Here is a 41,753-nt window from a genome sequence, read left to right on the forward strand (position 1 = left end):
GCTACCGGCGCCAGGGTGTGGCGCGCGCAATGATGGATGACGTACTGAGTCGTTATCCCCATGCGGAGTTGGCGTGTTCAATTGAGAAAGTGCCGGCGTTCGAAGGCATGGGCTTCCAAGTGCGCGGCGCGCGCGGCACCCAGGTGCTGATGAATACACGGGACTACGGCACTGACGGCTTGCTGGGCGTGCTGGATGTGGCGGCGATCTACCGCTCATTGGAGGTGCGGCAGATTCATACCTACCTGCTGCAAAAGCACGGCAAGCGCGCCATGGTGGATGCCGAGAAGCAACGGGATCGGCACCTTGATCAACTGGCGCGCAAGGTGCAGATGTTCGTACAGAATCGGGGCTGAACGATAGCCCCGCACTGACCTTATGGCTTGGCCAGGTTCCAGTTACCGCCAACGCCGTCACCGGTGATGTCGCCCGGCTGGCTGTCCTTGACCCAGGTGTACAGCGCCTGGCCCTTGTAGGCCCATTGCTTGCTGCCGTCGTCACGGGTGATCACGGTGTAGCCGTCCGCATCCTTCGCTGCCGCCGAGGCGGTGAACGCCGGCCAGTTGGCCAGGCACTGGCCGTTGCACACGGACTTGCCGGCGCTGTCTTTGGCGAAGGTGTAGAGGGTCATGCCTTTGCTGTCCACCAGCACTTTACCCTTGGCGCTGTCGGCCACCTTGGTCGGGGCGGCGAAGGCCATGGAGGAGGCGCAGGCGATGACGACGGCAGCCGCGAGGGAGAATTTTTTCAGCATGACGAACTCCTGGTATTTATAGGTTTGAGTACTGGCGTTGTGCTGTATTCACACGCCGTACTCAGGTAAACACCCGCCGCGCCGGTTTATTCCTCACCCGTCAGAAATTATTTAAACGCGGCCGCGATTGACCATCGCCAGAATAGTCGCCAGCAACTCCTGCTGTGCCTCTTCGCGACTGATCTCGCCACTGGCTGCGGCCTGGGACAGTGCCTCCGCCGCCCCCAGCATGCCGCGCAGCCCTGCCTGGGAGAGGCGGCCAAAGGGCGACAGCGCGTCACGGCATTTGTCGAGGAAGATCGCCTCGTACTGGCGCTTGAGGGCCTCCAGCTCCGGCGAACTGCTGAGGGCTGCAATCACCCCTGGGATTTCCCGACCCTGCAACAACACGCAATCCACATAGGAAGAGGCGATCACCCAGGCCCGGTCGTCAAGGGTTGCGCTGCTGGCCGCGATGGCGCTGGCAAAGACCTGGTCCTGACGCGCATCGAAGTCCTCATACAACGCGGCCAGCAACCCGGCGCGGGTGACGAAATGGTCATAGACCACCGGCTTGGTCACGCCCGCCAATTCCGCCAGGCGGCCAAGGGTCAGGGCTTCGGTGCCCTCATCGCGCACCAGTTGCCAGGCCACGTCCAGCAGTTGACGCAGGCGATCTTCGCGGGACAGGCGACGACGAGGAGCAGGGGACGCTGTGCTTGACATGCTTATATACCAAAAGTAACTTACTAATCGTAACTTAAGTCCAGCGTAACCTCTCAGGGAGTCATTGTCATGCACGCGCTCATCGTTGTTGCTCATCACGACCCACAATCCCTCACCCACAGCGTGGCCGCCCAGGTCGCCGCCGGCCTCGCTGCGTCGGGCCACACCTTCGAAATCGCCGACCTCGCCGCCGAAGGGTTCGACCCGCGCTACAACGCCGCCGACCATCGGGTACACCGCACGCGCGCCACGCCGCCAGCCGACGTACTGGCTGAACAGGCCCGTATCGACCGTGCCGACGCACTGGTGCTGGCATTCCCGATCTACTGGTGGTCCATGCCGGGACTGCTCAAAGGCTGGATCGACCGCGTGTTCATCAACGGCTGGGCCATCGATTACGGCCCCGATACCCCGGTGGTGAAGAAATTGCGCCACTTGCAGGTCCATCTGCTGGCCCTGGGCGCTGCCGATGACGACGCGTTTGATCGACATGGCTACGCCAAGTCCATGCGCACGCAAATTGACTACGGAATCTTCGATTACTGCGGCGCACAGGTGGTCACGTCAGCGCTGTTGCTGGATTCGGAAAGCGGCGGGGCGCAGGCGCATCTGGAAAAGGCCAGAGCGTTGGGCGAGGGGCTGTTCGAAACGCAAACAGTCGCCGGTTGATTCAACCTTCGCGAAACAAATCGTGGGCGTCCAACAGGCGGTAAGCGATTTCCGGCTGATTCTCCAGGCCTCGACGGATCGCGGCCGGGATCGATTGGCGGGTCTTGCGACACAGGCCCGGCAGCTCGTCGATGACGATCTGGATGCCGCGCATGCTCTTGACCTCGGTGTGACCCGGCGCGATGTGCACACGGATGCCCAATTGCTGGTACATCAGCTGTTGCATGCGCTCCAGGTCTTGCAGGCTCTTGAGGTGTTCAAGGCGGTCGAGCAGTTTTTTCTCTTCCTGGCGCGTCAGGTTGAGGATACGCAGGTCGGCGCCCGGCGCTTGCAGCAGTTGTTCGCGGTCGCAGACGCAGGCGCCGGGTGGGCAGGGTTGGCGGATGGTCATGTGCTTTGCCTCCCCATTCCGACGCCGAGCCTTCAGTAGCTCAACTGAACCCCAAGACTGCCCAGGGCCTTCCAGTAGTCAGGATAGGTCTTGGCCACGCAGTCCGGGTCCTGGATGCGGATCCCCGAGACTTTCAGCCCTGCCAGGGCAAAGCACATGGCGATGCGGTGGTCGGCGTGGGTGTCGATCAGCGCGTTGCAGGTGGTGCCGGCCAGGGCCGGGTCGCTGGCCACCAGCAGGTCGTCGCCTTCGATGGTCGCCAGGCCAGGGCGGACCTCGTTGAGGCCGTCGTGCAGGGCCTGTACGCGGTCGCATTCCTTGACCCGCAGGTTGGCCAGTTCGGTGAAACGCACCGGGGTATTGTTGAACGCCGCAAGCACCGCCAGGGTCGGGATGGCGTCCTGCATCTGCGAGCCCACCACTGTGGCCTGCATGTTGGGGAACTGCGCGATCACGGCCTGGGCCTTGGCGTCCGGCTGGGTGAAATCCTGGGCGGCCACGCCGATGTCGATGCGGCCACCGGTCAACACCTCAGCGGCCCACAGGTAGGTGGCGGCGGAGGCGTCGGGTTCGATCAGGTAGTCATGGGCGGTGTAGCCGGTGGGGGCCACGCGCCAGGTGGTGTCGTCGACCGCTTCGACCTGGGCACCGAAGGCGCGCATGCAATCCAGGGTCAGGTCCACGTAGCCACGGGCACCGATGTCCTTGCCGGTCAGCGCCACTTCAATCGGCGCTTCGCCGCAGGCGGCGAGCATCAGCAGGGCCGATACGTATTGGCTGGACAGGCCGCCGTCGATTTCGAAACGCTTGGCCTTGATCTTGCCGACGCCGTGTACGGTCACGGGTGGGCAACCGGTCGGGCTGTCGACCGGGATGCCGTTCTGGCCGAGGGTTGCGAGCAGCGGGCCGATTGGGCGTTTTTGCATGTAGTCATCGCCGTCCAGTACCACGGTGCCTTCCACGGTGGCGACGGCAGCGGTGAGGAAGCGCATGGCGGTGCCGGCGTTGCCGAGGAACAGGGGCTGCGGCGGCAGTTGCAGTTTGCCTTGGCCGGTGACGACGAAGGTGGTGTCGTCGGGTTCGTCGATGGTCACGCCCATTTGGCGCAGGGCCACGGACATGTGGCGGGTGTCGTCGCTCTTGAGCGCGCCGCTGAGGCGGCTGGTGCCTTTGGCAAGGGCGGCGAGCAGCAGGGCGCGGTTGGTAATGGATTTGGAGCCGGGGGGCGCGACCTTGCCATTGAGGGGGACGTTGGGCGGGGTGACGGTCACGGTTTTCTGCGAACTCAAGGTACAGGGCTCCTGATTCATGGCACGGGCGGCGGGCGGAGTTGAATAATCGGGTATAGGGGTGGTGCTTGTCGAGCTTGGGGGCACGGCCGCTTATATTTACTGGGTGTATATCGTTCCAACTGTGGGAGCTGGCTTGTCGGATCGCCGCATCGCTGCGATGCAGGCGCCTCGGTCTTTCAGATACGCCGGCAGGCTGTTACCGCTTCGCCAGCCAGTAATCATGCAGCTCCCGCGCTGCCGGTTCGATTTCGCTGACGCGTTGCTGGTGTGCTTGCACATCCAGGTCGGCCGGGAGTTCGAAGTTGTCTTGTTCGGCGCACCAGGAGATTTTTTCCAGCAGTGCAGCCTGTTCTGCCGGCAGTTCCGGCCAGTTGCCGATGGCGGCGCCGCGGATGTAGCCAAAGCACCATTCTTCGGCGAGGGTCACGGGGTGGCCTTGGTGTTCGGTTTCTTCGAAGCGGGCGTTGAAGCTGTTGGCATCGGTGGACAGTTGTGCGGCCAGGGTGTTGAGGTGGCGCACGCACAGTTCGAGGAAGCTTTGCGCTTCGTCCATGTTGTCCCATTCCGGGTTCTGGCCGCCCCAGATCGCGGGGAACCACTCGGCCACGTCCACCTGGACCGGGCTGGAGACCAGCGCGGTGAAGTAGCCGTCGAGTTCGGCCAGGTTCAGCACCGAGTGGTCGTCGCCGTACTTGAGCAGGGTGTTTTCGATGAATTCGAATTCGGCGGGGGTGAGGGGTTGGGTCTGCATGGGGCATATCCTTTAAACGTCGAACGCCGCCAATGGGGGCGGCTTAAAGCGCGAAGGATGGCGTGTGTGCGGGGTTTTATCCAGCATTTTCCCAGTGCTTGCACAGCGTGCTGACGCACATCGAGCCGACTACTGCGAGGATGATCGGCACCAGGAAGTCATGGTCGATGCGGGTGAATTCCGCCACCAGCACAATCGCGGTCAACGGCATGCTCATGCTGGCGGCCAGGAAGGCGGCGGCGCCGATGATTGCAAATGCACCCAGGGGCACGCCGGGCCACACCAGGCTCCAGGCGCCGCCGAGGAGGATCGCCAGCAAGGCGCCGTTGGCCAGGCCGGGGGTGAGCAAGCCGCCTTCGGCGCCGGCGCGCAGGCTGCTGGTGGTGATCAGGACTTTGACCACCAGCAACAATGCCGCCAGGCCTATGGTCAGTTCATTGTCGAAACCCAGCTGCGCCGGGCCTTTGCCATTGCCTAGGATCTGCGGCAACAGCATCGCCAGGCCGCCGATGATCGTGAAGTTGATCAATGACAGCACCGGCAGGCGCCAGCCCCTGGCGGCATTCGCCCGCGCCTTGCCAGTGAGCCGCGTGAAAGCGTACGCCGCCACGCCGAAGACCGGGCCGCAGACCACCGCCCATGCGATCAGGGCAGGGTTCAACACGAAGTGCGGAACGACATATTGCGATTGCGCACCCAACCCGACCCACGCCACCGAGGCCGCAATCGCCGAGGTCGCCAGTGCAATCACCGCCGCCGGCCAACTGAATGCGCCCACCAGCACTTCCAGCACGAACACCGCGCCACCCAACGGCACGTTGTACACCGCCGCCAGGCCCGCACCGGCGCCACAGGCGACGATCAAGCGATGCATCTGCGGGTCGAGTCGCGCGCGCTGGGACAACCAGGTGGCGGCCAACGCGCCGACTTCCCGTGGTGCCACCTCACGGCCCAGGGGCGAACCCAGGGCCACGGTGATGATCTGCAGCAAGGCGTGGGCGAGGGTGGTCTTGGGCGGCATGATCGGCATCTTTTCCGACACCGCTTGCTTGATGCTCACCAACGGCCGGCCATAGCGATAAATCACCCACCAGCCCACTCCCGCCACCAGGCCGCACACCACCAGCACCAGCAAGCGCCGCTCCGGTGCCGCCGCCGTCACGCCCAGCAGGAAGGTTTCATGGCTGACCAGGCTGTCCAGGCTATAACCGTAGGCCAGGTGCTGAATGCCATGCAGCAACAACGCCAGCAACATTCCGCCCAATCCGGCGCCGATGCCGGTCAGCACGACCACCAGGGCGAGGATCAAGGATGAGCGAAACGTGGTCGGCATAGGCGGCTCCAGGCAATGGTCCTGATTGTATAGCCGATAAATCGGCCGCCCTGGATGAAATGTATCGGCGCTGCATGAACCGCGCGGCCACAACATTCCATTACCTTTGCCCGTCCCGTTTTTGGCCGATGTGCCGTCACGTTCCCTTGTTATAGTTCGGGCCTTATCACTCGCCAGTCAGGGATCACTGCCATGTCCGAATACCAAGCTTTCGTCGTCGAACTCACCGGCAACGTTGCCCATGTGCAGATCAACCGTCCGGAAAAAATCAACGCGATGAACGCGGTGTTCTGGACCGAAATCATCGACATCTTCCAGTGGGTCGAAGACACCGACGCCGTGCGCGCCGTGGTGCTCAGCGGTGCCGGCAAGCATTTCTCTTCCGGCATCGACCTGATGATGCTGGCTTCGGTGGCCAATGAATTCGGCAAGGACGTGGGCCGCAACGCGCGCTTGCTGCGCCGCAAGATCCTGGAGCTGCAAGCCTCGTTCAATGCCGTCGACAACTGCCGCAAGCCGGTACTGGCGGCGATCCAGGGTTACTGCATCGGCGGTGCCATCGACCTGATCAGCGCCTGTGACATGCGCTACGCCGCCGAGGGCGCGCAATTTTCCATCAAGGAAATCGACATCGGCATGGCCGCTGACGTCGGCACCCTGCAGCGCCTGCCGCGCATCATCGGCGATGGCATGCTGCGGGAACTGGCCTACACCGGTCGCCAATTTGGCGCTGAAGAGGCGCGCAGTATCGGCCTGGTCAATCGCGTCTATCCCGACCAGGAGAGCCTGTTGGCCGGCGTCATGGACATCGCCCATGAAATCGCCGCCAAATCGCCGATTGCGGTCACCGGCACCAAGGCCATGATCAGCTACATGCGTGACCACACAGTCAATGATGGCTTGGAATACGTTGCCACCTGGAACTCGGCTATGTTGCAATCCAACGACCTGCGCGTGGCCATCGCGGCCCATATGAGTAAGCAGAAACCCGAATTCGTGGATTGACTGACATGACCCCAGGCTGGATTACCACTACGCTGCTGGACAACGACACCCCCGGCGGCTGGGCCGTTGCCCGCAGCCGCGACGGCTTTTTGCATGACACCAATGGCCCGTTGTTCCCCCGGGAATGGCTCAAGCGCCAGGATTTGTCGGTGTTCGCCGAACACGGCATCGGCCACCTCGACGGCGAGCCGGTGTACCTGCTGGAACTCAATACTTCTGCCGAAGTGCCGGGTTGCAGTTGGCAAGGGCTGCGCGGTTTCATGCTGCAAGGCGACCACACGCTGTACAAAGTGTTGGGGTATGCCGCGCAGATCGGCACCTGGGCACGGGAACACCGGTTTTGTGGGAGTTGCGGCCAGCCAATGGTCCAGGTGCCACGTGAGCGTGCGATGCATTGCCAGGCCTGTGACCTGCGTAGCTACCCGAGGATCTCGCCGAGCATGATCGTGCTGGTGACCCGTGGCGACGAGATTTTGCTGGCGCGTTCGCCACGTTTTGTCACGGGGGTGTACAGCACGTTGGCGGGGTTTGCCGAGCCGGGCGAGTCGGCCGAAGACTGCCTGATCCGCGAGGTGCGCGAGGAAGTGCAGGTGGAGGTCAAGAACATCCAGTACATGGGCAGCCAGTGCTGGCCGTTCCCGCATTCGATGATGCTGGGTTTCCATGCCGAGTACGCCGGTGGCGATATCGTGCCTCAGGCCGACGAGATCGAAGACGCGCAGTGGTTCAATATCCACGACTTGCCGCCGTTGCCGGCGTCACGTTCGATTGCGCGTTACCTGATCGACCTCTACCTGGCCCGTCGCCTAGGCCACGCTGAACCAGTGCTGCCAGGCTAGGCGCACGGTCAGGCCAAGGACCACGGTGATGAACACCGGGCGAATGAATTTGGCGCCGCCGCTGATTGCGCTGCGTGCGCCAAAGAACGCGCCACACATCACCGAGACGCCCATGGCCAGGCCGACGATCCAGTCCACCGAACCATTGATGATGAACACCGTCAGCGCCGCCGCGTTGCTGACGAAGTTCATGCTGCGCGCCACACCGCTGGCTTTCACCAGGTCGATGGGGTGCAACAACATCGTGCTGACGGTCCAGAACGCCCCGGTGCCAGGGCCGGCCACACCATCGTAGAAGCCCAGGCCGAAGCCCTGGGTGGATTGCCATTTCTTCTTGATCGGCGCATCGGGGTCCAGCGGCGCCTTGGGCGTGCCACCGAACAACAGGTACACGCCACAGGCGAACACAATCACCGGCAGCATCTTGTTCAGGGTTTCAGCGGGCAGGTAGTGGGCGACCACGGCACCGGTCAACGCACCGATCAACGTGCCGACGATGGCATGCACCCACTGGCGCGGATGGAACAGCTTGCGCCGATAGAAGGTGAAACTGGCGGTGGCCGAGCCGAAGGTGGAGCTGAGCTTGTTGGTGCCCAGTACCAGGTGCGGCGGCATGCCGGCGGTGAGCAGCGCAGGGGTGGTGAGCAAACCGCCACCGCCGGCGATGGCGTCGATGAAACCGGCGATAAAGGCGACAACCGCCAGGATGGCCAGGGTGGTGAGGTCTACGCTGAGTTCGAAGGGCATGGGCAGGGCTTAGAGTGGCGGGGCGCAGAAAGGGGCTGCGCCAAAGGCGCCATCTTACCTGCAACCCACCGGCAACGGTATCAACCGTGACGCTTCTCCAGCCACTCCAACGCCGTCCGCCAGATACAAATCCCCAGGAAATACGCCGACATCACCGACCACAAGCCAAACGTCCATGGGTTGGTGTTCGGGTAATCCATCACCATCAAGAAGCTGCACAGCAGCCAGATTGTGGTTACTGCGATGTTGATCGGCATGAACCGTTTCACCCGGAACGGGTGCAGGAATTTCATCGGCGTCACGGTCAGCAGGGCCAGGCCGATCACGGTGAGCAAGGTGACCCAGGCTTCCGGCTGGATGATATAGACGCACAAGGCCACCACATTCCATGCGGCGGGGAAGCCGACGAAGTAGTTGTCCTTGCTCTTCATGTTGACGTTGCAGAAGCAGAACAGCGACGACACCAGGATCACCGACACGGTGAACAGATGGGTGAATTCCGGCAGGTCGATATAGCGATAGATAAACAGCGCGGGGATAAACACGTAGGTGAGGTAATCAATCACCAGGTCCAGCACCGAGCCGTCGAAGCTCGGCAGTACCGTGCTGACATTCACTCGTCGCGCCAGTGAGCCATCAACCCCGTCTACCACCAGTGCCAGGCCCAGCCACAGCAGGCAGGCCTTGGGTGAGTTTTCCAGCAGCGCCAGGGTGGCCAGGAAGGCCAATACCACACCGGTGGCGGTAAAGCCGTGGGCGCCCCAGGCTTTGAGTCTGGCTACATGCAGGGTCGATATCACGGGCGGTTCTCCAAAAGGTGAAACGGGGCAGCCGACGACGTGACGCCGTCGAGTCTGGCCGGGGAATGCAGGTATCGACCGGGAAGGGGGTAAGAAGGTTCACCACCCCGGTGTTTCACTTAGCGTAGCAAGCGTAAGACGTTTCGGCATCAGCCCTGGCGGAACACCAATGCCTTTAAGCCACTTCGCACATCAATATCAGGAAATTCCGGCGGGTTTTGCAGGCGCTCGACAAAACGCAGGCCCGGTGCCTCGCGGGTGACACCGTCGATCAGGAAGTCTTCGCCGAAGGCCGGGTCATTCATGCACGCCAATACGGTGCCCTGTGGCGTGAGCAGGTCCGGCAGGCGGCGCAGCACGCGCTGGTAGTCCTTGGTCAGCAGGAAGCTGCCTTTCTGGAAGGAGGGCGGATCAATGATCACCAGGTCGTAGGGGCCGTTGTTGGTAACTTTGGCCCAGGACTTGAACAGGTCATGGCCGAGGAAGCTGACGTTGCTCAGGTCATGACCATTCAGGCGATGGTTGTCGCGACCCCGGCTCAGGGCGCCACGGGCCATGTCCAGGTTCACCACGTGGTCGGCGCCGCCTTCGATGGCCGCCACCGAGAAGCCACAGGTGTAGGCAAACAGGTTGAGAACGCGCTGGCCCTTGGCCTGCTCGCGTACCCAGTTGCGGCCGTAACGCATGTCGAGGAACAGCCCGCTATTTTGTTTTTTACCCAGGTCGATCAGGTAGCGCAGGCCGCCTTCGGTGATGGTCAACTCGTCGACAGGGTCGCCCGACAGCCATTCGGTGGTGCTTTGCGGCAGGTAACGGTGTTGCAGGGCGATGGTGTACGTACCGAACTCGGTTTGCAGCAAGTGCTTCAAGGCTTCCAGCTGCGCAGCGTCCGGCTCCTTGAACAACGCCACCAGCAGCACGCCTTGCAACCAGTCCACCGTCAGTTGCTCCAGGCCCGGCCAGCAACGGCCACGGCCGTGGAACAGGCGGCGGGTTTCAGCCGGCGGAGTCGCCAGGGCGGCGAGCAGGTGGGTGTGCAGGGTGGCGAGTGCGTCTGGGGTCATCGTTAAACGTCGGTCGTTGAGCGGGCAGCATTTTAAACACAATTGCGGGCTATCGTCCTGCTTGAGCATAACGTGCTGGCAAAAACACGATTGGCAGTGATTCATGCTCAAAATTCAACGGCGCGCGCCTGATAACAGGCAAAAAATCCTCCCGCACCGACATAAACTGGAAAAAAAAGCCCGGAGGTGCCCATGAACGGTTTCACGAATGCGGTGATGGATCAGCAAGAGTTGGAGGAGTGGCGCGACGCCCTGGCGTCCCTGGTCACCCACGCCGGCCCCGCGCGGGCGCGGCAGATCCTCGACCTGCTGGCCCAGGACGCCAGTGCGCCGCCCATCGACTGGAAACCGCGCCACGGCACGCCCTACATCAATAGCATCAGCGTCGAGCAGCAACCGGCATTCCCCGGCGACCTCGCCACCGAAGAGCGTCTGGCCTCGCTGGTGCGCTGGAATGCCTTGGCCATGGTGGTGCGGGCTAACCAGGCCTACGGCGAGCTGGGTGGTCATATTGCCAGTTACGCCAGTGCGGCGGACTTGTTCGAAGTCGGCTTCAACCACTTTTTTCGCGCCCGCAACGAGGGCTTCGGCGGCGATCTGGTGTTTTATCAGCCACATTCGGCGCCTGGCATCTATGCACGAGCCTTCCTTGAAGGGCGCTTGAGCGAAAGCGACCTGGCCCACTATCGCCAGGAAATAGGCGGGCCCGCGCAGGGCGCACGCGGCCTTTCCAGCTACCCGCACCCGTGGCTGATGCCGGATTTCTGGCAGTTCCCCACCGGTTCCATGGGCATCGGCCCCATCAGTTCGATCTTCCAGGCGCGTTTCATGCGCTACTTGCAGCACCGCAATTTGCAGGACACCACCGACCGCCACGTGTGGGGCGTCTTTGGTGATGGCGAGATGGACGAGCCGGAAAGCATGTCGGCCCTGACCCTGGCCGCCCGCGAAGGCCTGGACAACCTGACCTGGGTGGTCAACTGCAACCTGCAACGCCTCGACGGCCCGGTGCGCGGCAATGGGCGCATCATCGATGAGCTGGAGGCGTTGTTTGCCGGTGCGGGCTGGAACGTGATCAAACTGGTGTGGGGCTCGGACTGGGATGCGTTGTTGGCCAAGGACGCCGACGGTTCACTGGTCAACACTTTGTCCAACACGGTTGACGGTCAATTTCAGACCTTCGCCGCCAAGGACGGTGCCTACAACCGCGAGCACTTCTTCGGCCAGAGCGAGTCCCTGGCCCGGCTGGTCGAGGGCATGAGCGATGAGCAGATCGACCGCCTCAAGCGCGGCGGCCACGACATGGTCAAGATCCACGCCGCCTACCACGCCGCACGGCGGGTCAAAGGCAAACCCACGGTGATCCTGGCCCAGACCAAGAAAGGCTTCGGCATGGGCGAGGCCGGGCAGGGCAAGATGACCACTCACCAGCAGAAGAAGCTGGACCGCGATGCGTTGATCGCCTTCCGCAATCGCTTCCAATTGCCGCTGACCGATGAACAGACCGAATCCCTGAGCTTCTTCAAACCGGCCGAGGACAGCCTGGAGTTGCGCTATCTGCACCAGCGCCGCACAGCGTTGGGCGGCTACGTGCCCAGCCGCAGCCAGGTCGCCGCCCCGGTCAGCGTGCCGGCCGTATCGGGTTACGCCGGCTTCGCCACGGCGGCCGACGGCAAGGAAATGTCCACCACCATGGCGTTCGTGCGCATGTTGACCAACCTGCTCAAGGACAAGGCGCTGGGGCCGCGCATCGTGCCGATCGTGGCGGATGAAGCACGCACGTTTGGCATGGCCAACCTGTTCAAGCAGATTGGCATCTATTCCAGTGTCGGCCAGCGTTACGAGCCGGAAGACATCGGCTCGATCCTCAGCTACCGCGAAGCCACCGACGGGCAGATCCTGGAGGAGGGCATCAGTGAAGCCAGCGCCATCAGTTCCTGGGTCGCGGCGGCCACCAGTTATTCGGTGCATGGCCTGCGCATGTTGCCGTTCTACATCTATTACTCGATGTTCGGCTTCCAGCGCGTCGGCGACCTGATCTGGGCCGCCGCCGACCAACGCGCCCGTGGCTTCCTGCTCGGCGCCACCGCCGGGCGCACCACCCTGGGTGGCGAAGGCTTGCAGCATCAGGATGGCAGCAGCCACCTCACCGCGGCCACCGTGCCCAACTGCCGCGCCTACGACCCGGCGTTCGCCGGGGAATTCGCGGTGATCCTCGACCACGGCATGCGCCAGATGCTGGAACAGGAGGTGGACGAGTTCTACTACGTGACCCTGATGAACGAAAACTACCCGCAGCCCAGCCTGCCGGAAGGGGTTGAAGCGGCGATTATCAAAGGTATGTACCGCCTGCAAGGCACGACCAATGCCCAGGTGCGCCTGCTCGGGTCCGGCACGTTGGTACGCGAGGCGCAAGCGGCGGCACAGTTGCTGGCGGACGATTGGCAGGTGACGAGTGAAGTGTTCAGCGTCACCAGTTTCAGCGAGCTGGCGCGGGATGCACGGGAGATGGAGCGCTGGAACCGGCTGCACCCGCAGGCCGCTGCGCGGATCAGCCATGTGCAGGAATGCTTGCCCAAAGGCGCACCGGTGATTGCGGTGTCCGACTATGTGCGGGCCGTGCCGCAGATGATTGGCTCTTACCTGGATTCCAACTACACCGTGTTGGGCACTGACGGCTTTGGGCGCAGTGATACACGGGCGGCGTTGCGGGATTTTTTTGAGGTGGACCGCCATCACATCGTGCTGGCGGCGTTGACGGCGTTGGTGGAGCAGGGGCGTCTGGAGGCGCGGGTGTGCCAGGAGGCGATTGAGCGTTATGACCTGCAGGCCGAACGCGCAGCCTCCTGGAATTGCTGAGTCAGAAACTGGCTATCAGTGGGGGCCCAAAAGCCTCCCTGATAAACCCCGGCGCGATATACCGCTCGTAATGCGCTTCTGACAGCAGGAAAAACTCCCGGTCAATCGCATCCCGCAGATCCGCCAGGCTGCGCTCGCGAAACTCCGGCAGCAACGCCAGCCCATACGCGTCCAGCTTGGAAATCACTCGCGCACCCCGGGCAATCAGCTGATACGCCCAGCAATACGCCGACTGGTGCGGCATGAAGCGGATCTTGCGCGTCTCAAGCTGCTGACGCAGCAACTGCGCATCAAACACCTCCAACTTGCTGGCCATGACCTGCACCAGCAATTGCTCCAGGCGCAGCCACACTGCCTGTTTCTCGTTGGCGTTGTAGCCGTTCCACTGGATCACTTCATGGTGATAACGCTTGCAGCCCCGGCAGACCAGGTCCCCGTAAACGGTGGAGCACAGGCCGACGCAGGGGGTCTTGATGGTTTGATTGGGCATATAGACGACTATTGTTCAATTTTTTGACGAAGATGTTAGCGTGTGTTTTTGGTGTTTATCTGTGGTCAGGCGGACAAAAAAACAGTTCCGTTTCTACGAGAATAGTATGAACACCATGCTGAAAGCCTTGAGCTTTAGCAGGGGGCACTGATGGTCAGCATTGCCGCCGGGTGCTCCACCCCGGCCTATACAGGAGTCATCATTAATATTACCCGCAGTACCCTGCCTATACGGGTAAATAACATTCCTTGAATATGAGCTTGCTAACTCTGGTCGAACCAATACGGGCAGAATCAAGTAATTTGGATTACGCATCCCTAAGCGGCGGGATCAATCGGACACGTTCTATATGCGTGCGTCATTCACGAATCAGGCAACGCTCCCAAGCGTATTTTGCGGCGCCTTGCTTTAGCGGTTCTTCGTAAACGTGGATGACCTGTTTAGCGAACCTTTGCAGTCGATCGTTCTAGCGCAGGCTTCAAACAGAAGTTTCCCATGAGCCGATTTAGGGCGGCTCATGGGCCAAAGGCTAGTTTCCAGACTCGCCAGAAATATACCCTTGGAGTATTGCACTTAGCCCTTTGGTGGAAATGGATCATCTCCGTAAGTATTGCGCTCGCGAATCTGACCATTCTGTCCATGGATGAACATTTCGCTCTCCTGGTTTATTGCGATCTCACGGGCGATCTTAATTGCTTCTGCTTGGGTACCAACGACCTTCGTGGCTTTTGAGTTTCCTGCACCTTTTACGGCCCAGTCGTTGCCATGGGGGACTACATGTTGATTTTTTTTAGACATGATTAATGATCTCTTCAAAATTTATGTCTGAGCTAAGGCAAACGATTTGCCTGCTCGTAGGGTTAATTTTGGAGCCCAAGATGACTTGCAAATCTTGTCTCCGACGATTAGCCGTTGACACCGCTCGAAGGTCCTCCATAATCACGCCCCGCATTTCCTCAAATGCTTGTGTGATTGTGGTTTTCCCGATCACGGCCCGTATAGGTGGGCTTTGTTCACCAGTACGGTCAAGACCCATAGCCGCCGCACGAACGGTTGCTATGGGTTTCTTGTTTTTGGTCTCTTCTATTTCAAGCGTTGGTCCTTACTCGCGCTCAGGATAGAAATCAATCCCAGCTCAGCGCGCCGCCAGTCTGGTACTCAATCACACGGGTCTCGAAGAAGTTCTTCTCTTTCTTCAAGTCCATGATCTCGCTCATCCACGGGAACGGGTTGGTGGTGCCTGGATACTCTTCCTTCAAGCCAATCTGCGACAGACGACGGTTGGCGATGAATTTGAGGTAGTCCTCCATCATCGCCGCGTTCATCCCCAGCACGCCACGCGGCATGGTATCGCGCGCATATTCGATCTCCAGCTGAGTCCCTTGCAGGATCATCTGGGTCGCTTCTTCCTTCATCTCCGCATCCCACAGATGTGGGTTTTCGATTTTGATCTGGTTGATCACATCGATACCGAAGTTCAGGTGCATCGACTCGTCACGCAGGATGTACTGGAACTGCTCCGCCACGCCGGTCATTTTGTTGCGACGGCCCATGGACAGGATCTGGGTGAAGCCGCAGTAGAAGAAGATGCCTTCCAGCACGCAGTAGTAGGCGACCAGGTTGCGCAGCAGCTCTTTGTCGGTTTCGACGGTGCCGGTTTCGAACTTCGGATCGGAGATCGAACGGGTGTACTTCAGGCCCCAGGCAGCCTTTTTGGCGACCGATGGGATCTCGTGGTACATGTTGAAGATCTCGCCTTCATCCATGGCCAGGGATTCGATGCAGTACTGGTAGGCGTGGGTGTGGATCGCTTCTTCGAAGGCCTGGCGCAGGATGTACTGGCGGCACTCCGGGTTGGTGATCAGGCGGTACACGGCCAGCACCAGGTTGTTGGCCACCAGGGAGTCGGCGGTGGAGAAGAAGCCCAGGTTACGCATGACGATACGACGCTCGTCGTCGGTCAGGCCTTCGGGGTTTTTCCACAGGGCGATGTCGGCGGTCATGTTGACCTCTTGCGGCATCCAGTGGTTGGCGCAGCCGTCGAGGTACTTCTGCCAGGCCCAGTCGTACTTGAAGGGTACGAGTTGATTGAGGTCGGCGCGGCAGTTGATCATGCGTTTTTCGTCAACGGCGACGCGGGCGGCGGAGCCTTCCAGCTCGGCGAGGCCTTCGGCGACGTCGAGTTTGTCGAGGGCGGCTTTGGCGCGGATGATCGCGGCGGAGTCGTTGGCGCTCACGTTACGGGCTTCCAGCGCTGCGGCGGCGCCGGCACCGTCGAGACGGTCCATGTTGGCTTCGCTGGCATGGCCGGCGTTGGCGCCCTTGATCACCGCTGCACCGGTGTCTTCGTTGTCGACTTCATCCCAACTCAGCATGGAAATGCTCCTTCCTGGTATTCGAAAAATAAGTGTTTTTGCAGGCTTCAAGGCATTGAAATACTGCGCATAGTGTGGTCGGTAAATACCGATACTGCACACTATGTAGTGGTCTGTTTTGTTTGTGGGCACACTATATGGTGTGTAACAACGATGGTCAACGCACAAGACGACCGCCATCGTCGCAGGGGGTATGAGCAAAACTCACAGCCCCATGACTTTTAATGGTTACGGCCGCTTTCCTACCCAGTGCTAAAAATTCGCCAACCAGCTCCCCATAACAACAACGAGCGTTTGCGCAATGAAAACACTGGATCTCTACATCGGCGAAGGTTTCGAAGGCCCGGGCGTCAACGCGGCCCACATCAACATCCTGATCGGCCCACGAAACGGCCCGGCGGGCCAGGCGTTCGCCAATAGCCTTGCGTCGCCAAGCCAGGGGCATTGCCCGTTTATGGTGATTGCCCAGCCGAACATTCCGGTCAAGCCCATGACCCTGTACGTCAACAAGGTTGAAATCAGCAGCGATTTGCACGGCAACGCCACCTGGGGCGCGTCCCAGGCCGGTATCGCCAAGGCGGTGCTGGAAGCCCTGCTCGACGGCACCTTGCCGCCGGAAGCCGAAGACGAGTGGGCCATCGTCACCGCGAACTGGGTCAACCCAGGCTGCGATGACCTGGATGCCGTCTACCTGAACAACTACAACGCCTGCCGCACCGCGATCCGCGCCGCCCTGACCGGCACGCCGTTCACCGCGCAATTGGCCGACGTGGTCAACCACATCAGCAACCCTTTCTACACGCCAAAGGCCTGAGGAGATTCCCATGCAATACACTCGATTGGGCAACTCTGGCCTGCAAGTCTCGCGCCTGTGCCTGGGCACTATGAACATGGGCACCCCGGACTGGAAACCGTGGATCTTCGATGAAAAGCAAAGCGAGCCCATCGTCGCCCACGCCCTGGCCAACGGCGTCAACTTCATCGACCTGGCCGACTTCTATTCCGCTGGCGTCGGCGAAGAAGTGGTGGGGCGCATCCTCAAGCGCGTGGCGCGGCGTGACGAGATCGTGGTCACCACCAAGGTCGGCTACGGCACCCGCAGCGGCATCAACGCCAGCGGCCATTCACGCAAGCACATCATGGACAGCATCGACGCGTCCCTGAGTCGCTTAGGCATGGATTACGTCGACGTGTTCATGCTGCATTACTTCGACGTGAACACTCCGGTCGAAGAAACCATGAACGCATTGAACGACATCGTGCGTTCCGGCAAGGCGCGTTACATCGGCGTGTCGACCATGCTCACCGGCCAGTTGGCCAAGATCCTCATGGCTTGCGAGCGCAACGGTTGGGTCAAGCCGATCAACATGCAGCTGCAACTGAACTGCGCCTACCGCGAGGAAGAACGCGAAATGATCCCGTTCTGCCGCGACCAGGGCCTGGGCGTCTCGGTGTTCAGCCCGCTGGCCCGTGGCTTGCTCACCGGCGAAGTGCAGTCGACCCGCAACCAGACCGACTTCTTCACCCAGCAGATGTACAGCGACCAGGCGTCGTTTGACATCGCCCACTCGGTGCAACGTGTGGCCCGCGCCCGTGGCGTGTCCAACGCGCAGATCGCCCAGGCCTGGGTCGCCAACCACCCCGGCGTCGACGTGATGCTGGTGGGCGCCGACACCACCGAACAATTCGATAGCGCACTGGCTGCCTTGGACACCCAACTGGATACCGAGGAACTCCACGAACTGGAGCGCAACTACACCCCGTGCGATGTGATCAACGACTACACCGCCGGCAAGCGCATCCTGCGTGCGGCCCGTCCGGGCCTGGACCGTTTCAACCTGATTGAGGCCGTGGCATGAACCCGCTGATCCGCAAGGGCAACTACATCGATGGTCAATGGTCCAGCGGTGGGCCGACCTACCCGGTGCTCAACCCGGCCAATGGCGCGCTGATCGCTGATGTACAGCGCGCCGCCGGCGAAGAAACCAACCTGGCCATCGACGCCGCCCACCGCGCCTTGCCGGCCTGGCGCAAGCTCACCGCCAAGGAACGCAGCCAGCGCCTCAAGCGCTGGAGCGAGCTGATGCTGAGCAATCAGAAGGACCTGGCGCAACTGCTCAGCCTGGAGCAGGGCAAGCCCCTGGCTGAAGCCATGGGCGAAGTGGTCTACGCCGCGAGCTTTCTGGAATGGTTTGGTGAAGAAGCCAAGCGCGCCTATGGCGACGTGATCCCGAGCCACAAGGCGGATGCGCGGATCATCGTGGTCAAGGAAGCCATCGGTGTGGTCGCGGCGATCACACCGTGGAACTTCCCCCTGGCCATGGTCACCCGCAAGGTCGGCCCGGCGCTGGCGGCGGGGTGCACGATGATCCTCAAACCTTCGGAAGAAACCCCGCTGTCGGCGTTTGCCCTGGCGGTGCTGGCCGAGCAGGCGGGGATTCCGGCGGGGGTGTTCAACATTGTCTCCGGCGATGCCGTGGCGATTGGCGGTGCACTGCAAGCCTCCAGTGTGGTGCGCAAGCTGTCGTTCACCGGCTCGACCCGCACCGGCAAGCTGCTGATGCGCCAGGCGGCGGACACCCTGAAAAAGGTCTCTCTGGAACTGGGCGGCAACGCGCCGTTCATTGTGTTCGACGACGCCGACCTGGACGCCGCCGTCAAAGGCGCCATGGCCTCCAAGTTCCGCAACACCGGGCAGACCTGCGTGTGCGTCAACCGCTTCTTCATCCAGGACGGCGTGTACGACGCCTTCGCCCGCAAACTGGCCGAAGCCGTGAGCGCCATGCGCGTTGGCAGTGCCTTGGACGGCGAAACGGAGCAGGGCCCGCTGATCAACGCCGCTGCGTTGGCCAAGGTCGAAGCCCATGTCGGCGATGCCCTGGAGAAGGGCGCCACGCTGTTGTGCGGCGGCCGTCGCCATGCACTGGGCGGCACCTTCTTTGAACCGACCATCCTCACCGAAGCCCACGGCGACATGCTGATCGCCCAGGAAGAAACCTTCGGGCCGGTGGCCGCGTGCTTCCGTTTCAAGGACGAAGCCGAAGTGCTGCAACGCGCCAATGACACGCCGTTCGGCTTGTCCGCCTACTTCTACAGCCGCGACATCGGCCGCGTGTGGCGCATGGCCGAAGGCCTGGAAGCCGGCATGGTGGGGATCAACGAAGGGATCATCTCCACCGAAGTCGCGCCGTTTGGCGGCATCAAGGAATCGGGCCTGGGCCGTGAAGGTTCCAAGTACGGGCTGGAGGATTACCTGGAAATCAAATACCTGTTGATGGGCGGCCTGTAACCCCCTTGTGATGTGATGATGTAGTGAGCGGGCTTGCTGTGGTGAGCGGGCATTCTTGCGGCGATTCTGGTGTTCGGCGCGATCATTTCCTGGGCCTGGGCCCCGGAAACCAAGGCACTGACCCTGAGCCAGGCGTGCAAGGCCGAGGCACCGCCGATGTCAGGGGTTGCTGACCTGGCCCAGCCACTGCGTAAACAACCGCACCTTGGATAAACCCTGTTTGTCCATCGCCACATCCAGCCAATAGCCATAAGGACCGATCACTTCCACGGGGGTGATCGGCAACAGGCTGCCGTTGGCCAACTCACGTTCAATCATCTGCCGGTCGATCACCGCCAAGCCACCGCCTGCCAGGGCAGTGTGGATCACCTGGTCCAGGGTGCTGAATTCCAGGCCCTGGTCCGCATCAATGTCCTCACGGCCCATGGCCGCCAGCCAGTTTTCCCAGACCTTCAAACGCTTGCCGTCGTGCAGGATATGCAGGAGTGGAAATCGCCGCAGGTCCGGCAGTTGGCCGTCGCTGAACAACTCCGGACTGGCGACCGCGATGTGCCGCTCCATCACCAGCAACTCACTGCTGCAATGCGCTGCGGGTTCCAGGCCGAAACGGATCTGGCAGTCGATTTCCGCCAGGCTGTCGTGGGTCGCCTGGTGGGTGACGCTGAGATTGATGTCCGGGTAACGCTCGCAGAAGCGCCGCAAATGCGCGGACAGCCAACGCGTGGCCCAGGTCGGCGGCGCGACGATGCGCAGGCGCTGGCGCAGGTTGGGCACGCGCACGGCTTGCAGGGCGCGTTCGATATGGTCGAAGGCGTCGCTCAAGTGCGGGGAGAGGGCAAAACCGGCTTCGGTCAGGGACAAGCCTTGGGGCGTGCGGATAAAGAGGGCAACGCCAAGGTAGTCCTCCAGTTGCTTGATCTGGCGGCTGACTGCGCCCTGGGTGACGTTGAGGCCTACGGCGGCCTGGCTGAAGCTGCGGTGGCGGGCGACTTCTTCGAAGACGCGGAGCATGTTGAGAGAGGGAAGGTGGCGCATGGTCCGAGTTCCACACATTGTTTTTATGGTGTTGGTGCTGGCCTCTTCGCGGGCAAGCCCGCTCCCACAGGGGAATGCATTCAAACTGTGGGAGCGGGCTTGCTCGCGAAGGCGTCTGAACTGACGACGCCTATTAGAAGTAATACCCAATGTTCATGTACAGCTGATTCTCCCACTGGTTGCTACCCCCAGCCCCCAGGCTTTGGGTGTAGCTGCTGCCACCAATGTACGGGTCATTCTTGCCAATCAACCACTCCGTCGCAATCCACAACTTGCTGAACGAAAACGACGTACCGAGGATCACCCGCTGCGAGGTCTTGAACTCATCGGCGGACTTATCGAAGGCGCTGTAGTTGGCATACAGCTTCACGCCGCTGACCTGATCCCACAGGTACTTGCCGCCCACGTCATAACTCAGGTCTGCCACATACAGGTTGCCGCGGCTGGCGACGTTGAAGGTGCCGTCATAACCGCCCAGGGTCACCACTTCGTCGGTGCCGGCGTTGCGCGGCGACATCTGTTGGCGCGCCGCCTGCAATTGCAGGCCCCACGGGCCGTTTTTGCCCAGGTAGTGGATGGCTACGGCGTTGCGTCGACCATCGTTGCCGGTGTCTTTGTTTTCCAGGGTGGAGGTGAGGCCGGACAGGCCGACTTCGGATTTCCAGTCGCCCAGGTCCAGGGCCTTGGCCACGCGCAGCACCACGGTGTTGCGTTCCTGGTTGTCGCTGCCGTCGGCGACGTAACTGTCCGCGCCGGAGACCACGCTGGAATAGGTCACGCCCTTGCTGGTGCCCTTGCCTTGCCACGCCGGGCGCAGGTAATAGCCGGCCTGGATATTCCAGTCGCCGGTCTGCTGCACGTATTTGGCGCCGACCTGCTGCACGTCTTCCAGGCCGATCACGTTGCCCAGGGTTTCGTAGAAGGTGCTGCCGAAGTAGGGCTGCAAGCCGAATGGCACGGTGTTCAGGCCCACTTGCACTTGTTGCTCGGGGTTGAACTTGTAGCCGACCCAGGCGAACTTGGCGAACTGGATGTCGCCGTAGTTCTTGGTGTACTGGTAGGGGTACGAACGCCCGTAGAAACGGTACTGCGCCTCGCCGATCCAGCTGTCGGAGTTGTACTTGGCGCTGAGGAACACGGTGTCCAGGCCGAACTTCTGGATGTCGCGGTCCGGGTCGTAGTCCCAGCGCGCGCGGATGGCGCCGCCGAGGTCGAGGTTGTCGGTGACCTGCACGGCCATGGCCGGCGCTGCGAGGGCGCCGAGTACAGGGATGAGGGTGAAGTAGCGCATCGTTGGTCGCATGGTTTTACTCTCGTTTTTAGTTTTTTTGGGCAACAGCAGCCCGTTGCCGCAGCGAACGCTGCGACGCAGGGAAAAGGGTTGAACTCAGTGAGCCGTGGGGCGGATCAGCCGCAAGGGCGGTCCGGCGGCGGGCAGTTCGGACGCGCCCGGTGCGGCCGCCAACAGTGCCTGGGTGTAGGCGTTTTGTGGGCGCAGCAGCACCTGTTCGGCAGTGCCGTACTCCACCACTTCACCCTGGCGCATCACGGCGATGTGGTCGCTGATCTGCGCGGCCACCCGCAGGTCATGGGTGATGAACAGGATGCTCAGGTTCAACTGCTTCTGCAGGTCGGCCAGCAATTCCAGCACCTGTTTCTGCACGGACACATCCAGCGCCGACACGCTTTCATCGGCGATCAGCACTTGCGGGCGCATCGCCAGGGCACGGGCGATGCCGATGCGTTGGCGCTGGCCGCCGGAGAACTGCCGGGGTTTACGCTGCAATGCATCACGCTTGAGGCCGACCTGTTCCAGCAAATCACCGGCCTCGGCCCAGGCATCCTTGGCCGACAACCCACGCAATTGGGCGGCGCGAGCGATGATGTCGCCGACACGGTGGCGCGGGTTCAACGAACCGTAGGGGTCCTGGAAAATCATCTGGATACGCCGCCGATTGGCCGCCAACGCCGAGCCATTCAAGGCCAGGAAATCGGTATCGCCCACCCACACATGCCCACTGTCACTGTCCACCAAGCGAATCGCCGCCTTGACCAGGGTGCTTTTGCCCGAGCCGGACTCGCCGACAATCGCCAGGGTCTTGCCCCGTGGCAGGTTCAGCGACACATTGCGCAGCGCCGCCACCGAGCTGCCGCCGACGGTGTAGGTCTTGGTCAGGTGCTCGATACGCAGCGCCATTTCGCCGTCGGCACTCGGCGCATGCAGCTCCGGGTGCAGCGCCGGCACAGCTGCGATCAGCTTGCGCGTGTAGGCGTGGGCCGGTGCGTTCAGTACCTGGTCGCGCTCACCGATCTCTACCAGGCGGCCGCCTTCCATCACTGCAATGCGGTCGGCGATCTGCGCCACCACGCCGAAGTCATGGGTGATAAACAGAATGCCGTGCTGCCCACGCCCGCGCAGGTCGCGCACCAGCTTCAGCACCTGGGCCTGGGTGGTCACGTCAAGGGCGGTGGTGGGCTCGTCGGCGATCAGCAAATCCGGGTTCATCGCCAAGGCCATGGCGATCACTACGCGCTGGCATTGGCCGCCGGAAAGCTGATGGGGAAAGCTGTTAGCGATGCGCGGCGGGTCCGGCAGTTGGGTGGACTCCAGCAGCGCAAGCATGCGTTCACGGCGCTCGGCGGCGGGCATCTGCGGGGCGTGGATGTCGAAGATTTCTTCGACTTGCTTGCCGATGCGAATCGCCGGGTTCAGCGCCGCCATGGGTTCCTGGAAGATCATCGCGATGCGGTTGCCACGCAGGGCGCGCAAGCGGGCTTCGTCGAGGGTACAGATGTCATCGCCGAGAAAATCGATCACGCCGCCGGCATGTCGCAGGCCTTTGGCGTAGTCGCCCATAATCGCCGCCGACAGCACGGATTTACCCGAGCCCGACTCACCGATCACGCAGAGGATTTCGCCCTTGCGCACTTCCAGGCTGATGCCCTGTACGGCGTGGCTACGGTCGGCGCCCTTGGGCAGCTCGACGCTGAGGTTGTCGACCCGCAATACGGTTTGCTGGCTGTTCATGCTCAACTCCTTGCGCCTTGCTGCGCGTGTTCATCCAGCCCGTCGGCAAGCAGGCTCAGGCCCAGCATCAGGGTGGAGATGGCGATGCAGGGGAAGATCACCAGGTGCGGGAAGGAAATGGCCATGGCGCGGCCGTCGTTGATCATGCCGCCCCAGTCCGGCGTAGGCGGCGGCAGGCCGAGGCCGAGGAAACCCAAGGCACCGATCATGATCGCGGTGTAACCGATGCGCAGGCAGAAATCGACGATCAGCGGCCCGCCGCAGTTGGGCAATATTTCCACCAGCATGATGCGCAGTGAGCCTTCGCCTTGGGTGATGGCGCTGAGCACGTAGTCGCGCGACCGGATGTCGATGGTCAACGCGCGCATGATGCGAAAGATCGCCGGGGCGCTGGTGAAGGTCACCGCAATCAGGATATTCAGCGCCGAGGCGCCGAGGGCGATGATGATCACGATGTACAACACCAGCACCGGGAACGACAGCACGGTATCGGCCACGTAGGACAGCGCCGCGTCCACCCAGCCGTTGAAATAACCGGCGCACAGGCCCATGGCAATGCCCACGGCAAACGCGGTGAGGGTGGCGAGGATCGACCAGAACAGCACGGTGCGCGTGCCCCAGATCAAGCGCGAAAGGATGTCGCGGCCAATCATGTCGGTGCCAAGCAAGAAGCGTGCGCCGTCTTCGCCAGCCGTCATCGGCGTGAGCAACGGTGTGAAGCTTTCCAGCGGATCATGGGGCGCCAGCCACGGCGCGCACAGGGCGATCAGCACCCAGCCGCCGACCAGCAGCAGGCCGAGCAGGGCCAGGGGATGTTTGAAGGCGTTGAGCAGGTTCATTGGCGGCCTCCGCCGAGACTGTGCAGGGTGATGCGCGGGTTGAGCCAGGTGTAGGCCAGGTCCGAGAAGATCTTGCTGATACCCACCACCACGCCGCTGATCATTGCGCAGGCTTCGATCAGGTAGACGTCATGGTTGAGCGACGCGGTGTACAGCAGCGAGCCGAAGCCCTTGTAGGCGAAAAACACCTCCACCACGATGACGTTCGACAGCAGCCACGGGATGTACAGCATGATCACCGTGACCGGCGCGATCAGCACGTTGCGCAACGCGTGGCGCAGCACAATGCGCGTAGTGGACGCGCCTTTGAGCCGTGCGGTGCGGATATACGGCGCTTGCATCACTTCCACCATCGACGCGCGGGTAATGCGCGCCAGGTAGCCAATGCCGAACAGGCACAGCACCATCAGCGGCAGCACCAGTTCCACGGCGCTGAAGCCATCGCTCATGCTGCTTACGCCGGGCAGCCAGTTGAGCCAGAACACGAAGATTGCCGAGACGAACACCGCACTGGCGAAGTCCGGGATCGAGGTGGTGACAATCGACAGGAACGACACCAGCCGGTCGATCAACGAGCCCTGGCGAATCCCGGCGAGGATGCCCAGGGTCAACGCCACCGGCACCATGACCAGCAACGCCAGCCCGGCCAGGGTCAGGGTTTGCCACAGGTTGGGCAGCAGCAGTTTCAACACCGGCTCGCGAAAGTACACCGAGGTGCCCCAGTCGCCGGTCACGAAGTCCTTGAGCCACACCAGGTAGCGCCACACGAAGGGTTGGTTGTAGCCATGTTCCAACAGCCACGCCGCGCGCTGGTCGGCGGCGGAGTAGGGGCCGAGGACGTTGATTGCCACGTCCTCGATGTTCAGCTCCAGGGCCAGGAACACGATCAGCGACACCGACAGCAGTGTCGCTAACAGCATCAGCAGTTTGCGCAATAGAAAATGAGCCATCAGGTGCATGCTCCGACGGGTAATGGGAGGTGTGTTGCGCCAGTAATTCAGGCACTCAGCCAGACATTGCCCATGGGGTAGAAGTCGGAAGGGTGCACCTGGAAGCCCTGCACCTTTTTGCTCACGGCGGTGAACTTGTCGCCCCAGAACGGCTGCACGATCACGCAAGCGTCCTGCAGGATCTGCTCGACGCTCTGCATGGCCGCCGCACGTTGTTTCGGGTCGATGATGCCCATGGCCTTGTCCAGCGCGGCGTCGAAGGCCGGGTCGCTGTAGTGGCTTTCGTTCCAGGCGCCACCGCCACGGTAGGCCAATTCCAGGGACATCACGCCGAGCGGGCGATGGGCCCAGTAGGTCAGACTGAACGCGGCCTTGTCCCAGATCGGCCAGTATTGTGCGGCCGGGACCACTTTGAGGTTGATGCGGATCCCGGCTTCCAGGCAGTTTTGCTGCAGGATTTGCGCGCAGTCCTGCTCATAACGACCCTGGGTGTTGCCGACGATCAGGTCGATGTCCAGGCCATTGGCAAAACCGGCCTCGACCAGCAGTTTTTTCGCCGCCGCCACATCGCGTTCGCGCTTGGGCAGTGGGAAATATTCAGGATGGGAAGGGGCCACATGATGGTCCTCGCCCAGGGTGCCCATGCCTCGATAGGCGACCTTGAGCATCTGCGCGTTGTCGGCGCAGAGCACCACGGCTTTACGCACGCGCACATCGGTGAAGGGCTTCTGGTCGCAGGCCATGCGCATCACCACGGTCTGCGCGGATTTGCAGCTGAGCAGTTGCGCACCGGGCAGGCGCTTGGCCAGGTCCAACTCGGCCACGGTGACGCGGTACAGCACGTCGACTTGGCCGGCTTGCAGGGCGGCGAGGTGGGTGGATACGTCAGTGCCCATGTCGATGTAGCGCAGCTCGTCGAGGTTGGCCGGTTTGCCCCAATAGTCGGCGCGCTTGGTGAAGGTCGCCTGCTTGTTCACGGCAAACGACACCAGCTTGAACGGCCCGGTGGCCAATGGGTTTTTCGCCCAGTCATCGCCGGCCTTGAAGCTGCGGTGCACCAGGGCGCAGGTGAAGGCGTTGAGCATTTCCGGGATCGCCAGGATCGGCCGCTTGAGTTGCAGGCGGAACTGGTAGTCGCTGACTTTTTCGAAGGCCTTGATGTCCTGGAACGCGGTGCGGTTGACCGACTTGGAGTCGGCGGCAATCCAGCGCTGGATATTGTGCTGCACGTCATCGGCGTTGAAGCTGTCGCCGTTGCTCCACTTCACGTCCTGGCGCAGGTTGAAGGTCCAGGTGGTGAGATCCTCTGATGGGCTCCAGTTTTCGGCGAGGTACGGGTGGGTGATGTTATCGGCGTCGACCCAGGTCAGGTATTCCAGGGAGTTGCGCAACAGGTTCGAGGCTTCGATCCAGGTGATCAGCATCGGGTCCTGGATTTCCTGGATGGCGCAGGCAAACCGCAGGCTGCCGCCTTGACGGGCGGGCGTGCCGTCGGCCGCCTGGGCGTCGCTGCCGAGCAAGGCTGAACCGATGAAGGTGGAGGCACTGGCCGCGGTGATGCCGAGCAGGGCGGCGGTGCGCAGGAATTGGCGGCGGTTGATCTCGCCGCGCTGCACTTGGGTGCACAGTGCGTCGACAGCGGGGTGCGGCGCGTTACCGTCCAGGGTCGCTAGAACGTTGGAGTCGGACATGGGGCTGCTCTCATGTTGTTTTTATTAGAGATGCCCGCAGTTTTGTGATTTGCGCAAAGATCGACAAACGATAAATTCAGCCGTTAAACGTTCATTAAACGCATGTTAGTCCGCGTCAGGGCGCCAAGGTGTGGAGATAGACGGGCTGGCAGATACAAAAAATCATGTTGGCTAGGAAACCTCCTACGGATCGTGGGATGCTTGGCGCCTCGTCAGTCGTCTTCGAGTGCCTTTCATGAAACGCAAAATGCCCGGTCTCAATGCCCTCAAGGCTTTCGAGGTGGCCGGCAGCACCGGCAGTTTTACCCGGGCTGCGGAGCTGTTGAACGTGACCCAGAGCGCGGTCAGCCGCCAGGTCCGGCAGTTGGAAGAACAGTTGGGCGAGAACCTGCTGGAACGGCGTCATCACCACTTGGAGCTGACCAGCGCCGGGCGCGTACTGCTGCGTGCGCTGCACCAATCCTTCGACAAGATCGAGTTGACTGTGCGCAGTATCCAGCAGAAAACCCACTCCAATCGCCTGCACGTCAATGCGCCGCCGACCTTTACCAGCCGCTGGTTGATGCCGCGCCTGGGGCGCCTGCGTGAGGCCCACCCGGAGCTGGAGTTGAGCATCACCACTTGCTTGCAGGACAGCCTGGCACAGACCAGCACGCTCGATTGTGCGATTCGTTTTGGCAATGGTGAATGGGATGGCTTGGACAGTTCGTTGTTGATTCAGGAGCGGCATATTGCGGTGTGTGCGCCGTCGCTGTATGCCCGTGAGTGCAGCGATGGGGTGGACTTGAATCGCATGACTTTGCTGCATGTGTTGGCCAGTGAGGATCAGCGGTATCTTACGTGGAAACATTGGTTGGATGCGGCGCGGATCCATGGGGTGGATACCCAGGGTGGGTATGAGTTCGATCTGTTGGATCTGGCTATTCGGGCGGCTACGGATGGGTTGGGGATTACCATTGCTGACTGGCATATGGTGGCGGCGGAGTTGGCGGCTGGGCAGTTGACTCAGGTGTTGAATGTGCATGTGGAGGGGCATCAGTCGTATTGGTTGGTGACTCGGCCGGAGCAGACGGATATGCCGCAGTTGCAGGTGTTTGGGCAGTGGTTGCAGGAGGAAATTTGGTTGGCGCAACGGCAGTTGGAGCCTTCTACGGCGGCTAGCTGATTGGGTAGGGGTACATATCCGTTATTTGGGTAACGGCGGGTATTGGTTCCGCCCTTACGGCGGGTCACTTTGGAAAAGAGCCGGAATGCCGGCCCAGCCCAAAGTAACCAAAGGGCTCTTGCCCCAACACTCGGCACCTCGCCTAGGCTCGGTGTGCCCGTAATCCGACAGTGATTTGGGGGGCCGCCTAGGATCAAAATCAAAAGCAAAGCACAGCGGCCTGACAGCCGGCTTGAGTGGTGTGGAGCAAAAGCAAGGGCGAACCAGCCATTTGGTTCTGGTGAGGCTATAGGCTGATCTTGATCTGCGCACACAACCCACCTTCCGGCCGGTTGCTCAAGGTCAGCGTGCCGCCAATCGCGACCACCAATTGCTGGGCAATCGCCAAACCCAGGCCGGTGCCGCCGGTGCCGCGGTTGCGGGAGCTTTCCACGCGGTAGAACGGTTGCATCACCTGGATCAGTTCGTCTTCGGCGATGCCGGGGCCGTTGTCCAGGACCTTGATCGACAGTTCGCCATTGGCCGTGGAGCCGACTTCCAGTTGTGCGGCGCCGGCAAATTTGAGGGCGTTGTCCACGAGGTTCACCAGTACCCGGCGCAGGGCGTGGGGGCGGGTGTCGAGGACCACGGCGCTTTTGCCGCTGAGGCTGACCTGTTTGTGCATGTCTTGGTAATCAAATACCAGGCTGTCGAGGAAGGCGTCGAGGTTGATGCGGTGGCTGGCTTCGGTGGCGCCGTGGACGCTGCGCGCATAGGCCACGCCTTCGCGCACCAGGTGTTCCATCTCGCCCAGGTCGCTCCAGAGTTTGTCGCGTTCGGCGCAGTCCTCCATGAATTCGGCGCGCAGTTTCATGCGGGTGATCGGGGTTTGCAGGTCGTGAGAAATCGCCGCGAGGATCTGCATGCGTTCCTTGAGGTATTCGGCGATGCGTTTTTGCATTTCGTTGAACGCGGCGGCGGCGTGGGCGACTTCGGTGGGGCCGTTTTCGTCCAGCGGCGTTGGGTGGGCGTTGGGGTCGAGGGTTTCCACGGCGCGCGCCAGGCGGGTCAATGGGCGGATGGCCAGGCGCACGGCGATCCAAGTGCAACCCAGCAACAACGCGAGTTGCAGCACCAGCACCACTGGCAGCCAATAGGCAACGGGGATCATGGCGGGGCGGACGTCAATGGTAATCGGGCTGCCATCGGCCAGGGTCAGGTGCGCCTGGAAGTGTTTTTGCATGCCGGGGATGTCGCGGAAGGTCAGCGCGTAGTGTTCGCCCAGCGCGTCTGCGATAGAGGTGGCGGCCATGGGCACATCATCGCTGCTCATCGGTTCGCCGGTTTCGCCGGCATTGAGCAGGTAGCGATAGTTCTGCCGGTCGAGACGCGATAGCCAACTGGCGCGTTCGTTGGCCGGCAGGCGGTCGAGAATGGCCACCGAGGTGGACACATCGTTTTCCAGGTTGCCCAGCATGGCGGTGCGCGCACTGATGTAGCGCTCATAGAACTGCGCGCTGAAGGACAAACCATGGGCGCACACCAGGCTGATCAGGAAGATCAGCGACAACTGTGACGCCAGGGTACGCGGCCAGCCAAACCTTAAGCTCATTGCTCGGCCCCGAGGATTTCCACCGGCAGCGAGAACACGTAGCCCTCGCTGCGCACGGTCTTGATGTAGGCCGGTTCGCGGGCATCATCCAGCAGGCGTTGGCGCAGGCGGCTCACCAGCAGGTCGATGGAACGGTCGAACAGGTCGGCATCGCGGCCTTGGGTCAGGTTGAGCAACTGGTCGCGGTTGAGCACGCGTTGCGGGTGGTCGAGAAACACCCGCAGCAGCCGGTATTCGGCACCGCTCAGGGCCACCAGGGTGTCGTCTTCGTCGAGCAGGTGGCGGGCGGTGGTGTCCAGGCGCCAGCGACCGAAACGGATCAGCCGTCCGGTTTCGCTGACCACCAGGTTCGGTGGAAGCATCCGTGTGCGGCGCAATACGGCGTTGATACGCGCCAGCAATTCACGGGCGGCGAAGGGTTTGACCAGGTAGTCGTCGGCGCCCATTTCCAGGCCGATGATGCGGTCGGTTTCATCGTTGCGCGCGGTGAGCATCAGCACCGGCGTGGCCTTGTGCTTGCCCACCCGCAGTTCGCGGCACAGCTGCAAGCCATCGTCGCCGGGCATCATGATGTCCAGCACGATCAGGTCCACTGGCGTGGTGTCGAGGAAGCTGCGCATCTGGCGGCCGTCGGCGACCACGGTGGTGCGCATGCCGTTTTTCTTCAGGTAGTTGCCTACCAGCTCGCGGATCTCCCGGTCGTCATCGACGATCAGGATGTGATCGACATGATCCATGCTGCTTTCCTCGTTAATTACTCATTGGGGCGCAGTCTAGCCACTGTCGCTACCTTTGCCTTGTGCCCTTTGTATTGCAGTGTATCTGGCGATAAGGAGATACACGATGAAGCAAAATGGCGGGTTTGATGCGCCAAGATCGGGGTGAGGTCCTACGCCAGTCGGGAACAACGCTAGAGGTTCGTATGGCCTGAGTCGCAGGCATTCCCGGCTTAAACGCACATCCGACTGGGTACTCAAGGCCAGAAGATCAGGTTTTATTGCCTGATGAGAGTGCATTCATGACAGCCGTTACTTCGCGAGCCAGCACCACGTTTCAGATGATTGAACAGTTTCAGCACCGAGATGATCGCGGTGCTGGCATCCAGTACAATGGATTACCGTCCAAGACGCCTGAAGAGGCCACAGAAAGGCTCTGGCGTGGGAGTGCGGGCTGGCCGGACAAGAACGGCGACGGTCATTATGAAGTGACTTATGAGTTTCGAGAGCCTCCCAAAGACAAGGATCAACGACAGCGCAATAAGTCCGGGTTCACCCACATCCTGGAAAATCAGCGCGAACAGACCCGACGCAGTTTGCAATCCATTTCGGATGTGGCCAACGTGAGGTTTACCGAGGGGCCGAAAACAGCGAGCAGCGAAGGTCACATTACCGTCGGCAATTACGGCCATTTGTATAATAAAAAAGGTCAGTCCGTTGCTGCTTATCCTCAGACGTCCTTGCCGAATCCCAAGGACAAATTCAGCGGCGATGCCTGGTTCGTCGACACAAAAGACGATCAGAGTGTGCCCCATGCGGCCCATGGCGATGCAGGTCGTTTTACCCTTGTGCATGAGTTGGGCCATGCCATGGGACTGAGCCATCCGAGCAAATACAACGCCAGTACCGGCCCTGCGAAAGCCGGGTATCTGGAAGACTCCGAAAGCCATACCCACATGAGTTACCTGGGCGAACGGCACGGCTATATGAATCACGGCGGTACCCGCGCGTCGGCACCGCAACTTGACGATATCAGCGCCTATCAGCAGAAATACGGCGCCAACCATGAAACCCGCAAGGACGACACCACCTACGGTTTCAATTCCAATACCGACCGGGATTTCCTCAGCGTCAAGACCGACAAGGACAAGATGGTCGCTGCCATTTGGGACGGCGGCGGCACCGACACATTGGACTTCTCCGGCTATAAGCAGGACCAACAGATCAGTCTCAAGGCCGGGACCTTTTCGGATGTCGGCGGCCTCAAGGGCAATGTCTCGATTGCCTATGGCGTGACCATCGAAAATGCGATCGGCGGCTCCGGCAACGATTTGCTGGTGGGCAACGAAGCAGCCAACACGCTCAAGGGTGGGGAGGGTAACGACCGGTTATATGGTGCAGACGGGGCGGACCTTCTGTGGGGGGGCAAGGGCAACGATGTCTTTGTCTACGGGAAAACCAGCGAGTCGACCCACGACGCCCCCGATCAGATCATGGACTTCGTCAGCGGCGAGGACCGGGTGGATGTGTCCGGGATCAGCGCGGCATTGGGTAACCAGCCGTTGAAGTTTGTCCGTGCATTTTCTGGCGCCAGTGGCGAAGCGATGGTGACCTATGACCCCGCACTTCAGATGAGCACCTTGCAAATCAGCGGCAAGCCTGGCGAGCCGGCCTTCGTCCTGCTGGTCCACGGTAAATTGCAGCAGAGCGACATCGTGGTTTGATTCAGCGAGCGTTTCGCAACAGCGTCTCAAACAAACGCTGCACCTGGGGCTCATCAGTGTGGGCCACGTTGAAACGCATCGAGTCACGCTGCGTCGGGTCGTAGCCAAACAGCGCGCCGGGCGCCAGCACCATGCCCTGCTTTAACGCTGCCTGGGCCAACCGTTCGCCGTTGACCCCAGGCGGCAGGCGCGCCCAGATAAACATCCCGCCTTCGTAACCCATCGGCAGCTCGCAGCCGCAACGCTTGAGCCACTGTTCCACGCGTCCGCCGGCCTCCATCAAGCGTTGCACCATGCGCTTGCGGTGCTTGGCGTAGCTGCCTTCGCTGAGCATGCGGTACACGATCTGTTCGAACAGTTCGGAGGTCACGCCGCCGCTCATCAGCTTCATGTTGGTGAGGTTGGCCGCCAGTTGCGGCGCGGCGACCACGAAGCTGACGCGGGCGTTGGCGCTGAGGATCTTGGAAAAGCCCGACAGGTAGGTGACATGGTCGAGGCCGGCGAGGGCGGCCAGGCGCGGCGGCGGGTTGGGGTGCAGGTCGCCGTAGAGGTCGTCCTCGACGATATGGCAGTGGTACTGCTGGGTCAGTTGCAGCAGGCGGAACGCCTGGCCGGGGCTGAACGAGTGGCCGGTGGGGTTGTGCAACACGCTGGTGGTCAGGTACAGGCTGGGGCGATGCTCGGCCAGCAGGTGTTCGAGGGCCGTGAAGTCAAAACCGTCGGGACGCCGCGGGATCGTCACCACCTTGACCCCGTGCAGGGCCAGGTTGGCGTGGAAGTTGAAATAACACGGTGCATCGAGCAGGACCGTATCGCCGGGACGTGCCAGCAGGCGCATCAGCATGTCCAGGCCTTGCACGGTGTTGGGAGTGGTGATGATCTGTTCCACCGACACCGACAGGCCCTCGCCGTGCAGCTTCTGTTGCAGGGCCTGGCGCAACGGCAGTAACCCGGCCGGTGTGCCCAGGCTGGCGATGCGCAGTGACGGCGCACGCACGACGCTGCGCAGGGTTTGGCGCAGGGCTTCACTGTCCAGCCAGGTTTCCGGCAGGTGGCCGCCGCCAGGGCGCAGGTCGCCGTAGGCGGTGGCGAGAGGGCGGCGCAATACGCTGAGCAGGTCCTGAGGCAGCAGATCAACCCAGTTCGAAGTTGTCGGCCTTGGGTGGTCTATCGCCACAAAATAGCCACGGCCTTGACTGGATGTGAGCAGGTTGCGGCCGCGCAGGCGGTCGAGGGCCTCATTGAGGGTGAACTTGCTCACGCCCAGGGTCTCGGTCAGTGCGCGAACCGAGGGCAATTTGCTGCCGGGCGCCCATTCGCCGTTTTCGATGGCCTGGCTGAACGCCTCGACGATCTGTTGCACCTTGGGGGCACCTTCTACAAAGGCGATGGCCGATACGAACACGCGACTTCCTTATCTTTGCTGGTGATTTTACCGGTAAAGTTTGGGCGAATTAGGCATTACTTTACCTGCCTTGCGCAATGCCAACTGCCTAGACTGCGGGCTCCATTCCCCAGGTCCCCGGCCATGACAAGCGCGTTAACCCTTTCCTCGTTCCTGTATTTCCTGCTGTTTTGCGCCACCATGACCTTCAGCCCCGGCCCCATGACCCTGCTGCTGTTAAGCCTGGGCGTGCGCGACGGGCTGCGCCGTTCGATCCCGGCACAGATCGGCGCCAGTGTGGCGTACCTGATCTCGATCCTGATCTTTGCCGTGGGCTTTTCCGAATTGATCAAGGGCTACCCGGTGATCACCCAGGGAATCCAGGTGGTCGGCGTGGCGTACATCCTGCATCTCGCCTACAAGCAATGGACCAGCAGCGGCGTGGTGATCGAACGGATCGGCCATGTGGAAGCGGCGCGCAACCTGTTCGGCAAGGGCTTGCTGACCGGGTTTTCCAACCCCAAGACCCTCATCATGTTCAGCGCGGTGTTCCCGCAGTTCGCCGGGACTGGGGAGAGCCGTTCGACGGTGGACATTGCCATCCTCGGGCTGACATTCCTGTTGCTGCAATTCGCCAGCGGCTGCCTGTATTGCTATTTCGGCCAGCGCATCAAGCACGTGCTGGAAAACCCCAAGCGCCGGGTGTGGTTGCAGCGCATCACGGCGCTGTTGCTGGTGGGCGTTGCCTTGATGCTGGCGCGGGGCTTTGCCCACTGAGTGTTGAGCTTATGAGCGGTAGTGGCGATCTGCCGTTGCCCTGATAGACTCCAGGCATTCCTCCAGGATCTCACCCCACCATGTCAGCTGCAGAAGGCACCGGACTTCCGCTCGCTTCACGGCTGTACAAATCCCGTACCCTCGGGCTGACGCTCGGTTTTGTGTGTGTGGTGTTCGGGATGTATCCCCTGGCCCCCGCGTGGTGGGTGTGGGCCTGGATGGTGATCAACGCCTTCGCCTGGCCGCATATGGCTTTTCAGTTGACGCTGCGCAGCAACAACGCACTGCGCAGCGAGCGGCGCAACCTGTTGTTCGATTCCTTTTGCGGTGGGTTCTGGGTCGGTGCGATGCACTTCAACCCGCTGCCCAGCGTGACCACCTTATCGATGATGACCATGAACAACGTGGCCATCGGCGGACCGCGCTTCATGCTGGCGGGCTGGGTGGCGCAGGCGCTGGGTATTGGCACTGCGTTGCTGATCTTTGCCCCGGCATTCATCGCCGTCACCTCTCAGGCACAGCTCTACGCCTGCCTGCCGATCCTGATGCTGTACCCGCTGGCGCTGGGCTGGATCTGTTATCGCCAGGCGGTGACCCTGGCGCGACACAAGCGCGAATTGCTTGCCCTGAGCCGCACCGACAGCCTGTCCGGCCTGCTCAACCACGGCGCCTGGAAGGACCATCTGGAAATCGAATTCCAACGCTGCCGCCGAGGTCCAGCGGGCGCCGCCATCGCGCTGATCGACATCGACCATTTCAAGACCATCAACGACACCTACGGTCATGTCACCGGCGATATCGTCCTGCGCCAGCTCAGCAAAGTACTGCGCCAGAACCTGCGCGCCACCGACCTGGCCGGGCGTTACGGTGGCGACGAATTCTGTGTGATCCTGCCGGACATGCCGCTCAACCGCGCCACCGAAGTCATGGATGCGCTGCGTGACCGTTTCAACGCCCTGGCCTACGCCCAGGACCCGACCTTGCGCGCCAGCTTGAGCATCGGCCTGGCGCCGTATCAACCGACCCATGCCGACTCCACGCAGTGGCTGAACGACGCCGACCAGGCGCTGTACGAAGCCAAGAGCAGCGGGCGCAACCGCGTCAGTTCAGTACAGGGGAGTTGGTTGCGATCGATCTAGTGGAGTAGGGTGGGGCGGCACCTTTCAACAAAAACAAGGATCGGTTCATGCTCTTCACTTTCCCCCGTACCCTCCTGGCCGCCACCCTGGCCCTGTCCTTCGCCCTGCCGGCCTACAGCGCCGAACCCCATAAACAGATCCAGACGCAGTCCGAACAGTACAAGGCCGAAGCCCTGAAACTGCTGGAGCGCCTGGTGAATATCGACTCGGGCTCGGGTTATGAGCCAGGCCTGACCCAAGTGCGCGACATTGCGGTTGATGAGCTTAAACAGCTCGGTTTTTCCATTGAACTGGTGCCGGACAAAGCGGCCAACAACAGTCACGTGGTCGCCACCCTCAAGGGCACCGGCAAAGCCAAGATCCTGCTGATGGCCCACATGGACACTGTGTTCAAGGAAGGCTCGGCTGCCGCGCGTCCCTTCCACATCAAGGACGGTCGCGCCTACGGCCCCGGCGTGATGGACGACAAAGGCGGTATCGTCGCTGGCATCTACGCGCTTAAAGTCCTCAAGGACCAGGGCTTCAAGGACTACGCGCAGATCACCTTCCTGCTCGACGCCAGTGAGGAAACCGGCTCCGACGCCGCCTCCGACCTTATCCGTAAAACCGCCAAGGGCCACGACGTGACCCTCAACCTCGAACCCGGCCGCCCCGCCGACGGCTTGGTGGTGTGGCGCAAAGGCAGCGCCACCGCCGTGGTCGAAGTCAAAGGCAAAGCCGCCCATGCCGGCGTCGCCCCGGAACTGGGCCGCAACGCCGCCATGGAAGCTGCGCACCAGATCCTGCAACTGGGCAAGCTGGGGAATGAAGAGAAGAAAACCACCATCAACTTTACCGTGATCAAGGCCGGGGACCGTACCAACGTCATTCCCGATCAAGCCACTGCCAAAGCCGACGTGCGTGCGGCATTACCGGAAGAGTTTGATCGCATCGAGAAAGACCTGGTGCGAGTCTCGGCGAACAAGCTGATCCCGGAGACCGAAGTGAAGACCAGCCTGCAGCGTGGCTTGCCACCGATGCCGCAAACGCCGGAGTCGGACAAACTGGTCGCGATTGCCCAGGGAATTTATGCGGAGTTGGGCAAGACACTGACCATAGAAGGTAGCGGCGGGGCGGCGGATGCGAGTTTGTCGGCCGGGGTTGGGACGCCGACGTTGGATGGGTTTGGGATTGTTGGCGGGAATATTCATACGCCGGAGGAATATGCGGAGGTGGAGAGTGTGGTGCCGCGGGTTTATTTGCTGAGTCGGATGATTATGGAGTTGTCGAAGCGGTGATGGGGTGGGGGGACTCACTTTGTTGGGTGACCTCCCATTTATCTGACAGAGCATTGTCTGTGGTGAGCAGGCTTGCCCTGCGTTGGGCTGCGCAGCAGCCCCAGAACAGGCGATGCCGATCCACCTGAAAACCCCATTGTCTGGAGTGGGGCCGCTGCGCGGCCCAGCGCGAGCAAGCTCGCTCGCCACAGGGATGGTGTTATCAAGTTGGTTGGGCTTCGAGGATGGCTATTTAAGGTGGTGCAATTCATTTTTTCGTTTATTTGACCGTTTTTATTAGTGTGATTCGGTCTCGTTGCGGTAACTCTTGAGGCGTTCAAGCAGTACTGTCATGAACGCTCTTTTGTTAATTATGTCGTCTTCAAAGTATGTGTCAAATAGATAAAAGACAGATTCGAAATCCTCGTCTTTCGATAGATAGTATTCGATAGTTTCTATGAGCCATATTTGCTCATCCTCTGCATATGAGAGAAATTCTGGCTTGGTTAAAATATCAAACAGTTCTGAAAGTTCAGTTTCGTCATTTACATTTTTTGAAACTATAATTTCTTCTCTTTCTCGGTTTTTGGTGTTTTCTGTGCTGTAAGTAAATAAAAAGCCTTGCAGTATCGTGAGGGTTGGTTTCTTTTTCATCTATCAAAATCCGTATAGGCTGTGATTGGTTTTCCATCTCTGTCTAAATGCACAACTGCTTTAGTTTGTTTTCCATATTCTAGTCCGTCTCTCTTATATCCTTCGCCGATAATTTTTCCCATGTCCATCGGTCTTGGGGTTTGCGCTCGGCCATCGAGCTTGAATATCAGAATAGCTCTTTCAATTGCATTAAATTGATCTCTATGACTAAGAAAATGCGTGGCAGCACTTGGTAGTCTTGGTGTGCCTGCTCTTCTTCCCCTGTCAAAGGTCTCAATTTCGCCGGTAGTTGGGTTTTTTGCCGTTGCTACCCGTTCCAGTTGGGACTCCAAAGAGGTCTGGGCTCCATGTTTTTCCAAGAAGTGTGCTCCTGGAATTGATGTCTCAAGCTCCGATAATCGCCGATGAATGTTTGACTCAGCCAGCTCATCAATTCTTGCCTGCCGCTTAGCACGCGTCAGTTGCGGTAAAGCGGGCTCTCCGTCATTGATGCTTGACGAAGAGCGTTGAGAAATGGCGCCTTGCTTGCAACCATCTTCGCCGGGGCATGAGCTCAACCCCAACGGATCCACCCATCCAGTAGGGTTGGGTACGTATTGGTACGCATTGATCCCACCCGCCAACTTCACCGGATCCGGCGTCAGGTAGCGACCAATATCCGGATTGTAGTAGCGATGACGGTTGTAGTGCAGCCCGCTTTCTGGGTCGAAATACTGACCTGGGAAGCGCAGCGGGTTTTCAATTTTGCGTATATCGAGACGGTGGATTTCACCGTAGGCGCGGTAGTGCGCAGACCAGGCGATTTCGCCGTTGGTATCGGTGAGTTCCTGCGGCGTACCCAAGTGATCGAGTTGGTAATGGTAGGCCTTGGTTTCCTTTGGGCCAAAGCCCTCCAGCAGCGCCAATGGCCGGAAGCTGTCGGGTTCGTAGAGGTAACTGCGATGGCGATCCGCTTGGTGTTCGGCGATGAGTTTGTCGCCCTGCCAGAAAAACTCGGTCGTAATGCCATCAACGGTCTTGCTGATACGCCGCCCAAACGGGTCATAGCGATAGCTGGCAGTCTGGCCGTTGGGTTTTTTAACCCCGATCAGCCGGTGCTGGCAGTCGTAGCGATACTCGGTGACGAGTTGGTGGCCTTTGCCGCGTCGTTCGCGGATAAGGTTACCGAAGGCGTCGTAGTCGTAGTGGTGGTCGCCTTGGATCATCAGGCGATTGCCCGCCACGATGTCGGGGCCGGGGCGGTTTTGCATGAGCAGGTTGCCGGCCGGGTCGTGGGCGAAGCGTTCCTGTTCGCCTTGGGAGTGGTCGGCGTGGGTGAGGCGGCTTAATGGATCGTAGTGGTAGTGGTGCTCGCCTTTGTGGGTGTCGAGCAGGCGGGTGAGGTTGCCGGATTTGTCGTAGTCGTAGTGGCGTTGGTAAAGGGTGTGTTGCTGTTGGGTGATGGCGTGGGCGTGCAGGCGTTGCTGGTCGTCGTAGTGGTAGTGACTGATCAGTTGGCCTTGTTGGCGCTGGTGTTCCTGGCCGGCTTTGAACAGGTGGGAGGTAAGGATTTCACCGTTCAGTTCGACGGTGGCGAGGTGGCCGCCTTTGTCATGGTTGAACACCACCCGGTTGTTGTCCGGCAGGCGTAGGTTTTGCAGGTGGCCGCAGGTGTCGTAGCCATAGCGCAAGGTGCCCCAGCCTTGATGTTCGGCAGTGAGGCGATTTTGGCTGTCGTACTCGTAGGCCAACGCCCAGTGGCCGTCTTCGACGCTTAGGAGGTTGCCCTGGCGGTCGTAGGCGTAATCGACCAGGTTGCCGTCGGGCAGGGTTTTTCTTACGAGACGTCCGGCATGATCGCGCTCGTAGCGGGTAACCAGTTGGCTGCCGTCATCACCGTGTTCGGTCTTTTCCTGAAGGTTGCCGTTGAGGTCATACACGTAAGCCGTGCGCTGCCCATCAAACCCGGTTTCCTGCTGGATCAGGCCATTGGCGTGATACTGGAGCCGGTAGGTTTCACCCACCTCGTTTTCGATCTCGGTGAGCAACAACCTGACATTGTCGTAACGGTATTTGACCTGCGTGCCATCAGCATTGATGCGACGACTGATCAGGTGCAGGCCGTCGGCGTATTCGTAGCGGATGACGTGGCCGAGTTCATCCCGCTCGGCGGTGATTCTTCCGTAAGCGTTGTAACTGTATTCCCGTGTGGCACCGCAGGGCCGAATCAGTTTCAGCAAACGGCCTGCTGCATCCCATTGATACTGGGTCAGCGCGCCATGTTCATCCTCGCGGGCAACCTGTCGCCCCAGAGCGTCATAGCGATAGCGTTTGATCCCGCCATTCGGCAACTGCTCCTCAAGCAACTGCCCACGCTCATTCCACACCAGCCGATGACAGCTGTGATCCGGATACCAAACCTGCGTCAGTTGCCCATATTTGTTGTAGCTGTAGTCCGTGAAGTTGCCGTCAGGATCGGTCCTACGCGTAACGTCGCCCTGGTCATTACGCTCATATTTCCAAACTGCTTCACCCCGCCTTACAACCCGTACGAATCCATTGTCATGCTCGTAGGTCGTCGGCTCATCATCCCCCGGAAACAGCGCCACCAAACTTCCAGCTTCGTCGTACTGATACGCCGTGATCGCCCCCAGCGGATCCTGCTCAACCGTCAGCCGGCCTTTGTCATCGTAGGATTTGAAATGCTCGGCCCCATCAGGATCCACCCGCCGCACCAGCCGCGCCCGCTGGTCATGCACGTAGACTTCCTGGCTGCCATCGGCGTTAAACACCGTGACCTGGCCGTTATCGTCCCAGGCATAGCGCGTGTCCATCTGCGAGAAACTGGCCCAATGCCGGACACATCGCGCGGCCTTGCCAGACCTTTCCCACGCCCAGAAGAAACTCGCCCCACCGGCCAGTCCACGCTCAAGAATGACGTGCTGCTCGTCGTACCGATAAACCTCGCTTTCGCCTACCGCATTGGTCGCGCAAACCAGTCGCCCAAGATTGTCATAGGCGTAGGCAACAACGTTTTGCTCTGTCACCCAAACAAACGGACCGTCGTCCACGGCCCGCTCAATTTGGTAGTCCACCGCCACGATGCGGCCCGACGCATAGCGCAGAAACAACGAGCGCCCGACGCCGTTATCCAGCCGCTCAATCTGCCCCAGGTAATTACGGAAAATGCGCAACCGGTTGTCATACGCATCGCTGATCGCCGTCAGCACACCGTCGCGGAAGTGGTAGAAGCGCGCCCCTTGAGACAGGACTAACTCATCGGGCAACGACCCCAAGTAGATCGCGGCTTCCGCCAGGCTGTTGGTAATCGCCGGCCGAGAAACCGTGGGCAAGGGCAGGGTCGTCGACCGATTTTCATGATCGGTCCACACCACCGAATCCCCGGACACACTCAGCCGATGCGCCAGCGAGTGACTCCAGCCAAACCCCAACCCGCCATCCACTTCCACCGCACTGGTGCGGTACAACCGCGTCCACTCAAACGGCAAGATCCCGTCCAGCGTCCCGTCGGTCAGCGTCAGCAGTTCCTCGCCCGTGACCATCGACACCGGACAGCCGTTGGTAGCGGTTTTGTCCGACGATGCAGCAGCATCCCCACTCGGGTTTCGAGCAGAAACAGGCACATCATCCACATGCTCCACCTGCTTCAGCATCGCGTTCTGCCGCGCCTTCCAGCGCATCTGCAGCCTGCCTTGCTTCAACCCACCCACCACCCCGCGAACCGCGACCGCCTTGTAGCGATCCACGGCCTGCATGAACTTTGTCAGAATCCCCAAAAGCCCCCTGACAAAACCCACCGCCGCCTCAAGAATCTGCCCGCCATACTTGACCAACCGCAGGCTCAAATACGCCACACCCGCCGCTGGCAAGGCGATGGTCAACACCACGCCAATCACCAGATCAATCAGCAACGACACCGCAAACCCAGCCGCCATCTCGGCCATTTCACCGGGCGGCAAGGCGTCCAGCCAGATCATCGCCGTGCGCAGCATCAGGAACAGTGCTGCCTCATCACTGGCCAGCAACATTGCCTGTTCCATGACCTTGGGTGCATCGGTGGCGAGTTGCGCCAATTTGGCCGCTTCTGCGCCCAGCTGTTCGACATACTTCAATGGGTCATCAAGAATCGCCTGTACGAGCTTGATGCTGTCCCACACATCACGAATCGCGGCCCAACTGCCCGCTAAAAGCCCGCCGCCAATCGCACTGGCGGTCGAGCGTTCCCAATGCGGTTTAAAACCCGACCACTCAGACCGAAGCCACTGCTCCAGGTCCCCTGTCAGCCCAGCGTACGACGCAAACAACGCGTCCACTTGCTCAGTAGAAACGCCCCCCTGCACCCGCACCTGATAACGCCCGCCCGCCGTGCAGTGGTGCGAGCCTTTGCCTTGGTCATCCAGCATGACCACAGCGGAACTGCCGTCATCCAGCCCGATCACCT

The 41,753-nt window shown here is 61.0% G+C and carries 36 protein-coding genes and 1 pseudogene (1 of these 37 only partly in view); 14 read left to right on the plus strand and 23 right to left on the minus strand.

Going from position 1 to position 41,753, the window contains the following annotated elements; translation table 11 throughout:
• A protein-coding gene (locus ACP7EW_RS29865; RefSeq protein WP_426221691.1) for a GNAT family N-acetyltransferase crosses the window boundary here: on the plus strand, positions 1 to 356 show its 3' portion. The gene continues 313 nt to the left of window position 1, outside the view; the window shows 356 of its 669 coding nt (coding positions 314–669); its start codon lies beyond the left edge, outside the window; the stop codon is at positions 354 to 356.
• A gap of 20 nt (positions 357 to 376) precedes the next feature.
• On the opposite strand, the gene ACP7EW_RS29870 is transcribed toward ACP7EW_RS29865, so the two are convergent.
• Entirely contained in the window at positions 377 to 754 is a 378-nt protein-coding gene (locus ACP7EW_RS29870; protein ID WP_426221692.1) for a COG4315 family predicted lipoprotein, read from the minus strand.
• A gap of 111 nt (positions 755 to 865) precedes the next feature.
• Positions 866 to 1,459, minus strand: a complete 594-nt coding sequence (locus tag ACP7EW_RS29875) for a TetR/AcrR family transcriptional regulator (protein ID WP_038850161.1) — start codon at positions 1,457 to 1,459, stop codon at positions 866 to 868.
• Between the two features lie 69 nt (positions 1,460 to 1,528).
• Between ACP7EW_RS29875 and ACP7EW_RS29880 the strand changes: the two genes are divergently transcribed.
• On the plus strand, positions 1,529 to 2,128 hold the full coding sequence (locus tag ACP7EW_RS29880) for an NAD(P)H-dependent oxidoreductase (protein ID WP_426221693.1): 600 nt from the start codon (positions 1,529 to 1,531) through the stop codon (positions 2,126 to 2,128).
• 1 nt (position 2,129) lies between these two features.
• Here ACP7EW_RS29880 and ACP7EW_RS29885 read toward each other — a convergent pair whose 3' ends face one another.
• The 4 genes from ACP7EW_RS29885 to ACP7EW_RS29900 all read right to left on the minus strand — a co-directional run bounded on the left by ACP7EW_RS29885 (position 2,130) and on the right by ACP7EW_RS29900 (position 5,895).
• On the minus strand, positions 2,130 to 2,519 hold the full coding sequence (locus ACP7EW_RS29885) for a hypothetical protein (protein WP_016980323.1): 390 nt from the start codon (positions 2,517 to 2,519) through the stop codon (positions 2,130 to 2,132).
• Positions 2,520 to 2,551: 32 nt separating this feature from the next.
• Positions 2,552 to 3,808, minus strand: a complete 1,257-nt coding sequence (gene aroA / locus ACP7EW_RS29890) for a 3-phosphoshikimate 1-carboxyvinyltransferase (protein WP_426221694.1) — start codon at positions 3,806 to 3,808, stop codon at positions 2,552 to 2,554.
• Positions 3,809 to 4,007: 199 nt separating this feature from the next.
• The gene (locus ACP7EW_RS29895; protein WP_426221695.1) at positions 4,008 to 4,562 is read right to left on the minus strand and encodes a UPF0149 family protein; all 555 of its coding nucleotides are present in this window, start codon (positions 4,560 to 4,562) and stop codon (positions 4,008 to 4,010) included.
• A gap of 76 nt (positions 4,563 to 4,638) precedes the next feature.
• Positions 4,639 to 5,895, minus strand: coding sequence for a chloride channel protein (locus tag ACP7EW_RS29900; RefSeq protein ID WP_426221696.1), 1,257 nt, complete (start codon positions 5,893 to 5,895; stop codon positions 4,639 to 4,641).
• A 192-nt stretch (positions 5,896 to 6,087) separates the two neighbouring features.
• Here ACP7EW_RS29900 and ACP7EW_RS29905 point away from each other — a divergent pair, with 192 nt between their 5' ends.
• Both ACP7EW_RS29905 and nudC read left to right on the plus strand, forming a co-directional pair.
• Positions 6,088 to 6,900 carry a crotonase/enoyl-CoA hydratase family protein gene (locus tag ACP7EW_RS29905; protein WP_038850151.1) on the plus strand — a complete coding sequence of 271 codons (813 nt, stop codon included), beginning with the start codon at positions 6,088 to 6,090 and terminating at the stop codon, positions 6,898 to 6,900.
• A 5-nt stretch (positions 6,901 to 6,905) separates the two neighbouring features.
• Positions 6,906 to 7,739, plus strand: a complete 834-nt coding sequence (gene nudC / locus ACP7EW_RS29910; RefSeq protein ID WP_426221697.1) for an NAD(+) diphosphatase — start codon at positions 6,906 to 6,908, stop codon at positions 7,737 to 7,739.
• Here the strand turns inward: nudC and ACP7EW_RS29915 are convergent.
• From ACP7EW_RS29915 to ACP7EW_RS29925, 3 genes are all read right to left on the minus strand, one after another.
• On the minus strand, positions 7,707 to 8,486 hold the full coding sequence (locus ACP7EW_RS29915) for a TSUP family transporter (RefSeq protein WP_426221698.1): 780 nt from the start codon (positions 8,484 to 8,486) through the stop codon (positions 7,707 to 7,709). The two genes, nudC and ACP7EW_RS29915, sit on opposite strands and share 33 nt — an antisense overlap.
• 80 nt (positions 8,487 to 8,566) lie before the next feature.
• On the minus strand, positions 8,567 to 9,286 hold the full coding sequence (gene pcsA / locus ACP7EW_RS29920) for a phosphatidylcholine synthase (protein ID WP_426221699.1): 720 nt from the start codon (positions 9,284 to 9,286) through the stop codon (positions 8,567 to 8,569).
• Between the two features lie 149 nt (positions 9,287 to 9,435).
• Complete coding sequence (locus ACP7EW_RS29925) at positions 9,436 to 10,350, minus strand: class I SAM-dependent methyltransferase (RefSeq protein WP_038847916.1); 915 nt, start codon at positions 10,348 to 10,350, stop codon at positions 9,436 to 9,438.
• A 192-nt stretch (positions 10,351 to 10,542) separates the two neighbouring features.
• Between ACP7EW_RS29925 and mdeB the strand changes: the two genes are divergently transcribed.
• The gene (gene mdeB / locus ACP7EW_RS29930) at positions 10,543 to 13,209 is read left to right on the plus strand and encodes an alpha-ketoglutarate dehydrogenase (protein WP_426221700.1); all 2,667 of its coding nucleotides are present in this window, start codon (positions 10,543 to 10,545) and stop codon (positions 13,207 to 13,209) included.
• A 1-nt stretch (position 13,210) separates the two neighbouring features.
• Here mdeB and ACP7EW_RS29935 read toward each other — a convergent pair whose 3' ends face one another.
• From ACP7EW_RS29935 to ACP7EW_RS29945, 3 genes are all read right to left on the minus strand, one after another.
• Positions 13,211 to 13,699: a DUF1289 domain-containing protein gene (locus tag ACP7EW_RS29935; protein WP_426221701.1), complete on the minus strand. Its 489-nt coding sequence runs from the start codon at positions 13,697 to 13,699 to the stop codon at positions 13,211 to 13,213.
• Positions 13,700 to 14,272: 573 nt separating this feature from the next.
• Positions 14,273 to 14,497, minus strand: a complete 225-nt coding sequence (locus tag ACP7EW_RS29940; RefSeq protein WP_426221702.1) for a DUF2188 domain-containing protein — start codon at positions 14,495 to 14,497, stop codon at positions 14,273 to 14,275.
• Between the two features lie 326 nt (positions 14,498 to 14,823).
• Positions 14,824 to 16,074, minus strand: coding sequence for a ribonucleotide-diphosphate reductase subunit beta (locus ACP7EW_RS29945; RefSeq protein WP_426221703.1), 1,251 nt, complete (start codon positions 16,072 to 16,074; stop codon positions 14,824 to 14,826).
• Positions 16,075 to 16,375: 301 nt separating this feature from the next.
• On the opposite strand from ACP7EW_RS29945, the gene fae reads away from it, so the two are divergent.
• The 4 genes and pseudogenes from fae to ACP7EW_RS29965 form a co-directional block, all read left to right on the plus strand.
• Positions 16,376 to 16,888: a formaldehyde-activating enzyme gene (fae, locus tag ACP7EW_RS29950; RefSeq protein WP_426221704.1), complete on the plus strand. Its 513-nt coding sequence runs from the start codon at positions 16,376 to 16,378 to the stop codon at positions 16,886 to 16,888.
• A gap of 10 nt (positions 16,889 to 16,898) precedes the next feature.
• The gene (locus ACP7EW_RS29955) at positions 16,899 to 17,933 is read left to right on the plus strand and encodes an aldo/keto reductase (protein WP_426221705.1); all 1,035 of its coding nucleotides are present in this window, start codon (positions 16,899 to 16,901) and stop codon (positions 17,931 to 17,933) included.
• Entirely contained in the window at positions 17,930 to 19,363 is a 1,434-nt protein-coding gene (locus ACP7EW_RS29960; RefSeq protein ID WP_426221706.1) for an NAD-dependent succinate-semialdehyde dehydrogenase, read from the plus strand. The genes ACP7EW_RS29955 and ACP7EW_RS29960 overlap by 4 nt, the downstream gene beginning before the upstream one ends.
• Before the next feature lie 48 nt (positions 19,364 to 19,411).
• A pseudogene (locus ACP7EW_RS29965) lies at positions 19,412 to 19,576 on the plus strand (MFS transporter); the annotation flags it as partial.
• Here the strand turns inward: ACP7EW_RS29965 and ACP7EW_RS29970 are convergent.
• From ACP7EW_RS29970 to ACP7EW_RS29995, 6 genes are all read right to left on the minus strand, one after another.
• The gene (locus ACP7EW_RS29970) at positions 19,523 to 20,398 is read right to left on the minus strand and encodes a LysR substrate-binding domain-containing protein (RefSeq protein ID WP_426221707.1); all 876 of its coding nucleotides are present in this window, start codon (positions 20,396 to 20,398) and stop codon (positions 19,523 to 19,525) included. The pseudogene ACP7EW_RS29965 and the gene ACP7EW_RS29970 overlap by 54 nt on opposite strands.
• Positions 20,399 to 20,531: 133 nt before the next feature.
• Entirely contained in the window at positions 20,532 to 21,701 is a 1,170-nt protein-coding gene (locus ACP7EW_RS29975) for a hypothetical protein (protein WP_025999685.1), read from the minus strand.
• 84 nt (positions 21,702 to 21,785) lie between these two features.
• Positions 21,786 to 23,426, minus strand: a complete 1,641-nt coding sequence (locus ACP7EW_RS29980) for a dipeptide ABC transporter ATP-binding protein (protein ID WP_033899616.1) — start codon at positions 23,424 to 23,426, stop codon at positions 21,786 to 21,788.
• A 2-nt stretch (positions 23,427 to 23,428) separates the two neighbouring features.
• A complete protein-coding gene (locus ACP7EW_RS29985; protein WP_269133990.1) occupies positions 23,429 to 24,265 on the minus strand; it encodes an ABC transporter permease in 837 nt (278 codons plus the stop codon).
• Positions 24,262 to 25,215, minus strand: a complete 954-nt coding sequence (locus tag ACP7EW_RS29990; RefSeq protein ID WP_177112784.1) for an ABC transporter permease — start codon at positions 25,213 to 25,215, stop codon at positions 24,262 to 24,264. The genes ACP7EW_RS29985 and ACP7EW_RS29990 overlap by 4 nt, the downstream gene beginning before the upstream one ends.
• 47 nt (positions 25,216 to 25,262) lie before the next feature.
• A complete protein-coding gene (locus tag ACP7EW_RS29995; RefSeq protein WP_426221708.1) occupies positions 25,263 to 26,906 on the minus strand; it encodes an ABC transporter substrate-binding protein in 1,644 nt (547 codons plus the stop codon).
• 235 nt (positions 26,907 to 27,141) lie between these two features.
• On the opposite strand from ACP7EW_RS29995, the gene ACP7EW_RS30000 reads away from it, so the two are divergent.
• Entirely contained in the window at positions 27,142 to 28,071 is a 930-nt protein-coding gene (locus ACP7EW_RS30000; protein ID WP_426221709.1) for a LysR substrate-binding domain-containing protein, read from the plus strand.
• A gap of 286 nt (positions 28,072 to 28,357) precedes the next feature.
• Here the strand turns inward: ACP7EW_RS30000 and ACP7EW_RS30005 are convergent, their stop codons facing one another.
• Positions 28,358 to 29,662 carry an ATP-binding protein gene (locus ACP7EW_RS30005; protein WP_426221710.1) on the minus strand — a complete coding sequence of 435 codons (1,305 nt, stop codon included), beginning with the start codon at positions 29,660 to 29,662 and terminating at the stop codon, positions 28,358 to 28,360.
• Positions 29,659 to 30,399, minus strand: a complete 741-nt coding sequence (locus tag ACP7EW_RS30010) for a response regulator (protein ID WP_028616631.1) — start codon at positions 30,397 to 30,399, stop codon at positions 29,659 to 29,661. The genes ACP7EW_RS30005 and ACP7EW_RS30010 overlap by 4 nt, the downstream gene beginning before the upstream one ends.
• 281 nt (positions 30,400 to 30,680) lie before the next feature.
• On the opposite strand from ACP7EW_RS30010, the gene ACP7EW_RS30015 reads away from it, so the two are divergent.
• Positions 30,681 to 32,102 (plus strand): serralysin family metalloprotease, encoded by a 1,422-nt coding sequence (locus ACP7EW_RS30015; RefSeq protein WP_426221711.1) that lies wholly within the window; start codon positions 30,681 to 30,683, stop codon positions 32,100 to 32,102.
• 1 nt (position 32,103) lies between these two features.
• Here ACP7EW_RS30015 and ACP7EW_RS30020 read toward each other — a convergent pair whose 3' ends face one another.
• Complete coding sequence (locus ACP7EW_RS30020) at positions 32,104 to 33,507, minus strand: PLP-dependent aminotransferase family protein (protein ID WP_426221712.1); 1,404 nt, start codon at positions 33,505 to 33,507, stop codon at positions 32,104 to 32,106.
• A 123-nt stretch (positions 33,508 to 33,630) separates the two neighbouring features.
• On the opposite strand from ACP7EW_RS30020, the gene ACP7EW_RS30025 reads away from it, so the two are divergent.
• From ACP7EW_RS30025 to ACP7EW_RS30035, 3 genes are all read left to right on the plus strand, one after another.
• Positions 33,631 to 34,263 (plus strand): LysE family translocator, encoded by a 633-nt coding sequence (locus ACP7EW_RS30025; protein WP_426221713.1) that lies wholly within the window; start codon positions 33,631 to 33,633, stop codon positions 34,261 to 34,263.
• Positions 34,264 to 34,343: 80 nt separating this feature from the next.
• Positions 34,344 to 35,402 (plus strand): diguanylate cyclase, encoded by a 1,059-nt coding sequence (locus ACP7EW_RS30030; RefSeq protein ID WP_038846211.1) that lies wholly within the window; start codon positions 34,344 to 34,346, stop codon positions 35,400 to 35,402.
• A 47-nt stretch (positions 35,403 to 35,449) separates the two neighbouring features.
• Positions 35,450 to 36,679 (plus strand): M20/M25/M40 family metallo-hydrolase, encoded by a 1,230-nt coding sequence (locus tag ACP7EW_RS30035; RefSeq protein WP_426221714.1) that lies wholly within the window; start codon positions 35,450 to 35,452, stop codon positions 36,677 to 36,679.
• A 276-nt stretch (positions 36,680 to 36,955) separates the two neighbouring features.
• Here ACP7EW_RS30035 and ACP7EW_RS30040 read toward each other — a convergent pair whose 3' ends face one another.
• Together ACP7EW_RS30040 and ACP7EW_RS30045 are read right to left on the minus strand one after the other, a co-directional pair.
• Complete coding sequence (locus tag ACP7EW_RS30040) at positions 36,956 to 37,312, minus strand: hypothetical protein (protein WP_426221715.1); 357 nt, start codon at positions 37,310 to 37,312, stop codon at positions 36,956 to 36,958.
• Positions 37,309 to 41,753, minus strand: a 4,445-nt coding sequence (locus tag ACP7EW_RS30045; RefSeq protein WP_426221716.1) for an RHS repeat-associated core domain-containing protein, incomplete at its 5' end; no start/stop codon positions are given. The genes ACP7EW_RS30045 and ACP7EW_RS30040, both read right to left, overlap by 4 nt.

The organism is Pseudomonas sp. DWRC2-2, from assembly GCF_049897885.1.
Taxonomy (GTDB): Bacteria; Pseudomonadota; Gammaproteobacteria; order Pseudomonadales; family Pseudomonadaceae; genus Aquipseudomonas; species Aquipseudomonas azotoformans_A.

Coding starts and splice junctions, on each gene's coding strand:
- nudC (WP_426221697.1), top strand. CDS start 6,906: ATGACCCCAGGCTGGATTACCACTACGCTGCTGGACAACGACACCCCC.
- ACP7EW_RS29990 (WP_177112784.1), bottom strand. CDS start 25,215: ATGGCTCATTTTCTATTGCGCAAACTGCTGATGCTGTTAGCGACACTG.
- ACP7EW_RS29935 (WP_426221701.1), bottom strand. CDS start 13,699: ATGCCCAATCAAACCATCAAGACCCCCTGCGTCGGCCTGTGCTCCACC.
- ACP7EW_RS30010 (WP_028616631.1), bottom strand. CDS start 30,399: ATGGATCATGTCGATCACATCCTGATCGTCGATGACGACCGGGAGATC.
- ACP7EW_RS29960 (WP_426221706.1), top strand. CDS start 17,930: ATGAACCCGCTGATCCGCAAGGGCAACTACATCGATGGTCAATGGTCC.
- ACP7EW_RS29915 (WP_426221698.1), bottom strand. CDS start 8,486: ATGCCCTTCGAACTCAGCGTAGACCTCACCACCCTGGCCATCCTGGCG.
- ACP7EW_RS30035 (WP_426221714.1), top strand. CDS start 35,450: ATGCTCTTCACTTTCCCCCGTACCCTCCTGGCCGCCACCCTGGCCCTG.
- ACP7EW_RS29895 (WP_426221695.1), bottom strand. CDS start 4,562: ATGCAGACCCAACCCCTCACCCCCGCCGAATTCGAATTCATCGAAAAC.
- ACP7EW_RS30030 (WP_038846211.1), top strand. CDS start 34,344: ATGTCAGCTGCAGAAGGCACCGGACTTCCGCTCGCTTCACGGCTGTAC.
- ACP7EW_RS29885 (WP_016980323.1), bottom strand. CDS start 2,519: ATGACCATCCGCCAACCCTGCCCACCCGGCGCCTGCGTCTGCGACCGC.
- ACP7EW_RS30040 (WP_426221715.1), bottom strand. CDS start 37,312: ATGAAAAAGAAACCAACCCTCACGATACTGCAAGGCTTTTTATTTACT.
- ACP7EW_RS30025 (WP_426221713.1), top strand. CDS start 33,631: ATGACAAGCGCGTTAACCCTTTCCTCGTTCCTGTATTTCCTGCTGTTT.
- ACP7EW_RS29975 (WP_025999685.1), bottom strand. CDS start 21,701: ATGCGACCAACGATGCGCTACTTCACCCTCATCCCTGTACTCGGCGCC.
- ACP7EW_RS29995 (WP_426221708.1), bottom strand. CDS start 26,906: ATGTCCGACTCCAACGTTCTAGCGACCCTGGACGGTAACGCGCCGCAC.
- ACP7EW_RS29880 (WP_426221693.1), top strand. CDS start 1,529: ATGCACGCGCTCATCGTTGTTGCTCATCACGACCCACAATCCCTCACC.
- ACP7EW_RS30005 (WP_426221710.1), bottom strand. CDS start 29,662: ATGAGCTTAAGGTTTGGCTGGCCGCGTACCCTGGCGTCACAGTTGTCG.
- ACP7EW_RS30015 (WP_426221711.1), top strand. CDS start 30,681: ATGACAGCCGTTACTTCGCGAGCCAGCACCACGTTTCAGATGATTGAA.
- mdeB (WP_426221700.1), top strand. CDS start 10,543: ATGAACGGTTTCACGAATGCGGTGATGGATCAGCAAGAGTTGGAGGAG.
- ACP7EW_RS29900 (WP_426221696.1), bottom strand. CDS start 5,895: ATGCCGACCACGTTTCGCTCATCCTTGATCCTCGCCCTGGTGGTCGTG.
- ACP7EW_RS29875 (WP_038850161.1), bottom strand. CDS start 1,459: ATGTCAAGCACAGCGTCCCCTGCTCCTCGTCGTCGCCTGTCCCGCGAA.
- ACP7EW_RS29970 (WP_426221707.1), bottom strand. CDS start 20,398: ATGCGCCACCTTCCCTCTCTCAACATGCTCCGCGTCTTCGAAGAAGTC.
- ACP7EW_RS29985 (WP_269133990.1), bottom strand. CDS start 24,265: ATGAACCTGCTCAACGCCTTCAAACATCCCCTGGCCCTGCTCGGCCTG.
- ACP7EW_RS29955 (WP_426221705.1), top strand. CDS start 16,899: ATGCAATACACTCGATTGGGCAACTCTGGCCTGCAAGTCTCGCGCCTG.
- ACP7EW_RS29905 (WP_038850151.1), top strand. CDS start 6,088: ATGTCCGAATACCAAGCTTTCGTCGTCGAACTCACCGGCAACGTTGCC.
- ACP7EW_RS29980 (WP_033899616.1), bottom strand. CDS start 23,426: ATGAACAGCCAGCAAACCGTATTGCGGGTCGACAACCTCAGCGTCGAG.
- ACP7EW_RS29870 (WP_426221692.1), bottom strand. CDS start 754: ATGCTGAAAAAATTCTCCCTCGCGGCTGCCGTCGTCATCGCCTGCGCC.
- ACP7EW_RS30000 (WP_426221709.1), top strand. CDS start 27,142: ATGAAACGCAAAATGCCCGGTCTCAATGCCCTCAAGGCTTTCGAGGTG.
- fae (WP_426221704.1), top strand. CDS start 16,376: ATGAAAACACTGGATCTCTACATCGGCGAAGGTTTCGAAGGCCCGGGC.
- ACP7EW_RS29925 (WP_038847916.1), bottom strand. CDS start 10,350: ATGACCCCAGACGCACTCGCCACCCTGCACACCCACCTGCTCGCCGCC.
- ACP7EW_RS29940 (WP_426221702.1), bottom strand. CDS start 14,497: ATGTCTAAAAAAAATCAACATGTAGTCCCCCATGGCAACGACTGGGCC.
- ACP7EW_RS29945 (WP_426221703.1), bottom strand. CDS start 16,074: ATGCTGAGTTGGGATGAAGTCGACAACGAAGACACCGGTGCAGCGGTG.